Origin of the sequence: Micromonospora sp. NPDC049559 (genome assembly GCF_040676675.1) — a bacterium.
Classification (GTDB): Bacteria; Actinomycetota; Actinomycetes; order Mycobacteriales; family Micromonosporaceae; genus JBFAPK01.
The window spans coordinates 55976-110893 of the sequence record NZ_JBFAPK010000031.1; the positions used below are offsets into that span (position 1 = coordinate 55976).

Below are 54918 nucleotides of genomic sequence, written 5' to 3' on the forward strand. Positions count from 1 at the left end.
GAAGCTGGTGCACACCACCGGTGGGCACGGCATCAGCTTCAACCAGCCCAAGCAGATGCCGATCACACTGCTGGGCTACCCGAGCGCCCCGCCCTTCGACGGTCAGTGGCAGCAGTACTGCCAGGGCACCATGAAGGCGGGCGGCGCGCAGCGGGTCCGGCTCGGGTGCCCGATGACGCAGGGTTCCAGCGGCGGGCCGTTCCTGCAGTCGTACAGCAACACGATTCGCTTCGGGTTCGTGAACTCGGTCATCTCGCACGGGTTCAGCGGTGACCTCTGGGGCCCCTACTTCGAGGAGGACGTGGCGGACGTCTACGACTCGGCCAAGAACTTCAGCTGACCAACCGCCCGTGGGACGGGAGCGGGGCCGGTGCCAGGGAGGCACCGGCCCCGCTCCCGTCGCGCCGCGACGGGGAGCCGGACCCGGCCGAACCTGGATCAGCAGTAGAGGTTGTTCCCGGCCGGAACGCCGAGGATGCCGACGAACTGCTGGTACTTGGTGACGCGGCTCTGCACCTGGGCGGGGTTGCCGCCGTTGCATTCGATCGAGCCGTTGATGCTGCGGATGGTCTCGCCGAAGCCGGCGCCGTTGACCATCGCGTTGTGCGGGGTCATGGTGCCCGGCCCGTTCTGGGTCATCCAGTACCAGATGGCGGTCTTCCAGGCCACGGCCGCGTCGTTCTGCACCAACCACGGGTTGGTCAGCAGGGGCAGCCCCAGGGCGTTGCCGGCCGCGTTGTAGTTGAAGTTCCAGCTCAGCTGGATCGGCCCGCGCCCGTAGTAGGCGGCCTGTCCGGCCGGGCAGCCGTACGGCTGGTTGGGGTCGCAGTAGTGTGGGTAGTTCGCGGTGTTCTGCTCCACGATGTAGACGAGCCCGCCGGTCTCGTGCGACACGTTCGCGAGGAACGCGGCGGCCTCCTGCCGCTGCACGGTGGCGCTGCCGCTCTTGGTGAACGCCGGGTAGGCGCTGAGGGCGGCGACGAGTCCGGAGTACGTGTAGAACGAGTTCCGACCCGGGAACATCTGGTTGAACTGCGCCTCACTGACCACGAAGCCGCCCGACGGCGGCGGGTCGGTGGGCGGCTGGCCGCCGCAGGTGTACGGCTCCCAGTACCAGGTGCTGACGACCGGGTCGTAGCCCGGGTTCTCGTGCTCGGCGAGGTAGTACCGGCCGTCGGTGTACCGCACGATGCTGCCGGCCGGGTACCAGGTGCCGGCGACCCAGTTCGGGTAGTCGCAGCTGCCCCCGGGCGGCGGCGTGGTGCCGCCCCCACACGCGCCGAGGTCCTGCCAGACGCCGGTGGTACCGGGCGGCGCCTCGTTCTGGGTCCACCACTTCGCCTGGTAGTTGCGGCCGTTGCGGGAGGCCTGGTCGCCTCCCCAGTAGACGGTCGAAGCCTGCCAGGGGGCGGCGCAGGCAGCGGCCGAGGCCGGGGTCGACGGGACGATCGCCACCAGTCCGCCGGCGACAACCAGTGCCGCAAGCGCGACCAGGGCGCGCAGTCTCGACATGTGATCACTCCTTCCACGGGACATCGAACTCCACGGGACGTCGGGCCGATGGCTGGCGCGCGCATCGACAGGAGTGACTGTAACATGTTCTGTTTGTAAACTTTACTAATAACTTTGCTGGGCCTGCATGATCCGCACAAATACCGAGAAATAGTCCCCTCCGGCGCGTTCGAGGCCACTCTTTCTCGGTATTTGTGCGGATCAACGGGTGGGTCGGGCGGGACGCTCCGGGCGTCGGTACCGTCGCGGTGATGAGCCATGCCGGAGGTCACGGGGACGGTTCGAGCCGGGTGGGCGAGTCTGCTGTAGCGCGGTTGTTGGTGGCGGCGCGGGCGGGTGACGGCGATGCCTTCGGCCGTCTGGTGGGGCCGCTGCGCGACGAGTTGCGCGCGTACTGCTACCGGATGCTGGGGTCGATTCACGACGCGGAGGATGCGGTCCAGGACACCCTGGACCGGGCGTGGCGCAGCCTGGAGCGGTTCGAGGATCACGGATCGATCCGGCCGTGGCTGTACAAGATCGCGACGAATCGGGCATTGACGATCATTGAACGTCGGGGACGGCGGGAGCTGCCCACCGACCTGAGCGCGGAAGGTCCGCCGCTGACCGAGGTGGCGTGGCTGGAGCCGTACCCGGATCGGCTGATGGGCTGGACGGCGCGGCTGAGCCCGGAAGCCCGCACCGTCGCGCGGGAGAGCGTGGAATTGGCGTTCGTCGCCGCCCTGCAGCAGCTGTCGGCGTCGCAGCGAGCGGTGCTGCTGCTGCGCGACGTGCTCGGCTACTCCGCCAGCGAGGTCGCCGAAGTGTTGGCCACCACGGTCGCCGCGGTCAACAGCGCTCTCCGGCGGGCCCGCAAGGTCGTCGTCGAACAGCGGCCGGAACCCAGCCAGCAGCAGGCCCTCAAGGCGCTCGGCGACGCGGCACAACGGGAGCTGGCCCGGCGGTACGTGACCGCCTGGGAGGCCGGTGACGTCGACGCGATCGTGGCGATGCTGGCCGAGGACGCGCGGTACTCGATGCCGCCGCTGGCGACCTGGTACGCCGGCCGGGCGGAAATCCGCGGGTTCCTGGTCGATGCGGTGCAGCGGTATCGCTGGCGGTTCCTGCCGGCGCGGGCGAACGGGCAGCTCGCGTTCGGCACCTACCTGTGGAGCGACGAGCGGGGCGCGTACGTCCCGGCGGGCCTGGACCTGCTGGCGCTGCGCGGGCGGCACGTGGCCACGGTCGTCTCGTTCCTGGGCGCCGACTTCGCGACGTTCGGTCTGCCGGCCCAGCTGACCGAAGATGACGACTTTCCAGCCGCGCGATGAGTTTGCCGACCGGCCCGGGTTGTAGTCCCGACGGACGCATCGACCCGGAAGGACGAGCCGACCATGGCTACCAACGAGGAACAGATCCGCACCCTGATCGAGCGCTGGGCCGAGGCGGTCCACCACGGCGATCTCACCGGAGTCCTCGCCGACCACACCGAGGACATCGTGATGTTCGACGTACCGCCGCCCCATCAGGGAGTGCGTGGCCTCGACGCCTACCGCGAGACGTGGCCGCCGTTCTTCCGGTGGCAGGCCCGGGGCGCGTCGTTCGAAATCGAGTCACTGGACGTCACCGCCGGCGAGGACGTCGCCTTCGCGTACGCCCTGCTGCGCTGCGGCACCGAGCGCGACTTCGCCGACAATCCCGACAACCGCCTCCGGCTGACGTTCGGTCTGCGTAAGCGGGCGGGCCGGTGGGTCGTGACCCACGAGCACCACTCCTTCCCGCTCGCCAGCCAGGGCTGACCGGGTCCGGGTGCGGGGTCTCGCGGATGCTCTGCCTGCTGCGACTGTCCAGCGACCAGCGGCCCGAGAGTTTGGCCGACTGGTTCGAACGGGACAACTGAGACCAATGCGTCTGGAGGGACGACGAAGGCCGGTCCCGTACGGGGCCGGCCTCGGCGTTCTGTCTGCTCAGGTGAGCGGAGGATACGAGATTCGAACTCGTGAGGGTGTTAACCCAACACGCTTTCCAAGCGTGCGCCCTAGGCCTCTAGGCGAATCCTCCGTCGGACAGGATACAGGTCCACGGGCGTACGCTCACAACCGCCACCGGGTGAAGATCGCCCCGGCGGCCGGGTAGACTCGACGGTACCCCTCGTGCGGCGTGTATCTCGTGAACCTCCCCAGGGCCGGAAGGCAGCAAGGATAAGCGAGCTCTGGCGGGTGCACGGGGGGCCTTTCTGTCTCCGGGAGCGGCCGAGCGAGGCCCCCGGCGGCCCCCGCGATCTTGACATCGGGGACGGCTGCGCCAAGGTGGGAGGAAGCCGACCGAAGGAGCCTGTCATGACCACGGCGAACCGTCCCGGTTTCCACCTTGCCATCCCGGTTGACGACCTCGACCGCGCCCGCGCCTTCTACGGCGGGGTGCTCGGCCTGGCCGAGGGGCGCTCGGCGAGCCACTGGGTGGACTGGAACTTCTACGGACACCAGGTGGTGACCCACGTGGTGCCGAGGTCGCCCGAGCAGGCCGATGCCGGGCGCAACCCGGTCGACGGGCACGACGTGCCGGTACCGCACTTCGGGCTGATCCTCACGATCGAGGACTTCCACGCCCTGGCCGACCGGATCAAGGCGGCCGGTGCCGAGTTCGTGATCGAGCCGTACCTGCGCTTCGCCGGGGAGCCCGGGGAGCAGTGGACCATGTTCTTCCGCGATCCGGCCGGCAACGCGCTGGAGTTCAAGGCGTTCAAGGACGAGGCGCAGCTCTTCGCCAAGTGAGCGGCCGGGGAGCGGACCAGGTCGGCCCGGGAGCGGGCCGACCTGGCACGGGAACCGACCGGGTTGGCCGGTGGGCACGGTGAATGCCGCCACCGGAGCTTGATCGACGTGGAAATCGTCGGCGGGGCGTGCCAGCCTGTCAGACGGCCCGCCCCACCGGGGGTGGAGAATGGCTCGGTCGAGAGGAGGCGGGGCAGAGTGGCGCTCGCGCTCTACCGCAAGTACCGGCCGCGTACGTTCGCCGAGGTCATCGGGCAGGAGCACGTCACCGAACCGCTGTCGGCTGCCCTGCGCAGCGGGCGGCTGCATCACGCCTACCTCTTCTCCGGCCCACGCGGCTGCGGCAAGACCTCCAGCGCCCGGATCCTGGCCCGCTCGCTCAACTGCGAGCAGGGCCCGACGCCGGAGCCGTGCGGGGTCTGCGCGTCCTGCAAGGCGCTGGCCACCGACGGCGCCGGCTCGATCGACGTGATCGAGATCGACGCGGCCAGCCACGGTGGCGTCGACGACGCCCGTGAGCTGCGCGAGCGTGCCTTCTTCGCCCCGGCCAGCAGCCGCTTCAAGATCTACGTCATCGACGAGGCGCACATGGTCTCGTCGGCCGGCTTCAACGCCCTGCTCAAGCTGGTCGAGGAGCCGCCGGAGTACGTCAAGTTCATCTTCGCGACGACCGAGCCGGAGAAGGTCCTCGGGACGATCAAGTCGCGTACCCACCACTACCCGTTCCGGCTGATCCCGCCGGGCGTGCTCCGGCCGTACCTCGAACAGCTCACCGCCGCCGAGGGCGTCAAGGTCGATCCCGCGGTCTTCCCGCTGGTCGTACGCGCCGGCGGCGGCAGCGCCCGGGACACCCTGTCGGTGCTGGACCAGCTCATCGCCGGGGCCGGCGAGGAGGGCGTCAGCTACGCCCGCGCGGTGGCCCTGCTCGGGGTCACCGACGCGGCGCTGCTCGACGAGATGTGCGACGCGCTCGCCGCCGGGGACGGCGCCGCCGCGTACGCGACCGTGGACCGGGTCGCCGAGGCCGGACACGACCCCCGCCGCTTCGCCGCCGACCTGCTGGAGCGGCTGCGGGACCTGATCGTCCTGCAACAGGTCCCCGACGCGGTCGCCAAGGGCCTCATCGACGGCCCCGACGACCAGCTCGAACGGATGGCCGCCCAGGCCCAGCGGCTCGGCCCGGCGACCCTGTCGCGCTGCGCCGACATCGTGCACAACGGCCTGGTCGAGATGCGCGGTACGACCGCTCCCCGCCTGCTGCTGGAGCTGATCTGCGCGCGGATGCTGCTGCCCGGCGTCGACGACTCCGCCGGTGGGCTGCTGCAACGCCTCGAACGGATGGAGCGCCGGCTGGCGGGCGCCGAACTGCCGTCGGCCGCCGCCGGCTCCGCACCGGCCGCCGCCGCGGCACCGGTACGCCCGGCGCCCGCTCCGGAGGCCGCCCCCGCCGCTCCGGCGCGACCGGCCCCGACCGGTCCCGCCCCGGCGGCCGAGGCACCGGCGCAGCCGGCACCCGCCCGCCCGGCGCCGACCGAGGCGGCGCGGCCCGACCCGGTCAGCCCCGAGCCGCCGCGAGCCGCCCCCGCCCCGCCGCCCGTACCGGGGCCCGGGGAGGTGGGCGCGGCGGACATCGGCGCCGTGGAGCGGTACTGGCCGGCGATCGTCGAGCAGACCAAGCACCGCCGGGTCGTGTGGAGCCTGATGCAGAACGTCACGCCGCACGCGCTCGACGGCAACACGCTGGTGCTGCGGGCCAACAACCCCGGCATCGCCAACCGGTTCAACGACGACGGCCTGCTCACCGTGCTCCGCGACGCGCTGCGCGCCGTGCTGAAGGTCCAGTGGCAGATCCGGTGCGAGCTGGCCGGCGGCCCGGCGGGCCCCGCGCGCCCGGCGGCCGGACCGCCGCCCGCGCGGGGCGGCGGTCGTCCACAGAACGAGCCCGCCCCGGCCAACCGCCCGCCGGCACCGGCACCGGCCCAGCCTCCGGCGGCGAGCCGTGCGGCCCAGACCGCGCCGACGAGCCGCGCGGCCCAGCCCGCGGCGACCGAGTCGGACGACTCCGGCTGGCCCGAGCCGGCGAGGCCCGGTGGCGGGGCACCGACGGGCGGGGCACCGACGGCGGCGGCCCCGGTGGACGAGGAGTGGCCGGAGCCGGCCCGCCCGGGCGGCGGCGCGGCCTCCGCGCCGGTCTCCGCACCGGCGACCGGCGCGCCGGCACCCTCGGCCGGCCCGGCCGGCAACGGAGGCCCCGCCGGCACCGGAACTTCGGTCGGCAACGCAACCGCTGCCGGCAACGGCACTCCGGCCGGCGCCCCGGTGAACGGCGGCGGTTCCGCCCAACCCGGAGCCTCGACCGTGGCGTCCGCGGCGCGTACCCCCGCCGCCGGTAGCGGCCGGACCGGCGGCAACGGTGGGGCCGCGACCGCCGTGGCGGGCAACGGCCCGGCCGGCGGTGGTCGCCCGGTGAGCCCGGCGCTGGCGGCGGCCCGGGCGGCGGCGGCCGGGCGCGCGGCGCGTACCCCGGCGGGAGCGGCACCGGCGGCGGCCGCGACCCGGGTCGCGGACAGCGACTGGGCCGGCGAGCCGCCCTACGACCCGGATTACGACGGCCCGGTGCGGCCCGGTGCGGCGCCGGCGCCGGCGGCCGTGACCTACGAGGGGTTCGACCCCGGCGACGAGCCGACCGACGAGGTGATCGACGAGCGGACCGCCCGGCAGACCAGCGAGCAGCAGGCGGTGCAGCTGTTGCAGCAGGCGCTCGGCGCGGAGCGGATCGGCGAGACGGACCTCACGTAGCGCCGGGGCGTGGTCGACCTCGCGCGACGGTCGCGAGGCGGCGCCGCGGCCGGGTACCTGGCCGCGGCCGGGTACCGGTCACGGTCGGGGCGTCACGCGGCATCGCCCGGGACGGTCGCGTCCACGGGGTCACCCGAGCGGATGTGCACGTCCGCCGGCGCGAACCGGGTGCCGTCGGCGGCCACGAAGGCCAGTCGGACCCGCCCGCCGGTGGACGGGTCGGTACAGACCGGGGTCCTGCTCTCCTCGACCGGTAGGTGCCGGTCGCCCCATTCACCGAGGGCGAAGATGATCGTCTTGAGCTCCTCGCCGGCCTCGGTGAGCTGGTACTCCTCGCGGCCCCGGCCGCCGTTCTCCCGGTACGGGCGCCGCGTCAGCACACCGGCGTCGACCAGCCGGGCGAGCCGGGAGCTGAGCAGATCGGGGGCCAGTCCGAGCCGCGCCCGGATGTCCGAGAAGCGGCTCCGCCCCCAGAAGCACTCCCGCACGATGAGCATCGTCCAGCGGTCGCCGAGCAGGGCCAGCGAGCGCGCGATCGCGCAGGTCGCGTCCAGTCCAGGTGTCGCAGCCATGGGTCCCGATGATAGACGCCACATCGGCCATATCTGAATAGGTTTTTCCTACCCAGCTGTTCTACGGTTGCCGACGCCCGAGCAACCCGCAGAGCCGAGGGGACGAACAAGTGGTTTCTGGCCCAGGTCCGCAGGAACAGGAGCGCGACCAGGCGCCGCCCAGGGCGGCGTTCTGGGTGGCCGCCGCCGTCGCGGCGCTCGCGCTGTGGACGAGCGCGGCGCCCACGATGACGTACCCGATCTACGCCAGCAGGTGGCATCTCACCCCGGCGATCACGACGCTCGTCTTCGCCGTGCACCCGGTGGTGCTGGTCGCGGTCCTCGTCCTCTTCGGGGGCGTCTCGGACCACATCGGCCGCCGGGCGGCCATCCGGTACGGCCTCGCCGCCGAACTCGTCGGCGTCGCCGTGTTCGCGGTCGCGGGCAACGTCGGGTGGCTCTTCGTCGCGCGTGCCTTCATGGCCGTCGGCGTCGGTCTGTCGTTCAGCCCCGCCACCGCGGCGATGACCGAGTTCGTGCCGGCGCGGGTCCGCCGGCACGCCAGCGCGATCACCACCGCCGCGACCGCGGTCGGGATCACGCTGGCGATGGTCGGCGGCGGTGCGCTCATCCAGTACGCACCGATGCCGCTGGCGCTCGACTACTGGATCCTCGCGGCCGTCGTGATCGTCGTCGCCCTCTGTACGCGCCTGCTGCCCGCCCACAACCGGGTCGAGTCGACGGACCGCTGGCGGCTGCGCCCCATCCGGGTACCCCGGGGGCACCTCGCGGTCTTCGTCACCGCCGCGATCACCGTGAGTGCGTCCTTCGTCGTCGGCGCGGTCGTGCTCTCGCTCGGCGCGCAGATCGCGCGCCAGCTTGTCGGCTCGACCAACGCGCTCGTCACCGGCTGCCTGCTGTCGGTGTTCGCCGTGGTCGTCGCCGGGACGGCCCTGGTCTTCTCGCGCGTACCGGTCTGGCTGACCGTCGTCCTCGGCGCGCTCGCCTCGGCCGCCGGGCTCGTGCTGTTCGCGGTCGCCGGCGTCACCGGCGCCGTCGTGTGGTTCTTCGCCGCCGCGGCCCTCGCCGGCCTGGGCTACAGCCTCGAATTCACCGGCGGGATCAGCCTCGTCGCCCGGTACGCGCCCCCGGAGCACCGCGCGGAGATGTACTCGGCGACCTATCTGGTGGCGTACCTCTTCCAGGGCGCCGGCGCCGTCCTGCTCGGCGTCACCGCCACCCGGATCGGCCTGCGCGCCACCCTCGTCGACGCGGTACCGATCATCTCGGTGCTCCTGCTCGCCTCGCTCGTACTGGGCCTGGTGGTCGCCCGTGGCCGGCACCGGGCCGCCCGAGCGGCAGCCGACCCGACCGGCCCGGCCGTCGCCCCGACCGATTTGGCCGTCGAGCCGGCCGGCGCCACCGACCCGGCCGGCGCCACCGACCCGGCCGTCGAGCCGGGCGGGGCGGCTCCGGGCCGCCGGCCGGCGGTTCCGCCCCGGCGGCGTCGCCGTGTGAACAGGCGAAGCCCGAGTACTAGGCTGGTGGCGACATCTACCGCAACCGAGGAGTCGCCGTGCGCCCGGGTGGACAGCCCAACCTGCAGCAGATGATGAAGCAGGCGCAGAAGATGCAGCAGCAGATCGCCGCCGCGCAGGCGGAGCTCGCGGAGGCGGAGCTGACCGGTACGGCCGGCGGCGGCCTGGTCACCGTGACCATCTCCGGGGTCGGCGAGGTCAAGAGCATCAAGATCGATCCGAAGGTGGTCGACCCGGACGACGTGGAGACCCTGGAGGACCTCGTCCTCGCGGCCGTGCACAACGCCAACGAGGCGGTACGCAAGCTCACCGAGGAGAAGATGGGGCCGGTCACCGGCGGCATCGGCGGCCTCGGCCTGCCGGGCTTCTGAGTCACCCCAGATGTACGAGGGTGCGATCCAGGATCTGATCGACGAGCTGGGCCGACTCCCCGGGGTCGGCCCGAAGAGCGCCCAGCGCATCGCCTTCCACGTCCTCTCGGCCGACCCGGCCGACGTCACCCGGCTGGCCACGGCCCTGCGCAAGGTGAAGGAGCTGGTGCGGTTCTGCACCATCTGCTTCAACGTGGCCGAGTCGGAGCAGTGCCGGATCTGCCGCGACCCGCGCCGTACCGACGAGGTGCTCTGCGTGGTCGAGGAGCCGAAGGACGTGGTCGCGATCGAGCGGACCGGCGAGTTCCGGGGCCGCTACCACGTGCTCGGCGGGGCCATCAACCCGCTGGAGGGGATCGGCCCGGACAACCTGCGGGTACGTGAGCTGATGGCCCGCCTCGGCGCCGGTACCGTACGCGAGCTGATCCTCGCCACCGACCCGAACACCGAGGGCGAGGCGACCGCCACCTACCTGGCGTTGATGGTCAAACCGATGGGGATCTCGGTCACCCGGCTCGCCAGCGGCCTGCCGGTCGGCGGCGATCTCGAATACGCCGACGAGATCACGCTGGGCCGCGCCTTCGAGGGCCGCCGGGCCCTCTGACGACCGTGAATTGCCTGCGCGGGGGCCGGTGGCGGCGTGATCGAGCGCGACAGATGCCCCGTTCCGGATGTGACAGGTCAATGTCGGGCGATGCGATCATCGTTATAAACCTGTTGCTTGGTGTCGGGTTGATAGAGATTCACGAACGGCCGTTCCGTTCGAGGTCCCGAGCCAACTAGCCTGCCGCAAACGGACCGTGCCAAACCCCCGGCGTTGGTCATGCGCATGACAGAGGTGAGAGATGCAGGCGACAAGGCTCAAGGCGGCGGTAGCCGTCGCGGCCGCTGCCGCGATGGTGGCCGGCGCGGCCGGCTGTGCCCAGAGCGACCGTGACAAGGACAGTGGCGGCGCCAAGACGGGGGGCACCTTCATCTTCGCTGGTGCCGGTGACCCCAAGAACTTCGACCCGATCTTCAACGACGACGGTGAGTCCTTGCGGGTGATCCGGCAGGTCTACGAGACCCTGGTGACCCACAAGCCCGGCACGGCCGAGGTGACCGGCGGCCTGGCCGAGAGCTGGGAGCACGACAGCACCGGTAAGGTCTGGACCTTCCACCTGCGCAAGGGTGTGAAGTTCCAGGACGGTACCGCCTTCAACGCGGCGGCGGTCTGCTTCAACTTCGACCGCTGGTACAACATGAAGGGCTCCGCGGCCCAGAGCCAGATGATCTACTACACGGACGTCTTCGGCGGCTTCGCCAAGAACGAGGCGGAGACGGCCGGCAAGTCCATCTACGAGAAGTGCGAGGCGAAGGACGACGCGACCGCGGTCCTGACGCTGAACACCTACAAGGGCGCGTTCCCGGGCGCCTTCGCGCTCACCTCGCTCTCCATCGCCAGCCCCGAGGCGCTGAAGAAGTACGACGCCGACAAGGTCGTGCAGAACGGCGACTCGTTCGAGTACAGCGCCTTCGCCAACGAGCACCCGGTCGGCACCGGGCCGTTCACGTTCGGCGGCTGGGACAAGGCCAAGGGCGAGATCACCCTGAACCGCTACGCGGACTACTGGGGCGAGAAGGCCAAGGTCGACAAGACGATCATCAAGATCATCAAGGACGAGACCACCCGCAAGCAGGAGCTGCGCGCCGGTACCGTCCAGGGCATCGACTTCCCGGCGCCGGCCGACCAGAAGGCGCTCGCCGGCGAGGGCTTCCAGGTGCTGCCGCGCCCGGCCTTCAACATCCTCTACCTGGGCATCAACGAGAAGAACCCGAAGCTGAAGGACCTGCGGGTGCGCCAGGCTATCGCCTACGCGCTGAACCGGCAGCAGCTGGTGCAGACCAAGGGCCCGGCGGGCGCCTCGGTGGCGGACCAGTTCGCCCCGAACACCGTGCTCGGCTACGCCCCGGACGTGCAGAAGTACGACTACAACCCGGAGAAGGCGAAGCAGTTGCTCGCCGAGGCGGGCGCCCAGAACCTGACGCTCAACTTCTACTTCCCGCCGGACGTGACCCGGCCGTACATGCCGAACCCGCAGGAGATCGCGAACGTCCTGAGCAACGACCTGCAGGCCGTCGGTATCAAGGTCAACGCCGTGCCGCGCCCGTGGAACGGCGGCTTCAAGGACGACGTGCAGCAGTTCGGCAAGCAGGACCTGCACATCCTCGGCTGGACCGGTGACTACAACGACCCGAGCAACTTCACCGGTACCTTCTTCGGCCGGGCGAAGGTCGAGTTCGGTACGCAGGGCATGACCGAGATGTTCGACGCCATCAGCAAGGCCGACGCGACGGTCGACGACGCGGCCAAGAAGGCGGCGTGGGAGCAGGTCAACCGGGACCTGATGAGCAAGTGGCTGCCGGCCGTCCCGATCTGGAACGCGCCCCCGGCGATTGTGGTCACCAAGGACGTCAAGGGTCTGGTCCCCAGCCCGTTGACGGCCGAGGAGTTCAACACGGTCACCGTCGGCTGAAACCAGCGGTAGCGGAAGTGGCCCGGGCCGGGCGTGCACGTCCGGCCCGGGCCGACTCGCTCTAGTAGAGAAATCCTGGTGTGAAAGATGTTGCGAGTCATAGTGCGCCGCCTGTTGCAGATGGCGGTGACCCTGATCGCGCTGTCCGCGTTGATCTTCATCTGGCTACGGAACCTGCCCGGCGGGCCGATCGACGCGCTGCTCGGCGAGCGGGCCACCCCCGAGCGGCGGGCGCTGCTGACCAAGGCGCTCGGTTACGACCAGCCCATCCTGGTGCAGTACGGCAAGTTCATGCAGCGGCTGGTCACCGGCGACTTCGGCAACTCCATCCGGACCGGTGAGCCCGTCACCGCGGTGATCGGCCGGGCCTTCCCCGCCACGGTCGAACTCGCGGTGGCCGCCCTGATCATCGCGGTCGGTCTGGGTATCCCGCTCGGCTACCTGGCCGCCCGGCACCGCGGCCGGATCCTGGACAACCTGAGCATCACCGCGACGCTGGTCGGCATCTCCATCCCGATCTTCTTCCTCGGCTACCTGCTCAAGGACGTCTTCACCCAGGGCATCCACTGGTTCCCGCCGTCCGGCCGGATCACCACGGGGCTGGACAACACCGAGGTCACCGGCTTCTTCGTCCTCGACGGGCTGCTGACCCGGGAGTTCGACGCCAGCGCCGACGCGCTCTGGCACCTGATCCTGCCGGCGGTCACGCTCGCCACCATCCCGCTGGCGGTGATCGTACGGATCACCCGGGCCAGCGTGCTCGACGTGCTGAACGAGGACTACGTGCGCACCGCCGAGGCCAAGGGCCTGCGGCACCGGATCATTCGCGGCCGGCACGTGCTGCGCAACGCGCTGCTGCCGGTGGTCACCACCATCGGTCTGCAGACCGGCTCCCTGCTGGCGGGCGCGGTGCTGACCGAGAAGGTCTACAACTGGGGCGGCCTCGGCACGCTGATCACCGACTCGATCAGCGGTGGTCGCGACTACCCGGTACTCCAGGCGGTGATCCTGCTCGCCGCGCTGGTCTTCGTGGTGGTCAACCTGTTGGTCGACCTCTCCTACGCGATCATTGATCCCCGGGTGCGTGTGCGATGAGCGAAAGCGGTGTCGGCATCCTCGCCGACAAGAAGAAGGCTCGACTCGAGGAGCTGGCGCAGGCCAGCGTCGAGGCGGGCGGGGTGAGCCTGTTCCGGGACGCGCTGCGGCGGATACGCCGCAACCCGGTCGGCATCGTCGGGGCGGTGATCGTCGGCCTCTTCCTGCTGGTGGCGATCCTCGCGCCGCTGATCGCGCCGCACGACCCGTACCAGACGTTCCCGGCGCTCACCAAGAACCTGAGCGTGGACCACATCCCCGGAGCCCAGGACGGTTTCCCGCTCGGCTCCGACCCGCTGGGCCGGGACTTCGCCTCGCGGCTGCTCTACGGAGCCCGGCAGACGCTCTTCGTCGGTGTGGTCGCCACGCTGATCGGGCTCGGCATCGGCGTACTCCTCGGTGCCGTCGCCGGTGCGTTCGGCGGCTGGGTCGACGTGGTGCTGATGCGGCTGACCGACGTCATGCTCGCCCTGCCCGGGCTGCTGCTGGCGATCACCCTGGTCGCGCTGGCCAGCAAGTCCAGCCAGTGGACGGTGATCCTCGCGGTCGCGATCGTGGCCGTACCGATCTTCGCCCGGCTGCTGCGCGGCTCGATGCTGGCCCAGCGGGAGAGCGACCACGTGCTGGCGGCGCGCGCGCTCGGCGTCAAGGAGAGCGCGATCGTGCTGCGGCACATGCTGCCGAACGCGCTGACGCCGGTGATCGTGCAGGCCACGCTCACCTTCTCGGTCTCCATCCTGGAGGCCGCGGCGCTCTCCTTCCTCGGCCTCGGCGACCCCGACCTGAACCGGCCCGAGTGGGGGGCGCTGCTCGGCATCGACGGCCAGCGCTACTTCGAGGTACGCCCCGAGCTGGCCTACTACCCGGCCATCGCGATCATCATCGTGGCGCTCGGCTTCACCCTGCTGGGCGAGGCGATGCGCGAGGCCATCGACCCGAAGAACCGGCGGTGACGAGATGACCCTGCTCGACGTACGGGACCTCAGCGTCGTCTTCAACCGGCGGGGCGAGAAGCCCTTCACCGCCGTGGACAACGTCAGCTTCACCGTGGAGCCGGGCCAGACCGTCGGCCTGGTCGGGGAGTCGGGCTCCGGCAAGAGCGTCACCAGCCTGGCGATCATGGGCCTGCTGCCGAAGCGGGGCAACAAGGTCGGCGGCGAGGTGCTCTTCGACGGCACGGACCTGCTCAAGCTGCGGTCGGAGGACATGCGGGACCGGCGCGGCCGGGAGATCGGCATGATCTTCCAGGACCCGCTCTCCTCGCTCAACCCGGTCATCCCGATCGGGTTGCAGGTCGCCGAGGTGCTGGAGCGGCACCAGGGGCGGGACCGCCGCACCGCGCTCCGGGAGGCCCGCGACCTGCTGGACGCGGTCGGCATCCCGGACCCGTCCCGGCGGCTCAAGGAGTACCCGCACCAGATCTCCGGCGGCATGCGCCAGCGGGCGCTGATCGCCATCGCGCTGGCCTGCAAGCCCCGGCTGCTGATCGCCGACGAGCCGACCACGGCCCTCGACGTGACCATCCAGGCGCAGATCCTGACGCTGCTCAAGGAGCTGGTCGACCAGTCCGGTACCGCGCTGATCATGATCACGCACGACCTCGGGGTGGTCGCCGGCCTCTGCGACACCGTCAACGTCCTCTACGGCGGCAAGGTGGTGGAGACGGCGCCCCGGCACGACCTCTTCGCCGAGCCGCGGCACCCGTACACGCACGGGCTGCTGAGCTCGGTACCGCGGCTCGACTCGCCGCGGGGCGAGCGGCTGCACGCCATCCGCGGCTCGGTCTCCGACAACATCCCCTGGTCCGAGGGGTGCGCTTTCGCGCCCCGCTGCGACCGGGTGGTGGACGCCTGCCTGGAGGGGACCCCGCCGTTGGAGCCGACCGCCCGCAACGGCCGGCTGCGCTGCAACAACCCGGTGCCGGTGGAGGTGGCGGTATGAGCGAGTCCGAGATCAAGCGCACCGAGGGCGCGACGCCCGAGGCGGCGGAGCCCGCGCGGACGCCGGCGGCCGAGAGGCCGGCGGCCGGGACGCCGGCGGCGAGCGCGACGCGGGCGCCGGAGCCGGCAGCCGGCGCGACTCCGGCGCAGGCCGGCGCGCCCGAGGTCGAGAAGGCGCCGCTGCTGGAGCTGCGCGACGTCAAGGTGCACTTCCCGATCAAGAGCGGGGTCCTCTTCGACCGTACGGTCGGACACGTCTACGCCGTCGACGGTGTCTCCCTGTCGATCCGGGCCGGCGAGACGTACGGGCTGGTCGGCGAGTCGGGCTGCGGCAAGTCGACGCTCGGCCGGGGGCTGCTGCGGCTGGTCGAGCCGACCGACGGGGAGATCGTCTTCGACGGGATCGACGTGCGCTCGCTCAAGGGCGAGGCGTTGCGCCGGGCCCGGCGGCGGATGCAAATGATCTTCCAGGATCCGCTCTCCAGCCTGGACCCGCGCCAGTCGGTGCAGTCCCTGCTGGTGGAGGGGCTCAAGGCGCACGGGCTGGCCAAGGACGGCCCCGCCACCGAGAGCCAGTTGCGGGCCACCCTCGACGCGGTGGGACTGCCCGCCTCGGCGCTGCGCAAGTACCCGCACGAGTTCTCCGGCGGCCAGCGCCAGCGGATCGGCATCGCCCGCGCCCTGGTGCTCGGACCGGACCTGATCGTCGCCGACGAGCCGGTCTCGGCGCTGGACGTGTCGATCCAGGCGCAGGTGCTCAACCTGATGGAGGACCTCCAGGAGGAGCGCGGGCTGACGTACCTGATCATCGCGCACGACCTGGCCGTGGTGCGGCACATCGCCGACACGGTCGGGGTCATGTACCTCGGCGGAATCGTCGAGGAGGCATCCAGCGACGACCTGTACCGGGAGCCGCTGCACCCGTACACCCGGGCGCTGATGTCCGCGGTGCCGGTGCCGGACCCGCTGGTCGAGGATCGGCGCGAGCGGATCCTGCTCGCCGGTGACCTGCCCTCGCCCGCGAACCCGCCGTCCGGGTGCCGCTTCCACACCCGGTGCCCGTGGGCGCAGCCGACCCGCTGCGGCGACGAGCGGCCGGCGCTGCGGGAGATCGTGCCGGGCCACCGGGTGGCCTGCCACTTCGCCGAGGAGATCGCCGCCGGCCGGTTGCGCGCCCACGAGGTCCAGCCCGAGCTGGTACGTCCCGACGAGGCGGCCGGGCCGGGCGACCCGGGGGAGCTGATCCCGACCCCCTGAGGCGTGGCGTCATCCGAGGGTTCCTCGTCGTCGCGACCCGCGATGGCGAGGGACCCTCAGCCCTTCGGGCGGTTGAGCAGCCCGGCCGCGATGGTGTGCACCGCGTCCAGCGCGGCGGCGTCGGGCAGCGGGGCCCGGCCGGCGGTGACCGTGTACCACTCGTCCGCGTCCTTGTACTGCACCCGGAGCGTGACCTGCCCGCCGCTCAGCTCGGTACGCAGGGTCAACTCGCCGGTGACGACGCCGACCTCGTCGGTCATCACCCCGCCCGGACCGGCGACGATGTCCGTGGTCCGGCTCTCGCCGCCGCCCTTGCCCGGGGACTCGCCCGCCGCCGCGGCGCTCATCCGCAGGCCGCCAGCATCTCCTCGAGCGCGGACTTCTCCGCCTCGGTCACCGAGAGGCGCCAGTAGTGCTTCACGGTGACCCAGTCCTCGGCGTACTTGCACCAGTAGTCCCGGTTCGGCGGCTTCCACTGGGACGGGTCCTGGTCGCCCTTGGACCGGTTCGAGGAGGCGGAGACGGCCAGCAACTGCGGGCGAGTGAGATCGTTGGCGAAGTCGCCCCGCTTGGAGTCGTCCCAGCGGTCCGCGCCCGAACGCCAGGCGTTGGCCAGCGGCACCATGTGATCGATATCCACATCGGATGGATCGGTGAAGGTGCCCTTGTCGTACGCGCTGGTCCAGCGCCCGCCGACCACGTTGCAGCCGGAGAGCTTGATGCCGGTGCCGTCGCGTTGCAGGACCGAGTCCCGTACGTCGCAGTTCTTGCCGGTCTCGCGCCAGTGCGGGAAGCGGTCCCGGCTGTAGCCCTTCATCGAGGCCGCCTTCGCCACCGTCAGCTGGCCGAGCTGGGTCGTCGCGCTGCCGCCGTCACCGGCGGGGCCGGACGCGTCGGGGTCCGGCTCCGCGGTCACGGTGCAGCCGGCGGCCCCGGCGAGGGCCAGCGCCGCGAGCAGCGCGGCGGCGATGCCGAGCCGGCCTCGTGATCTGATACGGGAGTTGAGCACGTTCCCAGCTTCGGGGTTGATGGCGCGTACGCCCAGTATCTACGGATGGTTTCGGCGTTTCGTGGTATCCGTCATATCACGGGAGGCAGATTGGACGCCATGAGTCAGCCAGCCAACCCTCTGCGTCTGGGTACCGGCGCCGGTCGCGGGACCCTGCTCGCCGCGATCCTCGGCAGCGGGATGGTCTTCCTCGACAGCACGGTCGTCAACGTCGCGCTGCCGCACATCGGACGCGAGCTGAAGGCCAACACCGCCGGCCTACAGTGGACGCTCAACGGCTACCTGCTGATGCTCGCGGCGTTCGTGCTGCTCGGCGGCGCGCTCGGGGACCGGTTCGGCCGGCGGCGGGTCTTCGTACTCGGGGTGGTCTGGTTCACCGCCGCGTCGGTGCTCTGCGGCGTGGCGCAGAACATCGAGTGGCTGATCGGCGCCCGCTTCCTCCAGGGGCTCGGCGGGGCCCTGCTGACCCCCGGCTCGCTGGCGCTGCTGCAGTCGAGCTTCCACCCCGACGACCGGAGCCGGGCGATCGGTACCTGGTCCGGACTCGCCGGGGTCTCCACCGCGATCGGCCCGTTCGTCGGCGGGTACCTGATCGACGCGCTCTCCTGGCGGTTCATCTTCCTGCTCAACCTGCCGCTGGCGGTGCTGGTGGTGCTCGCCGCCTACCGCTGGGCGCCGGAGAGCCGGGCCGCACGCGCCTCCGAGGATCGGGCCGCGCAGGCGCCGGAGGGCCGGGCCGCGCAGCCGCCGGAGGGCGGGGCCGAGGCGCCGGCCGGTACGGGCGGGCGGCTCTCCCGGAATCCCCAGTTCGACCTCGCGGGGGCGCTGCTCGGCGCATTCGCCCTGGCCGGAATCACGTTCGCGCTGATCGAGGTGCGACAGCTCGGCGCGACCGACTACCCGGTGATCATCGCGATCGTGGTCGGGGTGGTCTGCGCCGTCGCGTTCGTGCTGGTCGAGCGGCGGCGGGGGGAGAACGCGATGCTGCCCCCGACGCTCTTCGGCAACCGGCTCTTCAGCGTGCTGAACCTCTACACCGTCCTGGTCTACGCGGCCCTGGGCGGGCTCACCTTCTTCCTCGCGGTGCAGTTGCAGGTCGTCGCCGGGTACTCGGCCCTGCTGACCGGGGTCGCCAACCTGCCGCTGACGATCCTGCTGCTGCTCGGCTCGTCCCGGTCCGGGGCGCTGGCCAGCAAGATCGGTCCGCGGTTGCAGCTCACGGTCGGCCCGATCTGCTCGGCCGTGGGATTCCTGCTGCTCCGCGGGATCGGCCCGCACGCGTCGTACTGGACCGAGGTGCTGCCCGGGGTGACGCTCTTCGGGATCGGCATGACCCTGGTGGTGGCGCCGCTGACGGCGTCCGTACTGGCCGCGGTGCGGGACCGGTTCGCCGGGGTGGCGAGCGGGGTCAACAACGCCGCCTCCCGGGCCGGTGGCCTGCTCGCCGTGGCCGCGCTGCCGCTGCTGGTCGGCCTCACCGGTGCCGGGTACAACGTTCCGGCGCAGCTCGGGGCGGCGTTCCGGTCGGCGATGATCTGGTGCGCCGGGCTGATGCTGGCGGGCGCGGCGCTGGCGGCGGTGCTGGTGCACCGGCCGCGCCGGGAACCACCGCCGTCGCGGCCGTGCCCGTCGCTGCCGCCACCGGCGTACCCGCCGGAGCCCGAGCAGCAGCACAGCGGCAGCCGGTAGCGCGTCACGCGCACGGCCGGGGCGCCGCCCCCGCCACCGGCTCGCGGGAACCACCGCGCCGGGTCAGTCGAGGACGGCGAGATCGAGTTGTCGGAGCCGCGCCGGGTCGGCGATCACGTCGTACCCGGCGATCCTGCTGCCCTCGACGGTGAAGGTGAGCGCGAATAGCAGCCGACCACGGGGGGCCACGACGACGCCGACCGCGCCGTCGACGAGCGCGAGTTCGGCGAACCGCGACCTGCCGGCCAGGGCCACCGTCCCGTCCGCCACGGCCCGCGCGCCACGGACCTCGGCCGCCGCGCCGGGCGGCAGGGCCGCCGGGTCGGCGCGGCGGACCACGTCGGGCGCCAGCACCGCGAGGATCCCGTCGAGGTCACCGGCGCGCGCGGCGGCCAGGAAGGCGGAGACGACCCGCCGGTGGCTGGCGACCACGGCCGGCGGGACCGCCGGAACTCCCCGTACCTTGCGGCGCGCGCGGCTGGCGAGCTTCTTCGCGGCGACCGGCGTGCGCTCCACGATGGGCGCGATCTGCTCGAACGGCACGGCGTACAGGTCGTGCAGCACGAACGCGACCCGCTCGGCGGGCTGCAACGTGTCCAACACCACCAGGAGCGCGCGGCCGACCGAGTCGGCCAGCAACGCCTCGTCCGCCGGGTCGCCGCCCGCGCCGGCGTGGCGAACCTCGTCGAACGCCCGCTGGTCGGTCAGGTCTTCCCGCCGGGACCGGCGGGAGCGCAGCGCGTCGAGGCAGAGGCGGGTCACCACGGTCCGCAGCCAGCCGGCGAGGTTGTCCACATCGTCGGCGTCGACCCGGTCCAGGCGCAGCCAGGCCTCCTGTACGACGTCGTCGGCCTCGCTCAGCGAGCCGAGCATCCGGTAGGCGACGGCTCGCAACTGGCCGCGCTGCGCCTCGAAACGTTCCGCCAATCCGTCCCGCTCGTCCACCGGTCACCTTTCCTCGCCGTGCCGCGTCACCTGTCCTGACGGACGCAACCCAGCCAAGGTGACAGGAGATCCCCGTGACGTCGTTGCTGCATCTGGACGCGGGTGCCAACCGGTCCAGCGAGTCGGTCAGCAGGCAGTTGACCGCGTTGTTCGCGGACACCTGGCGGGCGAGGCACCCCGCCGGCCGGTACCGCTACCGGGACCTGGCCGCCGACCCGGTGCCGCCGCTGGAGACCGCCTACTGCACGTTGGGCCGGCGGGTGGAGCGACACGGTCCGACCCCGCCGGCCCGGGTGCACGAACTGATCAGCAGCCCGGCCGAGGGACGGCAGTGGGCACTGACCCAACCACTGATCACCGAACTGCTGGCGGCCGAGACCGTGCTGATCGGCGCCCCGATGTACAACTACTCGGTACCGGCGTCGCTCAAGGCGTGGATCGACCGGGTGAGCTTCCCCGAGGCGTTCACCGACCCGGAAACCGGGGGCAGCCTGCTGCGCGGTACCCGGGTGGTGGTCGTCGCCGCGCGGGGTGGCGCCTACGGCCCGGGCACCCCGAGAGAGTCCTGGGACTTCCAGACCCCCTACCTGCGCGCCTACTTCGCCGACCGGGGAGTGGCCGAGGAGCACATGCGTTTCGTCAGCGCCGAGCTGACCCTGGCCGGCCTGGTCCCGCACCTGGCCCAGCTCCGGCCGATGGCCGCCGATTCGCTGGCCACGGCGCGGGCGGAGGTGATCGCGTTGGCGAGCGCCCCGGCGCAGGCGGTGAGCCCGGCGAGTTCGTGACACCGGGGGGCGTGACCCCCGGCGGCCGGCAGGCCCCGCCCGGACCGGGCGGGGCCACCGGAGGTGCGGGCCGCCGGCTACCGGCGGGCGCGGTTGACCGCGCTGGTCACCGCCTTGATCGAGGCGGTGACGATGTTCGCGTCCAGCCCGACGCCCCAGACCGTACGGTCGTCGACCTCGCACTCCACGTACGCGGCAGCCTGCGCGTCGCCACCCGAGGACATCGCGTGCTCGTGGTAGTCCAGCACCCGTACGTGCACGCCGACCTGGGCCAGCGCGTTCACGTACGCGTCGATCGGGCCGTTGCCCACGGCGGCGAGCGTACGGATCTCGCCGGCGAAGCGGACGTGCGTGTCGATCTCGACCTTGCCGTCCACCGTGCCGGTGCTGTAGCCGACCATGGTCAGCGCCCGGTTCGCCTGGTGCTCGACCAGGTACTGGCTCGCGAAGATCTCCCACATTCGGGCCGGCTCGACCTCGCCGCCGGAGTGGTCGGTGACCTCCTGGACGACCCCGGAGAACTCGATCTGGAGCCGGCGCGGCAGGTCCAGGCTGTGCTCGGTCTTCATGACGTACGCCACGCCGCCCTTGCCGGACTGCGAGTTGACCCGGATCACCGCCTCGTACGTGCGGCCGAGGTCCTTCGGGTCGATCGGCAGGTACGGGACCTCCCAGGGCTGCTGGTCGATCGGTACGCCGGCGGCGCGGGCGGCCGCGTCGAGCGCCGCGAAGCCCTTGTTGATGGCGTCCTGGTGCGAGCCGGAGAACGCCGTGTAGACCAGGTCGCCCGCGTACGGGTGCCGCTCGTGCACCGGCAGTTGGTTGCAGTACTCGACGGCGCGCTTGATCTCGTCGATGTTCGAGAAGTCGATCTGCGGGTCGATGCCCTGGGAGAAGAGGTTCAGCCCCAGGGTGACCAGGTCGACGTTGCCGGTCCGCTCGCCGTTGCCGAAGAGGCAGCCCTCGATCCGGTCGGCGCCGGCCAGCACGCCCAGCTCGGCGGCGGCGACCGCGGTGCCGCGGTCGTTGTGCGGGTGCAGCGAGAGCACCACCGAGTCGCGGCGGGGCAGGTGCCGGTGCATCCACTCGATCGAGTCGGCGTAGACGTTCGGGCTGGCCATCTCCACGGTCGCCGGCAGGTTGATGATCAGCGGGCGGTCCGGCGTCGGGTCGATCACGTCGATCACCGCGCTGCAGATCTCCAGCGCGTACTCCAGCTCGGTGCCGGTGTACGACTCCGGCGAGTACTCGTAGTAGATCTCGGCGTCCGGCGTGTGGATCTCGGCGTACTTCTGGCAGAGCCGGGCGCCCTGGGTGGCGATGTCGGTGATGCCGGCGCGGTCCAGGCCGAAGACCACCCGGCGCTGGAGCGTGGAGGTCGAGTTGTAGAAGTGCACGATCGCCCGCTTGGCGCCGCGCAGCGACTCGAAGGTCCGGTCGATCAGGTGTTCCCGGCACTGGACCAGCACCTGGATGGTGACGTCCTCCGGGATCAGGTCCTGCTCGATCAGCTGCCGGACGAAGTCGTAGTCGGTCTGGCTCGCCGCCGGGAAACCGACCTCGATCTCCTTGTAGCCCATCTGCACCAGCAGCTGGAACATCCGGCGCTTGCGCTCCGGCGACATCGGGTCGATCAGGGCCTGGTTGCCGTCGCGCAGGTCCACCGCGCACCAGCGCGGGGCGGCCTCGACGCGGCGGGTCGGCCAGCTGCGGTCGGGCAGGTCGACCGGGAACTGCCGGTGGTACGCCTGGTAGCGCTGGTACGGCATGCGGCTGGGGCGCTGCCGGGCGATCGGGTCGGCGCCGGCGGTGGTCGTGGTGGTGGTGTCGGCGGTCCGGGTGGCGGGCGCGCCTTCGGCGATGGTGGTGGCTGGTTCAGCCATGACGGATTGCTCCCGAGGTCATGTGGCGTCAGCGGGCCCGAGAATGGCGGCTGACGTGGGCTCTTCTGGTGGGTCGGGCGGCTGGTGGTCGGGCGGCGCCGCTGTCGACCGACGATGGGTCACGACCGGCTGCTCGACCGATGGATGAGGTGGCTGCTCCGGACGGCGCGCGTCAACTCCGCGACGAGGTGCCGGCCTGATGGGCCTCGCCGCGGCGACGAAGGAGAAGCGCCTGCCACATGACTCCTGTGACCCTAGGTGATGTTCGCCGAGCCTGCCAAAGTATCGTCCAAGTTTTGGGATGTCCGCTGGTCAGCGCAGCATCAGTTCGGCCAGCGGGCGGCGGCTGCGCAGCGCGGTCTCCCGGCGCCGCAGGTCCTCCGGCAGCGAGCGCGGGTCGCCGAGCCGCCCGATCGCGACCACGATGTGCGGCTGCACCTCGGCCGGCAGCTCCAGTTCGTCGCGCAGCCCCGCGGCGTCGAACCCGGCCATCTGGTGCACGTGCAGCCGCAGCGCGGTGGCCTGGATGGTGAGATGCGCCACGGCCTGTCCGAGGTCGTACGCGGCCCGGGTCGCCGGGTCGGTCACGGTGTGCGCGGCCACCAGCAGCGCGGACGCCCGCCCGGCCCAGCGCCGGTTCTGGCTGGAGAGATTCGCGAAGATCCGCTTGTACGTCTCGTCGCCCCGGCGGCCCACCAGGAAGCGCCAGGGCTGGGTGTTGCCGATCGACGGCGCCCAGCGGGCGGCCTCCAGCAGCGAGGTCAGCTGGTCGCGGGTCAGCTCCACACCGGGGTCGAACGCCAGCGGGCTCCATCGGTCCGCGAGCAACGGGGATAACTCGGCCATGCCGCCGAGTGTGCCGTACCGGACATGGTGTGCGACCACCGGGGTCACTTCTCGTGTTCGAACGCACCCGCAACGTGAGTAGATCGTCGGCTTCCCGGGCCCGTCCGCCTCGGCCTGTTTCCCGCCCGTCCCGGCCCGGTTCCGTGCGGTCCTGGTTGCGGGCCCCGCGTCAGTTGCCGGTGCTGGTTGAGGGGGAGAGCCCGGCCGTCGGCGTCGGCGGGGCCGTCATGCCCAGCGCCTCACCGCCGGTCACCGGCCCGGGCAGCGTGATCGTGGGCGGCGCCGCGGCGGGCGTACCGACCAGCAGCAGCGTGCCCAGCGCGAGCCGCGCCGCGGTGAGCGTGCCGTCCTGGTCGTAGCAGTAGATCCCGACGTCCAGCGGGGCGCTCAGCGACGCCGAGGTGGAGTCGACCGAGAAGCAGGTCCCCCGGGCGCCGGGCAGGGTGCGGGCGGGCGAGACGGAGAGCGGCGCCTGCCGGTCGGTCAGCACCCCGAGCCAGTCGGTGAAGAGGTGCTGCACCCGCGGATCGACCCGGCTCGCGGGCTGCTGGTCCGGCGCGGCCACCCGTACGCAGGTGGGTGGCTCGGGGCGCTGGGTGGAGGTCAGCGCGCACTGGAAGACGCCGTCGTGGGTCTGTGCCATGGCGACGTCGGCGGTGCCGCCGAGCGCGCCGCCCGGGATGTCGACGCGCCAGGTGCCGTCGGCGGCGGCGGTGAGGGTGACGGTGCGCTCGGCCCGGCCCTCCGTCGTGAGCCGGTAGCTCGCCACCAGGTGCCGGTCCTCGGCGGCGGCCGCGAGGGCGGCCAGCCGGTCCCGCGCCGCGTCCACCTGTTCCCCGCCCGTCGGCGGCGGGCTGTCGGACGGCGTCGGGTCCGGCGGGGAGCCGGAGTCACAGGAGGTGACCAGCAGCGGTACGGCGAGTGCCAGCGCGCCGAGCAGGCCGTGGCGGGCGGCGGAGAGGAGGGCGGCACCGGGTCGCACCGTGCCATTGTGGTCGTGACCGGCTCCACCGCTCGGTCAGCGCGGTACCGCCCGGCGTGTCGCGGCCGGGCCGGATGATGGGATCGCCTGCCCGTGCCCCGGTGGGCGGCGGATACCCTGAATGCGTCTCACGCGGCGCCGCCGGCTTCGTTCCGGCGGCGTCGGCACGCTGGCAGGTGGCGGAGGGAGTGGCCGGTCGTGGCGCTGGTGGTGCAGAAGTACGGGGGCTCCTCGGTCGCCGACGCGGAGCGGATCAAGCGGGTGGCCGAGCGGATCGTGGCGGCCCGCAAGTCCGGCGACGACGTCGTCGTCGTCGTCTCCGCGATGGGCGACACCACCGACGAGCTGCTCGACCTGGCCCACCAGGTGAGCCCGCTGCCCGCCGGCCGGGAGCTGGACATGCTGCTCACCGCGGGCGAGCGGATCTCGATGGCGCTGCTGGCCATGGCGATCCACAACCTCGGTTACGAGGCCCGCTCGTACACCGGTTCCCAGGCCGGAGTGCTCACCACCTCGGTGCACGGGCGGGCGCGGATCATCGACGTCACCCCGGGCCGGCTGCAGGGCGCGCTGGACGAGGGCGCGGTCGCCATCGTCGCCGGCTTCCAGGGCGTCTCCCAGGACACGAAGGACGTCACCACGCTCGGGCGGGGCGGTTCCGACACCACGGCGGTCGCGCTGGCCGCGGCGCTGGGCGCCGACGTCTGCGAGATCTACACGGACGTGGACGGGGTCTTCACCGCCGACCCGCGGATCGTGCCGAACGCGCGCCACATCAAGCAGATCACGTACGAGGAGATGCTCGAACTGGCCGCCTGCGGCGCGAAGGTGCTGCACTTGCGCAGCGTGGAATACGCCCGGCGAGCCGGTTTGCCGATCCACGTCCGCTCGTCATACTCGACCAACACCGGCACCATGGTCACCGGATCGATGGAGGAACTCTCCGTGGAGCAAGCACTGATCACCGGGGTCGCGCACGACCGGAGCGAGGCGAAGATCACCATCGTCGGCGTACCGGACGAGCCCGGCGCGGCGGCGCGGATCTTCGAGACGGTCGCCGGCGCCGAGATCAACATCGACATGATCGTGCAGAACGTCTCGACCGGCGTCACCGGCCCCGAGCGCGCCGGACGTACCGACATCTCGTTCACGCTGCCCAAGGCCGACGGCTCGACCGCGATGGCGGCGCTGAGCAAGATCCAGGAGGGGATCGGCTTCGACGGCCTCCTCTTCGACGACCACGTCGGCAAGGTCTCCCTCATCGGCGCCGGGATGCGTTCCCACCCCGGCGTGGCGGCCAACTTCTTCGCGGCCCTCGGCGCGGCCGGGGTGAACATCGAGATGATCTCGACCTCCGAGATCCGCGTCTCCGTCGTCTGCCGCGACACCGACCTGGACAAGGCCGTCCGGGCCGTGCACGAAGCCTTCGACCTCGGCGGTGCCGAAGAGGCCGTCGTGTACGCCGGAACCGGGAGGTAGCCCGCCATGACCGCGCTGCCCACCCTTGCCGTCGTCGGAGCGACCGGTGCCGTGGGCACCGTAATGTGCGAGCTGCTCTCGGGGCGGAAGAACGTCTGGGGCGAGATCCGGATGGTCGCCTCCGCGCGGTCGGTGGGCAAGCAGGTCCGCTGCCGGGGCGAGGAGCTGACCGTCCAGGCGCTGACGCCCGAGGTCTTCGACGGCGTCGACGTGGCGATGTTCGACGTGCCCGACGAGGTCTCCGCCGAGTGGGCGCCGATCGCCGTCGAGCGGGGCGCGGTGGTGGTGGACAACTCCGGCGCGTTCCGCATGGACCGCGACGTGCCGCTGGTCGTACCCGAGATCAACCCGGAGCAGGTCCGGAACCGGCCCAAGGGCATCATCGCGAACGCGAACTGCACCACCCTCGCGATGATCGTCGCGGTCGCGCCGCTGCACCGCGAGTTCGGGCTCCGCGAGCTGGTGCTCTCGTCGTACCAGGCCGTCTCCGGGGCCGGTCAGGTCGGCGTCGACACGCTGCACGACCAGCTCGCGAAGATCGCCGGGGATCGGGTGCTCGGCTCCCGGCCCGGCAACGTACGGCAGGCCATCGGCGACGAACTCGGGCCGTTCCCGGCCCCGCTCGCGCTCAACGTGGTCCCCTGGGCCGGCTCGCTCCAGGACGCCGGCTGGTCGTCCGAAGAGCTGAAGATGCGCAACGAGTCGCGCAAGATCCTCGGGCTGCCCGACCTCAAGGTCTCGGCCACCTGCGTCCGGGTACCGGTGGTCACCGGCCACTCGGTGGCCGTGCACGCGGTCTTCGGCAGCGAGGTGGACGCCGAGAGCGCCCGCGAGGCGCTGCGCAACGCGCCCGGGGTGATCCTGGTGGACGACCCCGCCGCCGGCGAGTTCCCGATGCCGATCGACGCTGTCGGGACCGACCCGTCCTGGGTCGGCCGGATCCGCCGCGCCATCGACGACCCGCGGGCGCTCGACCTCTTCGTCACCGGCGACAACCTGCGCAAGGGCGCCGCGCTCAACACCGCCCAGATCGCCGAACTGCTCGCCGCCGAGTTGCAACGGAGCGTCTGAGGAGCCGAGCAGCGCGGTGGTGCTCCGCGTCCGAGCACACGCGGGCGAAGCCCGTCGTGCGCGCAGGGCGCCTCAGCGAGTGCGCGTAGCGGCGCCGGTGGTGTCTGCCCTGACGCGTCGCGGCGAACGACCACCCACCCCCACCGCCGCGGAAGGGAAGACGCCACCTCTCAGGCGCCGCGAAGCGCGCGAGCGCAACAGCACAGCGAGTGCGCGTAGCGGCGCCGGCATCGTCCTGCAGCCGAGGAGCGCGCCGCGAAGCGGTCGCGCCCCGCAGGCGAAGGACGATCGCCCCTCAGGCGCCGCGAAGCGCGCGAGCGAGACAGCTCAGTGGACGGCGAGGCGGACGCCGTCGCGGCCTTCGCGTTTGACCTCGTAGAGCGCGGAGTCGGCGCGGCGCAGGGTCAGCTCGGGGGCCTCGCCGGCGTGCTGCAACGCCACCCCCACGCTGATCGTCCGTCCGGTCCGGCGCGCCGCCTCCGCCAGGCGCTCGGCGATGCCGACCGCCTCCTCGGGCCGGGAGACCTCCACGACCGCGACGAACTCGTCCCCGCCGATCCGGTACAGCTCGTCGCCCTGGCGCAGCGCCGACTCCAGCGCCCGGGCCAGACCGACCAGGATCTGGTCACCCGCCTGGTGGCCGTACGTGTCGTTGACGGTCTTGAACCCGTCCACGTCGATCGCGAGCAGGGCGGTACGCCCCGGCGTGGCGGCGGCGATGCGGGCCCCGAAGGTGCCGTGGTGCCCCAGCCCCGTCAGCGGATCGGAGATGGCCTGCTCCCGCAGCTGCGCCAGGGTGCGCAGCCGGTCCAGGCAGGTCCACGCCTGCGCGGCGAGCAGCTCCAGCAGGCTCACCGTGGTCGGGTCGGGGCGCAGTACCCGTTCGTCGGCCACGAGCAGCAGCCCACCGCCGTCGAGCGGGCCGACCGGTACCGCGATCAGGGTGCCGACGCCGGCCGCCACGAGCGGCCGGTAGTCGAGCGTCGGCGGCTGGCCGGCCTCGCCGAGCGTGTACGAGGCGCCGTGCCGGTGCGCCAGTGCCATCAGCCGCTCCAGCGCCGGCTGGCGGGGGTCGGAGAGCGCGGCGCGGATGCGGGACTCCAGCGCCCCCGGTACGACCGCAGGCGCGCCCTCGGACCGCCCCTGCGGCCGGGAGAGGACCAGCAGCGCGGCGGCGAGCCCGGAGACGTCCCGGGCCGCGTCGATGGCGGCCGACTTGAGCTGCCACTCGGTGCCCGCGCTGGTGAGCGCGGCGGCGTGCCGGAGCAGCTTCTCGCTGCGGGTCTCGGCCGGCGGGCCGCCGAGCCGCTCGATCCGGTGGCCGAGCCGCTCGGCGATCTCCTCCGCGGTCTCCCGCCACGGGCCGAGGTCGAGCGGGCCCGTCCATTCCAGGTCGAGTACGCCGATCGGGCGCTCGGCGCGGTCCAACACCGGCGTACAGATCTCCGTCGTGACGTCGGGCCGCAGCGGCAGGTAGTCCGGGTCGCTGTTGACCGGCGCGATCGTCTCGGTCTTGCCGGAGCTGTAGACGCGCCCGGCTATGCCGGAGCCGGCCGGCACGGTGGCGAAGACCTGCCAGGATCCGGTGGCGGCCACGCACCGCAGCCGGTCGTGCGTCCAGAGCAGTACCGATATCCGCGCGGGCGCGTGCCGGCCGAGCGCCGCCACCGTCGCCTGGCACGCCTCGGGAACGGTCGTCGCCTCGGCGAGGCGAGCCGTGACATCACCGATGATTCGTTCGTGTTCGAGGCGCACGTCGCGTTCCGGTGGGGGGCGAGGGGGGCCGCCCGGCGCGGGCCGGGATGGCGTGCGATCAAGCCTACTCAGCGTGTCGAGAACTCGCCGTCCGCCGAATCACCAGAACTGTTCTGAACAGGGATTATGTCGAAATTCGGCGCGGCGTGCAGGATTACATAGTGACACCGCTCACGCTCGGTGGGTGAAGTCGGTCGCATTCTGGGGCGGGGCCTGGCCCGGCCCGCGCCTCACTGGTGACCGGTGAGGCGGTCCTGGTCCCGTACCGCGCCCTGGGCCGCGTGCCGCGCGGCGGCCTGCCGATCCGCTTCCGCCGCCGAGGTCCGCCCGGCCGCGCTGTCGTCGGCCGAGGTGGTCCGCTTCCGGTCGCGCCAGGCCACGTACCCGAAAAGCACGACCGTGAGCGCCGCGCCGATACCGAAGACCGCCCACACCGCTTCCATGCCCCCGAAAATAGAACCGCGCCGCAAGACGGCGCCGCCCCCGTGGCGGGTTAGCGGCGAACGGCGCGGGTAAGCGGGCGCGGACCCGCAAGTAGCCGAGCCACCGGGACAGATGATGAGAGCGAGTTTCCGGCTGGGAACCATCGCTGGGGTACCGGTCGGCGTCAACTGGAGCGTCGTCGTCATCTTCGCGCTGATCGCCGGAGCGTTGGCCGCCGGACGCTTCCCGAACGCCTATCCGGGCAATCCCGGATGGGCGTACGCGCTCTCGGGCATCGGCGCCGCCCTGGTCTTCTTCCTCGGGCTGCTCGTGCACGAGGTCTCCCACGCCGTGGTGGCCAGACGCAACGGACTGTCGGTACGGGCGATCACGCTGTGGGTCTTCGGCGGGGTGGCCGAGATTCGTGGCCGTGCGCCCGGTCCCGGGGCGGAGGCCCGGATCACCGGGGTCGGCCCGCTGGTGAGCCTGCTCCTCGGCGGTGTGTTCGCGGCGGTCGCGGCGGGAATCGCCGCCGCCGGACATCGGGGCCTCGGCTTCGGAGTGGTGGCCTGGCTCGCCGCGATCAACGTGGCGCTCGCCGTGTTCAACGTGATACCGGCCGCGCCACTCGACGGTGGCCGGCTCCTGCGTGCGGTGCTGTGGAAATGGCGGGGCGACCGTACCTGGGCGACCATCGCCGCGGCGCGTGCCGGCCGGTTCTTCGGGGCGGCGCTGATCGTGCTCGGTGTCCTGTGGACGCTGTTCCTGCGGGGCGTCGGGTTCGGCGGCCTGTGGCTGGTGCTGATCGGCTGGTTCCTGCTCAGCGCCGCTCGCGCCGAACAGCGGCAGGCCGAACTGGAGGCCGTGCTCGGCAGGGTGCGGGTGGGGGAGGTCATGTCACCGCAGCCGCAGACGGTACCGGCGGGGATGACCGTCGCCGAGTTCGCCGACCGTTATCTCGCCGACCGGCCACACACCGCGTTTCCGCTGACCGAGCACGGCCGCCCCGCCGGGCTGGTGACGCTGGACCGGGTCCGGCGGGTACCGCTCGAACAGCGGGCGTCCACGGCGGTACGTGCGGTGGCCTGCCCGCCGGGAGAACTCGCCTTCGCCAGTCCGGACGAGCCGGTGACCGAGCTGCTACCACGGTTGAGCGAGTGTGCGGAGAACCGGGCACTCGTGGTCACCGACGGGCAACTCGTCGGAATCGTCTCGCCCAGCGACATCGACCGGGCCGCCCAGGGGGCGGTGGGCCGGTAGCGACCCGTCCGTAGGGGATCCGGCCGTGGAGCACGGGCGCGGATCCCCTCGGACGGAGGTGCTATTTGTTCGGTGCCTGGACGATGCTCGGCATTTCGTCCGTCCACTCGGACGCCAGGATCCTGTGGGTGCCCTGGTACGTCACCTCGCTGAGCAGCATCGACGTGGCCGGGTCCAGCACCAGCGTGATCTCGTCCGAGCCGGCGGGGCGCTTGCCGCCCGGGAACTTGTCGGCCGGCGGCGGCGGAACGGCCACCCGCAGGCCCTGGCCGCCGTCCATCTCGCCGAGACTCGTGACGTTCGGCATCGAGGCCAGCACCCGCAACGCCGCGGCCCGGACAGCGGGCGGACTGGGTACCTGCCAGATCAGGTCGCCGAGCGCGTCCGTGACCGCCGTGTCGAGGCCGTCGGCCGGGATCTTCGGAGCTTTTCCAGCCCCGTGGGGATGGGCGAGGGAGTCGGTGATCCAGGTCCGGAGCGCGGCGGGATCGGTGGGAAGCCGCTCAAGCTCGGCGTAGGCCAGTTGGGAGAAGCCCACCTGGAAACCGTTGCCCTGCGACGCCTCGATGACGCCGCCGGCGTCCCGAGCCAGCAGGTAGAGCGTCCCGTCCCGCGTGGTCCAGGTCTCCTGCACGTTCTCGGTGCCCGGCGCCGCCGGGTCGGTGAAGGACTCCTTGACGTGCCAGTACTTTGCGGTACCCGCCGGCCGGGACTCCGCGACGGTGGCCGCCGCGAGCAGGATCTGCTGCCCGGAGCGCCGGCCGGCCTGCTCGTCGAGGTTCGCGTGGCCGGGCGTCCCGCCGGCCGGCTGCCCGGGCCGCGTCGTGCCCGGGGCGACCGCGAAGACGACCGCGGCGGCCAGCGCCGCCGTGGCGGCGGTGCCGCCGGTCAGCCAGGCGTACCGTACGCCGCGCCGACGGGGTAGCGGGTGGGCCGCCGCCGAAGTGCCGTCGGCGGCGATCTGCCGCATCAGGGCGGCCCGGGCGGCGGTGTGGGCGGCCGGCGACGGCGGATCGGTCCGCTCCCACGCGGCGCGCAGTTCGGTGAGTTCGTTCATGGTCGGTGGTCCTCTCCGGTGGTCGTGGTCGTCGGCGATGTCCGGTCCAGCGCGGCGCGGATCTTCTTGCGGGCCCGGTGCAGCCGGGAGCGGGCCGTCCCGGCCGGTATCCCGAGCGCCCGGCCCGCCTCCTCGGAGGTCAGGCCGGCCCAGGCGACCAGCAGCAGCACGTCCCGGTCCCGTTTGGAGATCCCGGCCAGCGCCGCCGCGAGCGGCGCACGGCGGGCCTGGGCGTCGAGCCGGACCGCGACCTCCTCGGCATGGCCGTCGCTGACCTCGTCGGCCCCCGCCCGGGCCATCGCCCGGTACCGTCGCTGCTCCGCCCGGTGGTGCTGCGAGATCAGGTTCGAGGCGATCCCGTACAACCAGGGGCCGGCGTCCGGGTGGGTCAGGTCGTACCGCTCCCGCCGCGCGAACGCGACGAGGAACGTCTCCGCCGCCACGTCGTCGGCCAGGCCCGGGCCGAGCCTCCGCGCCACGTACCCGTGGATCCGCGGGTAGTGGCGGTCGAACACGGTCGCGAAGTCCTCGGGCTCGCGCAGCGACCGCGCGATGAGCGCGGCATCGCCGTCCTGGACGGGTAACGCGCGTGTCCCCGCGGTCATATCTGGATCATTCGCATCATCGTCTGCCTCTCCCGGTCTCGAAGACCACTCCGGCTCGGTGGCCGCTCACCCCCTTCTTGGCCGATCGGCCGACCACTGTTCACGGCGCTCCACGCGGCCCTTTTCGGCTGGTAGGCGGCCGGCGGCCCGGACGCACGTAGCTGAGACCTGTGGGTAAACGGCTTGCCGTGCCTGCGAGCATGGCTGGGCCGGCCGGTGACCGCTTCGGCTGGCGGCTCCCGAGGAGGCGATGTGATGTCCGGCGTACCCGCCGATCCGACCGTGCTGCACCCGATGCCCGACCAGCCGCGGGTGGTGCTGCTCAAGCCGTTGGTCACCTCGCCGCTGATCGAGGTGGGGGAGTTCTCGTACTACGACGACCCGGACGATCCGACGGCCTTCGAGACCCGCAACGTGCTGTACCACTACGGGCCGGAGAAGCTGATCATCGGGAAGTTCTGCGCGCTCGGCGAGGGCGTGCGGTTCGTCATGAACGGCGCCAACCACCGCATGGACGGGCCGTCGACCTTCCCCTTCCCGATCATGGGCGGTTCCTGGGCCGAGCACTTCGACCTCATCACCGGCCTGCCCGGACGCGGCGACACGGTGGTCGGCCACGACGTCTGGTTCGGCTACCGGGCGATGGTGATGCCCGGCGTACGGATCGGCAACGGCGCCATCGTCGCCTCCGGCTCGGTCGTCGTGGACGACGTACCCGACTACGGCATCGTCGGCGGCAACCCGGCCCGACTGATCCGGCGCCGCTACCGCGAGTCCGAGATCGACCGCCTGCTCGCGCTGGCCTGGTGGGACTGGCCGCTCGACCACATCACCACGCACGTACGGACGATCATGTCCGGCAGCGTCGACGACCTGGCGGCCGCCGCGCCCGAGGCCCGACAGTCCCGCGAGGAACAGGTACGGCAATGATCATCAACGTGGACCGTGGCAGCGTTGCCGCCGGCGACGACGCCCTGCCCCATGCCCAGACGATCGAGCTGTCGCCCGAGACCGCCCTGGCCGACGTCGTCGCCCACCTCCGGGATCGGCACTTCCTCGCCGTCATCGCCGGCGGGAAAGCCACCTGGATCCTCGTGGCCGACCGCCCGTTGGCGGTCGTGGCGCAGCAGTGGGAACAGCCGCGCTTCCTCGTCGACCCGTCGCGGCCGATCGGCTCGTTCGCCGTCGAGGGACGCGTGGCGCTCATGTTCCGGTACTGGAAGCAGCACGATCCCGACCACGTCTTCGAGGAACTCGCCGCGGGGGGGTGTCCCTATGGGTTTGGTCAAGCTGCGACGGGTCGGGGTTGGTAGGTGGTCTTGGTGCGGAGCATGGCGTGTAGGACGTCGACGCGGCGTCGGGCGAGGCAGATGAGGGCGGCGTTGTGTTTCTTGCCTTCGGCTCTCTTGCGGTCGTAGTAGGCGCGGCTGGCGGGGTCGGACAGGGCGGCGAACGCGGCGAGGAAGAACGCGCGTTTGAGGTGTTTGTTGCCGCCCTTGGGTGGGTGTTCGCCTCGGATGCTGCTGCCGGAGCGTCGGGTGACTGGGGCGAGTCCGGCGTAGGCGGCCAGGTGCCCGGGGCTGGCGAAGGCGGATCCGTCGCCGACTTCGAGCAGGATCCGGGCTCCGGTCCTGACCCCGATGCCGGGCATCGAGGTCAGGACCCCGGCAAGAGGGTGCGCATCAAGCATCCCTTCGACCTCGCCGGCGACCTGGTCGCGTTGGCGCAGCACGTCGCGCAGAGTGTCGGCCAGCCGGGGCAGGATCGTCTCCGCAGCCTGGCTGCCGGGAACGGTGACGGTCTGCTCGTCCAGAGCGGCCAGCACCGCGTCAACGAGACGTTCGCCCATGCGTGGGGCGCGGGACGTGGCGATCGAGGTGAGTTTGCGGCGGCCGGCTTTGCGCAGCCCGGCTGGTCCGCCGCAACGCGACAGCAGCTCCAGCACCGCCGGGTGGGCGATCTTCGGGCCAAGGACGCGTTCCAGGGCGGGGTGGATCTGGGTCAGCAGGCCCCGGATGCGGTTGGAGACGCGGGTGGCTTCTGCGGCGAGGTCGTCGTCGTAGCCGACGAGCATTTCCAACTCGGCCAGGGTGTCATCGCCGGCGTCGACCCTGCGCAGGGTGTGCGGCAGGGTGCGGGCGGCGTCGGCGATCACGAACGCGTCTCGGGCGTCGGTCTTGGCGGTGCCGGGGTGCAGGTCGGCGATGCGGCGCATCGCCAGACCGGGCAGGTAGGCGACCTGATGCCCGCAAGCACGAGCCACGGCAACGGGCAGTGCGCCGATCGAGGCGGGCTGGTCCACCACCACCAGCAGCGTGCCGTGGCGGGCGAGTTTGTCGAACAGGGCCCGCAGCCGGGCTTCGCTGTTGGGCAGCGGACCGTCGTGCAACCGCTTCCCGTCCGGGGCCAAACCGACCGCGTGGTGATCACCCTTACCGACGTCCAAGCCCAGGTAGACCTGGTAGTCGCCGTGCACCTGCCGCCTCCGTACCTCGCTGGTGGGCTCGGCCGTGGTCTCGGCGTCGGACTCCCGGCAGCTACGTTACGAGGAGACCTACCCAGGATGCGGGTGGCCCGGTCCCTATCAGCGGTCCGCCGACGCCACCCGGCCCGGCGACAACACCCCCCGGATCATGCGTACGACAGGGGCAGTCAGTCATACCGGGCCGGGCGACCGAGCAGTCCCCGGCGGGGACGATCAAAAAGGTAACGGGGGAACCGCCGCGCTGAGCGGCCCGCACCGGCGATCCGAGGTCATGGCCTCTCCCGGCGACGCTAGCGGGGCGGCAGTACGCAGAATTCGTTGCCGTCGGGATCGGCCAGCTCCACGCAGCCGGGCTCGCCCCGACCGGTGTCGATGCGCGTCGCGCCGAGGGAGATCAACCGGTCGACCTCCGCCTGCTGGTCGCCGTCGGCGGCCGGGGCGAGGTCGAGACGTACCCGGTCCCTGCCGATCCTCGGCATCAGCGGTGGGCCACCCCACGTGATCTTCGGGCCGCCCCGCGGCGACTGGATCGCGGTCTCCTGGTCCTGGTCCCAGACCAGCGGCCACCCCAGCGCCGCGCTCCAGAAGTATCCGACCGCCTGCGAGCCGTCGCAGGAGAGCGCCCCGATGAACCCGCAGTCGGCCAGGAACTTGTTCCCCGGCTCGATGACGCAGAACTCGTTGCCCTCGGGGTCGGCGAGCACCACGTGGTCGTCGTCCGGGCGCTGGCCCACGTCGGTGTGCCGGCCGCCGAGTTCCAGGGCCCTGGCCACCGTCCGCTGCTGGTCCTCCAGCGAGGTGCTGGTCAGATCGAAGTGGGCGCGGTTCTGGGCGGTCTTCGGCTCGTCGGTCGGTACGAAGCGGATCCGGAAGCCGGTGTCGTCATCGGGGAGGAGGGTGACATCGTCGGCCGGTTCCCGGCCCAGGAGACCGGACCAGAACCGCGCGAGCCGCTGCGGTTCGTTCGCCGCGAAGCTGACCGCGAAGAGGTGAGAAGCCATCCCCATGTTCTACGGCTGACCTGGCGCCATCCGCACCGAATTTTCCGGCGGCGGCGGCCGGAGCACCTCGGAGCGCCCCGGAGCCCGCCTCGGTCGGGAGATCGCGCTGCTGCCGGGAAAGAGGGGTGTCGTGCGGCGGGTGAGGGAACTACATCCCCGGAATTGCGCGATCAGTCGTCGCGCTCGAATCGCGGTCGACCCGTCGTCGGAACGCCGCCGGCCCGTCAGACGGCAACGCCCCCGTGCCATCCGGCCGGGGGCGCGCTGTGGTCGGGGATTCAGTGGGTCTTGACGGCTTCGACGAATGCCTTCCAGCTGTCGGGGGCGAAGGTCAGCGTGCCGCCGTCGCGGTCCTTGCTGTCCCGGACAAGCACCCGGCCCGGCAGGTTGTCGGCCACCTCGACACAGTCACCGCCCTGCCCGTTGCTGCGGGAGGACTTACGCCAGCGCGGCGCGGTGATCAGCTCCATGACTCCGCCACTTCCATGATTAGTTCGAGGGATGGGCGTGCGGGTAGAGCGTACTCGCGGTCAACCTCGACGTCGCGCGACCGCGCGTCGCCCCGCGCCGGCCCGCGCGGGCGCCGCTGCCCGACCGGGCGTAGCGGGAGCACTCGCCGGTCGCCCGGTGAGGATCAGCCGTCCGGATCGGTGCGGTGGCGGCGGAGGCGGTGGGACAGGTCGGTGTGATGGTGCGCGCCGGGGTGGCTGTCCGGGTCGGTGTGCACGGTGGCGCTGGTCAGGCGCGGTACGGCGTGGGTGAGCTGGTGTTCGGCGTCGGCGGCGATGGTGTGGGCGGCGGTCAGGCTCAGTTCGGCGCCGAGCACGATGTCGGCCTCGGCGTGCAGCCGGTGGCCGATCCAGCGCAGCCGGACGGCGGAGACGTCGCGTACCCCGGGGATGGCGCGGAGGGTGTTCTCGGCCTGGTCGACCAGGGCGGGGTCGACGGCGTCCATCAGCCGGCGGTACACCTCGCGGGCGGCGTCCTTCAGCACGAAGGCGATGGCCACGGTGATGGCGAGCCCGACCACCGGGTCCGCCCAGCGCCAGCCGAGCGCGGCGCCTCCGGCGGCGGCCACGACGGCCAGTGAGGTGAACCCGTCGGTCCGGGCGTGCAGCCCGTCGGCGACCAGCGCGGCCGAGCCGATCCGTCGACCGACCCGGATCCGGTAGCGGGCGACCAGCTCGTTACCGGCGAATCCGATGGCTCCCGCGGCGGCCACGTAGGGCAGGTGGGTGACCTCGATGGGGTTCAGCAGCCGGGTCAGCGCGGTCCAGCCGGCCGCGACCGAGGACGCGGCGATGACGGCGACGATGACGATGCCGGCCAGGTCCTCGGCCCGGCCGTAGCCGTAGGTGTAGGCGCGGGTGGCGGCGCGGCGGCCGATGAGGAAGGCGATCCCGAGCGGTACGGCGGTCAGCGCGTCGGCGACGTTGTGCAGGGTGTCGCCGAGCAGGGCCACCGAGCCGGAGAGCACGACGACGACCACCTGCGCGGCGGCGGTGGCGCCGAGCCCGAGCAGGGAGATCCACAGGGCCCGTATGCCGTCGCGGCTGGTCTCCATCGGCGCGTCGACCTTGTCCGCACTGTCGTGCGAGTGCGGGGTGAAGGCATGCGTCAGCCGCTGCCACCAGCGGCTGCCGTGCGAGTGATCGTGGTCGTGGTCGACTGTGCCGTGGTGCCGATGGCCGGCGTGGTCTCCTGGTTCGCCTTGGTGCTTACGTACCGAGGACATGCCTTTACCCCCGTGGGCGAGCGGCGCGGTGGCCGGCTGGACGGTCGGCGTAACCGCGGCCAGAATATGTGCTCATGTACGCACGTGACAATGCTGCAACTGCCGCTGGTGGGCAACAGTTACCCACGGGGGAGCAGGTGGAAGCGGCGGTGACGGCGTTGCGGATGTTGGCCGAGCCGACCCGGCTGCGGCTGCTGTGGCTGCTGCGCGACGGCGAGCACGACGTCGGGTCGTTGGCGGCGGCGGTGGGCGCGGCGCGTCCGGCGGTGTCGCAGCACCTGGGCAAGCTGCTACTGGCCGGTCTGGTCTCCGTGCGCCGCGACGGTCGGCGGGCGCTGTACCGAGCGCGCGGCGGGCACGTCCGGCGGCTGGTCGCCGAGGCGCTGTACGCCGCCGACCATCAGGTGACCGGGGCACCCGAGCACGATTGACAACTACCCGCCCCGGCGTGCCTCGGCGCGGTAGAAGACGAGCCGGCCGAACCAGGCCCGGCCGCGACCGTTCTCCGCGACCCCGGTCAGGCCGGCGTCGGCCAGCGCGGCCAGCACCTCGTCGGGCCGGCTGCCCATCGCCCGGGCATTGCGGTGAAGGTGGCCCGCTCCTCGCTCCGACGGCGTGCCGTCGACGTCCACCACGTGCAGTTCGCCGCCGGGACGCAGCACCCGACCGGCCTCCCGCAGCGCGCGCGTCCGCTCCTCCTCGCCGAGGTGGTGCAGCATGAACGCGGAGAGCACCCGGTCGACGCTGCCGTCGGGCAGCGGTAGTTCACCGGCGAACGCCCGCTCGTACCGGATCGACTGCCCGCTCCGGGCCGCCTTGCGGCGGGCGAGGCGCAGCGCGGCGGGGTCCGGGTCGATGCCCAGCGCGTCGACGCTCGGATGGCGACGCCCGAGCGCCCGCAGCAGGTTGCCGGTGCCGCAACCGATCTCCAGGATCCGCTGACCATTCCGGAGTCCCGCCCGGTCCAGCAGCTGTCCGTGCACGCGCCCGACGCCGGCGAGCCGGGTGAGCGGATCGTAGAGCGGCAGCAGCCAATCCCTGCCCATGGCGGGCAGGTAGGGATGCTCGCGATCGGTGTGTGGGTGTCCGGTCATGTCACGCTCCGATATCCGATGAAGTTCGGTCGTACCCTCAGCGTCATGCGGCGCGAAGCTACGGACAATGGCGGAACTGTGGACCAGATGCGACAAAGTTTGGTTCTCGCGTCCCGTACCGTCGGGGTGACCGGGCAGGGCATGCCGGTTATGGGCTTCGGCCACGTACCCGGAAACGCCCCGGTCTCGGTGGCCCGGCTCCCCCGGGGCATGCCCGTCGTCGCCTCCGCCGCCGGGGGCGCGCACACGCACGAGTTCCTGGTGCTCTGCTACGCGCACCTGGCCGACGGGACGGTGCTGATCGACGGCCGGACGTGGACGGTGACCGACGGGGATCTGTTCGTCATCGCACCGGGGCAGGTCGTCTCCCTCGGTGACCCGTTCGAGCGGGTCGTCACCGACGGCTGGGCGGTGGGGTTCCCGGCCGACGTGGTACGGCCCGGCACGCGCGGGGCCTACTCGTCGTGGCGGACGCACCCGCTGCTCTTGCCCTTCGCGCGCGGCACCGACCGGGCGCAGCGGCTGCGCATCCCACCGGCCGAACGGGCGGCCTGGGTCGAGCGCTTCGCCTCGCTCGACGCCGAGTTGCGGGCCCGGCGCGACGGTCACCAGGAGGCCGCCCTGGCCCACCTGACCCTGCTGCTCGTGGCCGCGGCCCGGCTGTCGACCGGCGTCGCCGACCAGCTGCGCTCCTCGGACGAGCCGCTGCTCGCGGCCGTCTTCGACGTCATCGAGCGGCGCTACCACGAGCCCATCTCGCTCGCCGACGTCGCCGCCGAGGTCGCGCTCACCGCCGGGCACCTCACCACCGTGGTACGCCGCAAGACCGGCCAGACCGTCCAGCAGTGGATCGCCCAGCGCCGGATGCAGCAGGCCCGCCTGCTGCTCGCCGAGACCGACCTGACCGTGTCGGCGATCAGCCGTCGGGTCGGCTATCCCGACGTCAGTTACTTCATCAAGCGCTTCCGCGCCGACCACGGGTCGACCCCGACGCGGTGGCGCGACGCCGCCCCTCCGGCCGCATAGGACGTCACCGGCCCGGCCGCCGCCGGGAGACGGATGCCGGATCGTCTCCCCGGGCTTCTCTCGACTCGATCCCGGAAACGGTTCAGGGCCGGCCTCCCTTGCAGGAGACCGGCCCTGAACTGCACTTTCTCGAGTCGGGGTGGCCGGATTCGAACCGACGACCTCTTCGTCCCGAACGAACGATCATGCCGATTTGACCTTGCAGCGCTCCACCGGACGCTGCGGTAACGGTCCCTCGGCGTCCGGGTACGTCCGTCAGCATCCGGGTCGATTGTCACTCAGTTCGTCACGCAGCCCGCCGCTTGAGCCACTGCCCGAGTGCAGCTTGCCCGGGTCGATGGCTGGTGGGATGGCTTGCGCAACCACCCACAGGCCGCGACCGGCCGACGATCTCTCGCCATCCCGGAGCCGAAGCGCTCCCGCCGGAACGCCTTGACCGCAACTTTGCGCGGTGCGCAGTTCGCCGACGGCGCGGTGTGGTCGACCACGCTGCGCGGCCCGTGCTGCGCGCCGCTGGGGCGGAGGGATTCGCCTGAGCTCACCGAACCGCTTCGAAGACGATCCAGACGGTCTGCATTACGACGCCCGCTCCGCCACCGAGCAGCCCCAGGATTGCCAGCACGCGGGAGAAACCCCAGGAGGTCGAGCGGATCCCGAGCAGGCCGAACACGACACCTGCAGCCCCAGGAAGTGCGCCAAGGTCGAGGTACGAGAACAACGGCATCCAGACCGTGCCTCCGGCCAGCGCCAACAGTGCCAGGACCAGACCACGGTAATCCCGGGCCATTCAAGGAATCGTGGCCCTTCGGCACCTGACATTCCATCTGTCATCCTGGATACTTGCCATATGACTCGGAAACGACGCCAACCAGCACGTAAGCCGACTTCCGGATCGACTCCATTGCCGGACGTTAGCCAATGGCAACCTCGAGCGGATGCGTCCGAGAGCCTCGCCCAGTCGTTTCGGCGAAGGTGTGCCTACGCAGACAAGCGCCTCCGCATCAGAGTGGCAGAGGAAAAGGCGGCGAATCTAGACAACTTTGACTCCGGCGTCGGAGTCGAAGAGATCTTCCGAGATGAACTAAGAGAATTATTGCCGAAAAGGTATGCAATCACGACAGGCGTCATAACGGACAGATATGGCCATACGGCCGGACATTGTGATGCCGTCATCTTCAATGAGACGTGGTTTCCTGCCGTCAAAGCACCTGCCGCACGCGACTCTCGGCGCCCGCACCTACCGATCGAAGGCGTGTATGGAGTTGTCGAGGTAAAGCAGTCGCTGAATGCAAAGACTTTAGACGAAGCCATGGAAAAGCTGGTGGTCTGCAATAGGCTCTACCGCCCGCCCACCCCACGGGACCGTGTTACGGAGAATCGAGAAACAGGCTCTTGCACGCATTTTATTTCGAATCCTCTCTTCTCGGCTATTTTCGCGATCGATGTGTCGCCTCGTGCAAGTTTCCAGCAACTTATAGTTCGCTTCTTCGAGATAAATAAGCTACTGAAGCGACGCGAAATGGTGCACGCGCTGGTATCGCTAAATCACGGCTGTGTGATGTGGGGCTTTCAGAACGGTGAAGAGAGCATGACTGCGAGGTTTTCGGACGAAGATCTGGCCTTGCCAATATTTCCAGGTTTTACGCGCGCCCAGCAGGACAACAGCCCGCTCTACCCGTTTGTTCTCAATCTCAACACCCATCTCTATCGAAGCGTGCTAGGTGCGGAGGATATCGTCGCGAATTACGGCGAGCTGGCCGTGAGGAGTGTTACAAGCCGCCCAAAGGGCGAAGCGTGGCAGATTTGGCCCGATAATGAGTTGTCGTCATTCTTCCGGCAACCTTGCAAACACAACAGTGGTACATGCTCTCATCCTCATACTGACTAACGACGTGACAATCCGCCGTCGTCCGCGAACCGCGCTCTGCGGTATGCCGAGCCTAAGATGCTGTCCGGTTCAATATTTCGACCAATCGCTCCAAGAGTATGGCGATGTTTTCCCAATTGAGCTTCAACCATTCATCCGCGCCCTCGGCGGCCCTATGTCTGACATTCTTGCGCAGATCCTTCAATTCGGTTAAAACTTCGGCCGGATTCCGCTCCTCGAACACTCGGTGGTAATCAAAGAGACCGGCGTCGTGCGCAGTGGCCGTCAACTCGGCAAAGCTGAGTCGCTTGGAGCGCTTGTTGACCAGTTCCTCTAGCGTCAGTTCGCAGGCAGTGTGCAACTCTTCCAGGAGCACCTCCGGTGCTATCTCGTCGAAATTCCAAGCAACGATGACGCTGAGCGTAGTTGCCAGCCGGGCATGCAGGCGCGGAGTTTCGGAGCATTCGAATTCATAGGGCGGGTAGTACCAGCGTGTTCGCGCAACCCCACGGAGGGTCATGCAACCCTCCTGATCGACGTCGCGGCCACGCAGCATCAGGTCTACAAAACCGCGACCGAGTCGGATTCTCTGAGGCCTAGAAAAGGACGTGGTCAAGATCCCCTCCGCCACCACAGGCAGGTCTCGCTCTAGACGATAGCCGAGCAAATCCATCCGCCTGCTGTTTCCATCCACAATGACGAGTCGATGACACAACCCCGGTCGCTGGATTCTCCAGGAGATGCCGAGCTGATGCGCTCGGGCTCGCGCTACTCGTTGGCACGCCTCAACAAGGGGTTCTTGGGTTTCGGAGTACTGGAATTCGAAATCAAACCCGGCCACCCATCGATTGTAGATTCCTCAGGCGGCGGTCTATGCCCGGGATGCCACTCCACTTGCCGGCCTGTCACCGACGTTTGGCCTCAGCGTCTCAAGTTCTACTTGACGGCCTGTTCGAGCGTGGCGTCGGTCGTTGCCGACGAGGCCGTGGTGGGGATGCGGCGGATGTACCCCGGGCAGGCCCTGCCTGCCGGCAACGCCGGCCCGAGGGCCCCTTGACCCCGGCCCCTCGGGCCGGGGTCAAGGGGCCCTCGTAGGGCCGTTGCGTAGCGACGCGAAGCGCCCTTCAGGCCCGCATCCTCCGCGCAGCATCCCCCACCCCGGCCGGCGGTGAACCCGCCCTACGGCGCGGCGGTGCCACGGCCGGCTGCCGACCCGCAAAACCTCCACCATTCTCGGCGCTACCGTCTGCGGCGGCCCCGGGCTTCCCGCTCTCCGCGCCAGCCGCCGCGCATGTTGCGTTGCCGGCGTGGAGCGATAGCGGAGCGACGGACGCGCGCCCAGGTGGCGGTGCGAGCGGCCCGTTCAGGGTCGCCTTGAAGGTGTACGGAAAGCCGTCCTCCTATCGCCTTATGGCTAAGAAGAGTTCCCAGGGCGGCGGCGAAGCATAGCCGAGCCGACGGCGGACGAGTGACTTCAGTCTCCCGGGCCGGAAGGCCCGGGGACTGGCCTCGAATTCTTATGGCTGTCCCGCCTCTTTGGTCCAGCCTATGAATCGCACAAAAAGAGTTGTTGGGTCTGGACCGGAGTGGGGGTTGAGGATGTATAGATCCTTGGCTGCCAGGTGGAGTGCCGTGCTCATGTATACCGACAGCCCGGTTCGGTCGTCGCCGTATTGTGCGGCGAGTGATAGGCGCGCGGGCCCACATGGCCAGGGGGTGCCGCAGACTCGGCATAACCAGAGGGGCCGGAGGGGCCCGTGGGGCCTGCCTGTGTAGCGGTCGTGGATGGGTGAGCGGTTCGGTGGTGAAGGCATAGGTTGAGGGTGTCGATGTGACTAGGGCTTGTCAAGTAGCTACTAGCAACTTGACGATCTGGCGAAGTGACTACTCGGCACCTGAATAGCCTGCCGGTATGGGTCGCCACCTGTACGGGCCGCAGGAGCTGCAAGATCGGCTTGGCGTGTCTCGGCAACGGGTGCAGCAGTTGATCCAGCGCCCCGACTTTCCCGAGCCGTACGACCGTTTGGCGATGGGGTCGGTGTGGCGTATCGAGGATGTTGAGGCGTGGATCAGCAAGTACCGGCCGCATCTGAACGCGCCGGACGAGGCGTAGCCGGGCCTACCGCTCTGCGGTGACGTAGCTGTCGATTCCCCGTGCGGCGTCGTCGGGCTCGGTCACCAGCGTGTTGATCGTCAGGTCCGCCTCTGCCGTGATGTGCTTGGTCTCGTCCCAGGCTTTGAGCCGTTCGGCGGTGTCTCCGGTGCCGCGTTCCTTGATCCGGATTTCGGCGGTCTCACGTGGGCACCACAGGAACGCGACGGTCCAGCGTGCCTCGGGGGTTGCCTGGATGACGGCGTTGATGGCCTCGACCTGGCCGAGGTGCAGCACGGGGATTTGTCGGGCGAGTCGGGCGACGAGTTCGGGTCGGTCGACGGCGTACGTGGCCCCGTAGCGGTGGTTCTCCCAGACGATCTCGCCTCGGTCGCGGAGTTCGTTGAGCGCGTCCGGGGTGGTCATCCGGTAGCCGGCCGTGCGGCCTGGTCCGGCCTTGAGGCGGGGGAACAGCTCGTAGCGCCCGTTCAGGGCGTGTAGTCGGCGGGTGATGGTGTCTTTGCCGGCCGCTGGGGGGCCGTAGAGGATGAGGCCGCGGTTCATGCGGCCGTGCTTCCGAGGATCGTGGCGACCAGCTCTTTGGCCTGCTTCTGAAGCGGTACGCCGGAGGCGCAGTTGTCGACCAGGACGTGAGGCACGGCGGGGCGGAACGTCACGTCGACGTTGTTGAGGTAGCTGGGCCAGTCGGCGAGCTTGGCGGCGTCGCGGGCCGCGCCCCGGTGGCGGATGTAGGTGTGCATGGTGTCCGCGTCGCAGTACACCCACACGAACGTGGTGGTGGCGTTCATCGCCGCGTGGCTGGCCTGGATGCGGTCGAGCCATGCCGAGTCGTTGAACTCGCGGATGAACGGGGCGGTGACGATGGCGCTGTTCCCGCACGCGATGTTCTCGTTCGTGGCCGCTGCTAGGGCCTCGTACTCCCGGGGTCGGATCAGGTTGAGGTAGTCGCTGGACTCCCGGTCGTGCGGTGACTTGCCCAGGATCTCTAGGGCAGCCTCGACAACCGGCCGGGTGAGCGTGTCCTTGTCGAGCATCGGCCAGCCGGTCTCTCGGGCGAGGATGCGGCCAAGCTCGGTCTTGCCGCTGCCGGCGTACCCGCCGATGAGGATCACGCGGGGGGTACGCAACCGGATCTCGTTGCCCTGGGCCTGGTGGGGCGCGTGGACGACCCGCTTGGATCTGGACTTGCTGATGATCAGGCCCTCTTCGGCGAGGAGCTTCATGGCCTCGGAGATCGTGAAGACGCTGACGCCCCAGCGTTCGGCCAGCTCGCGTGTTGTGGGGAGTACGTCGCCGTCGCGTAGGACGCCTGCCTCGATGTCGTTGCGCAGGTTGCGGGCTACTTGCTGGTGGAGCGAGTCGGCGCGGGTGAGCCGGGACTGAGGGGATGACATGGGTTTCCTCTCGCAGCGGGGGAGCGGGACTCGCTGAGCTACCAGAGCATACCAGTTGCCTAACAGATGTTAGGTGCGTCTCCGCAGGTAGATCTGCAACTTTGATCCAAGTCTCTCCATAACAGTTGACTCGTCTCCATATCAGTTGTTAGCTTCATGGCCCCGGGTGATCAACCCGGGCGGGTCAAGCCCGTTGACCCGTTCGACGTGTCTTCTGGAGGACGCGAGCCATGCAGGCAACACCTACCCCCGGCCCGATGGACGCAGACCCCACCGCCGAGGACCTGGCTGCGATCGAGCGGGAGTGGCCGCTGATCGAGGCGGAGTTGGCGCTGTTGGACGCCGAGATCATCGCTCTCAACGCTGAGCACGGGCCGTCGCTGCTGGACCGGCGCCGCATCCGCCAGGCCGAACGGGTGGTTATCCGGGAAGCCGCTGCTCTGGCCGAGCTGCTGGCCGAAGCGCCGCGCGTGTGGAAGGCGGTCGCCTGATGACCACGCCGACCAGCGTCTACCCCCGGCCGATCGAAGACCTGATGCCCGCCGCCCGCGCCCTGGCCGACAGGCTCGGCAAGGTTCCGTCCCGGAACCTGCTGATGCGGGAACTCAAGGTGGGTTCGCCCAAGGCAACCGCTGTGCGGGACGCTCTGGCCGCCGCCGAGTTCGCCCCGGCCGCGCCGCCCGCCCCGACCCCGGTGGACGAGTCACCGGCCCCGTCGGTGGACCCGGTGCCGGAGCCTCCGGCAACCGGGACCGAGCCGGAACCGGCACCGGTCGACACCGCCACGGTGCCGGTGGTGTCCGCGCCGGTCGCGGTGGACGGACACCCGGGTACCAACATCACCAGCGACCCGGTTCCGGCCGCGCGCAAGCCCATGCGGTCATGGGTGTTGCTGTTGCTGGCCGCGCCCGCGTTCGTGGCCATCTGGTCCGGGTGGGTCGGACTCGGCGGGCTCACCGGGTTCGGGGTGGTGCACCCGCTCCCAGGTATCTGGGACAGCTTCTCCCTGAACACGGCGATCACGTTGCCGATCGGGGTGGAGGCGTACGCCGCATACGCCCTGCGGGCGTGGCTGTCCGGCTCGGCGGTCCCGCCTCGGGCGCGCAAGTTCGCCCGTACGTCGGGCATCGGCTCACTGCTGCTGGGTGCGCTCGGCCAGGTGGCCTATCACCTCATGGAGGCCGCCGGGGTGACCGCGGCGCCATGGCAGATCACGACTCTCGTGGCCTGCCTGCCGGTGGCCGTGCTCGGCATGGGTGCCGCACTGGCTCACCTGCTGCACAGCGACGAGGACTAGCTCCGCCCGGCGGCGCGGCCCACGGCCTCGCAAACCAGCGCCCCGCCGCCGGCCCTGCCCATCCAAGATCCGGACCTGGGAGAAGACGTCATGGGGTTCTTCAACAGCAAGAAGAAGCGGGACGAGACGGTGCCGCAGACGCCGCAGTGGGAGAAGCCGCCGCCCGGCGGTACGGCTGCTCAACGCCGGTCCGCCGCCCTGCGTCGTGAGCAGGAGCTGATGGCCGCCATCGAGAGGCGCGGTAAGCGGCTCGGCATGAGCACCGGCCGAATCATCGACGTGCAGAGCGCGGCGCGGGATGAAATCCGGCGACGCGGAATGAGCTACGAGCAGATGCCTCCGGGCGACCCGGAGATGGACTTCGACCTGTACGGAATTTGATCTCGCCCGGCGGCGCGGCCCACGGCCTCGCAAACCAGCGCCGCGCCGCCGGCCCTGCCATCCCGAGAACGCATCCCTTGATGGAGGAACCCTCATCATGGCAACGAACCCTGATGATCGCTTCGACTGGCAGGCTGCCGAAGCCGAGCTGTTCGCCGATGGTGCGGAGGTGGTCGAACTGGCCGCGCGGCGGCGGAAGCCTGCCGATGGCGTGAAGTCGTTCGCGGTGGACCTGGACGACGAGGCGGACGACCAGGAGGGGGACGGCCCGGTGCCGGTCGACCCGCCCCGGGTGGCCGAGCCGTCGGCGTTCGCGTCGGTGATGGCGGGCAAGACCGCGACTCGCCGGCCGATCGTTCCCGCTTGGCTGCGGTCGCGTGCCGAGCTGCGAACCGCCGGCCGGTGGGTGCTGTCGCACTACTCGCACGTGAGCCTCTACCACCTGACCCGGTCGCCCAAGTACGCCGGCCGGCTGGCGTGGCGGGCACCGTTCGGCGTGGCGCGGCTGCTGGCGCACACCGTCCGGTGGGTGTCGGACGCGGAGGGCATCCCCGTGCGCCTGGCCGCAGTCCGCCGTGAGGACGCCGAGCTGTACCTCAAGCTGTCCCGGCAGCGGGACGCGCGGGTGCGCTGGCGCGGCATTGTGGTCACGGCCGTTCTGCTGCTCGGCCTGCCCACCGTGGCGGTGCTGCTGGCCTTGGCTGGTTCGTGGCAGCGGTGGGCTATCCTCGCCGGCGCCGTGGTCCTGTTCGGGCTGGCCGGGACTCCGGCGGACAAGCCGCTGTTGGACGTGGCCGCGGTGACCCCTCGCGCCCGGAAGCTCTCGGCCGATGTGGTGACGCGGGCGTTCCTGGCCGCCTCTTTGTGCAAGCCGGACGACCTGATCAGCTTCCCGATGCCGATCATGCGCGACGGTCCCGGTTGGCGTGCGGTGGTTGACCTGCCGTTCGGGGTGACGGCGGACAAGGCCATCAAGAAGCGGACCGAGTTGGCCGCCGGTTTGGACCTGGACGAGGTGCAGGTGTGGCCGGAGCGGGTTCGCGGTAGCGCGGGTTCGGCCCGTCGGTTGTCGTTGTGGGTGGCCGATGAGGACCCGTACGCCAAGCCGTCCGGCCTGTGGCCGCTGATCGACAAGGGGACCGTGGACATCTTCGCGGCGTTCCCGTTCGGCCAGGACCAGCGCGGCCGGCCGGTGCCGCTGCTGCTGATGTTCACGTCCCTGCTGGTGGGCGCCATCCCAAGGATGGGGAAGACGTTCGCCGCGCGGTTGCCGGTGCTGGCCGCCGCCCTGGATCCGATCGTGGAGCTGCACGTGTACGACGGCAAGGGCGGGCAGGACTGGCGGGCGTTCGAGCGCATCGCCCACCGCGCCGGCTACGGCGTACGGGACGACACCGTGGAAGCGCTGGTGGAGGATCTGCGGGCGCTGGTGGTGGACATGAACCGCCGGTACGACACGATCGCCACGCTGCCGCCGGACCTGTGCCCGGAATCCAAGGTCACCCGGCAGATCGCGGAGAAGCGGTCGCTGAAGCTGTGGCCGGTGCTGGTGGCGATCGACGAGTTCCAGCGCTACTCGGGCCACCAGGTGCACGGGGACGAGATCGTCTCTTTGTTGACGGAGCTGTGCAAGGTCGGCCCGTCGGTCGGGATCATGATCCTGCTGGCCACGCAGAAGCCGGACGGCAAGGCCGTGCCGACCGACCTGCGCGACAACATCGGTACCCGCTTCGCGCTCAAGACGATGACGTGGCAGTCGTCGGAGGCGGTGTTGGGGGCGGGTTCGTACCCGGCCGGCTACGACTCGTCCCGCTTCCAGCGCGCCCACAAGGGGGTGGGCATCCTGCTCGGCGCCGACGACTCCGGCGCCGTGGAAGAGGCCGTAACGGTGCGAACCAACCTGGCCAAAACCGAACACGTGGAGAAGATCGTCACCCGCGCCCTGGCACTCCGTCAGGCCGCCGGCACCCTCACGGGCCACGCCGTCGGCCAGGCACCCGAGGTGCCTGCCGGCACGGCGGACACGCTGTTGGACGACATCCTCACCGTCGTACCGCCGACGGAGGCAAAGGTGTGGTCAGAGACCGTCGTGGCGAGGCTTGCCGACCTCCGGCCCGACGTCTACGCCGGGTGGGAACCCGCGCAACTCGCCGCCGCGCTCAAGCCGCACCACGTCCCGGTCGGCCGACAGGTCTGGGGCACCGACCCGACCACCGGCAAGGGCGCCAACCGCAAGGGCATCCACCGCGACGACATCACCACCGCCGTAACCGAACGTGACCGACGGCGGCGGGCCGGATAGCCCTCAGCGGGCCGCTAGGTCTAGCCCCCTCACCCGCTAGACCTAGCGGCACCGCTAGCCCTCCATCTTTACCCCTGCCAGGACGCTAGCGACCTAGCGGCCTTGGCCCTTCACGCCCAAAAACCGGCCCCTGGAGGCTGTTGTGCACTCCCTCGCCCTGCTCGCTAGCCTGCTTTGCCCCACCCTCACCCTGCTCACGATCGGTTACGCCGCTGTCTGCGCCGGATCGCCATTCGGACCCTGCCGCACCTGCCACGGCGCCGGCCGGCACCGCTCCCGGCTCGGCCGGATCGTCCGCGACTGCCACCGCTGCGACGGCACCGGCCGACGCATCCGCTACGGCCGCCACCTCTGGAACGAGATCCGCGCCGAGTACCGCAACGGCACCCGATGAGCCGCAACCACACGCCGTGGTGCGCGCGGGATCACCGCTGCAACCTCGCCGAACACCGCTCGCCGGAAATCGTGGTCGACCTGCCCGGCTACGGCCGCGCCGTCCTCGTCCGCGTCCGCACCGACGACGGCCGCGAACAGGCCGAGATCCGCGCCCGCGTCGCCCTGGTCGAGACCGAGCCCGTCGCCCGCCGGCAACTCGCCTGCCTGCTCGGTGACCTCCGCCAGCTCGTCACCCGCGCCGCCGTCAACGGTCGCCCCCGGCCGCGCCGCACCCCCTGACCCGCCTCCTCATCTCTGGAAAGGAGGTCACCTCGTGACCCGAGCACCCGCGCACGACCTGAACGCCGAACAGGCCGTCATCGGCGCCGTGCTGATCGCCCCGCCCGTCATGACCGAGCTGGCCGCCCTGCTCACCCCCACCGACTTCTACCGGCCCGCCCACGCCGTTCTGTGGGAGGCGCTGAGCCTGATCCACGCCGACGGCACCCCCACCGACCCGATCGCCCTGGCCGCCTACCTCGCCGAAACCGGCGACCTGGCCAAGGTCGGTGGCGCACCGTACCTGCACACCCTCATGCAAGCCGTACCCACGGCCGCGAACGCCGGACACTACGCCCGAATCGTTGCCGACCACGCCCGCCGCCGCCAGGTCGTCAACCTCGGCGAGCACCTGACGCAGATGGCCACCTCCGGCGCCGACGTGGCCGATGTCGTGGCCGCCGGCCGCGCCCTGCTCGACCAGGCCGACACCGGAGCATGGACGCCACTCATCCCGCTCGGCGACCGGCGGCACCTACCCGAGTTCCCCGCCTACGTCCTGCCAACGTGGGTCGCGGACATGGTCTACGGCGTCGCCGAGTTCACCCAAACCCCGGTCGACCTGCCCGGCTGTGTCGCCCTGGCCGCCCTGTCCACCGCCGCCGGAGGCCGCGCCGAAATCGAGGTACGCGGCTCGTGGCGCGAACCCACCAACCTGTTCACCGTCGTCGCCCTACCGCCCGGGTCGCGCAAGTCGGCGGTGTTCGCCGCGATGACCGGGCCGCTACTGGCCGCCGAAAAGGCGCTGGTCGAGCGCACTCGACCGGCGATTGTGGAAGCCGAGCTGGCCGCCCGCGTCGCCGGAAAGGCCGCCGAGAAAGCCGCGGTTGCCGCCGCCAACGCGGACGCCTCCGCACGCGACACCCTCTTGGCGGAGGCGACCGCTGCCGCGATGAACGTCGACGCGGTGACCGTGCCGGTCCTGCCGCAACTCGTCGCCGACGACGTCACCAGCGAAGAAGCCGCATCCCTGCTCGCCGAACAGGGTGGGCGCCTGGCGGTGCTGTCGCCGGAGGGCGGCATCTTCGCCACCATCGCGGGCCGCTACTCCGGGACTCCGAATCTGGAGGTCTTTCTCAAGGGGCACGCGGGGGACATGCTGCGCGTCAACCGGCGTAGCCGCGACCCGGAGCACGTCGAGCACCCTGCCCTGACGCTCGGCCTGGCCGTGCAACCCGACGTGCTCCGCGACATCGCCGGCATGCCCGGCTTCCGGGGCAAGGGCCTGCTTGCCCGCATCCTGTTCTCCCTGCCGGAGAACACCGTCGGACGGCGGAAGATCGGCGCCGACCCGGTACCCGAACCGGTCGCGGCCACGTACGCGGGCAATCTCGGTGCCCTGGTGATGACGCTCGCCGAATGGACCGACCCGGCCGTACTGCCGCTCACCCCCGAGGCTAACGAGCGCGTGTTGGACATCGAACGGGCCGTAGAGCCGAGGCTCGGCCCCGGCGGCGCATGGGCGCACATCGTGGACTGGGGCAGCAAATACACCGGCGCTGTCGTCCGCCTCGCCGGACTGATCCACCTGGCCGAACACCTCCGCGACGGATGGGGCAAGCCGATCGAGGCCGAGACGATCGAGCGGGCCGCGCTCCTGGGCGACTACTTCGCCGCTCACGCCCTGGCCGCCTTCGACGACATGGGCGCCGACACCAGCACCCGCAACGCTCGGCACGTCCTCGCCTGGATCGAACGCACCGGCTCTACCGCCTTCACCAAGCGGGAACTGTTCCGCGCCGTCAAGAACGCGCAGATGCCCACCGTGGCCGACCTGGACCCGGTGCTGTCCGTCCTCGAAACCCACGGCTACCTCCGCCAGCTCGACCCGCCCCCGCGCACCCGGACCGGCGGCCGCCCACCCTCGCCCTCGTACCTCGTCCACCCTGACCTCCACCAGCAACCCGCCGCCACGGTTCACGCCATCGGCACCGACAACCGGCGGACCGCATGAAGGCCACGCCAGAACCGACAGAACTGACACAACCCCACCCCGGACGAGGTTCTGTCAATTCTGGCAGTTCTGTCACGGCCACCCGAGGTGGCGAGGACCCGCCGGCCGATGGCCGGTCCGAGAACGCTCTACAGCCGGCTCAGGCCCCTCGAAACGGCCGCGATCGAATCGACCCCCACACCGACAGCCGAACCCCTAGCCAAGACGGAAAGGCCCGCACGGTGCGACTCAAGGCTCTCTACCGCATCCCGGAAGCCATGGATCTGCTCAGCATGAGCCGGACGGTCATCTACGAACAGATGCGCGCTGGCCGACTCCGCTCGGTTAAGCAGGGCCGGACTCGACTCATCCCCGCGAACGCCATCACCGATTACGTGGCTCTGCTGGAGCGCGAGAACAACCAAGGAGTGGCTGCCTGATGAGCAAGCGTCGGAGCCGTGGTGACGGCGGTCTGCACTGGGACGAGGCACGACAGCGCTGGATTGCCTCGGTGACGGTCGGCTACACCCCGGCCGGCAAGCGAATCGTCCGCCGGGGGAGTGGCAAGACCAAGACCGAGGCCAAGAGCAAGCTGAAGGAAGTGCTCCGCGATCACGAGGACGGACTGACGATCGCGCCGCAGGGCTTTACCGTTGCCGACGCGGTGAACGACTGGCTCAGTTACGGGCTCAGCGGAGTAGCCAAAGGCACGATCGAGAAGTGCGGCTATCTGAGCCGGGGACACATCATCCCGGACCTTGGCGCCCGGAAGCTGCGGGAGCTTAGCGCGGAAGACGTGGACCGATGGTTGGCTGAGAAGGCCAAGACCCTGAGCACGCGGACGCTCCGGGAGGTGTACGCCTGCCTGAACCGGTCGATCAACCGTGCGATGGCGCGCGACAAGGTCAAGCGGAACGTGGTCGCGCTTTGTTCTATCCCCAAGGGCCAGGAGGGCCGTCCGTCGAAGTCGCTCACCCTGGAGCAGGCAAAGGCCCTGTTGAACGCGGCCGAAACCACGCGGCTCTATGCGTACGTGGTGGTCTCGCTGTTGACCGGCGCTCGGACCGAGGAGCTACGGGCGCTGACGTGGGAACACGTCGATCTTGAGGGCCGACCGGACGACGATCCGCCGGTACCGCCCTCGATCCAGGTGTGGCACTCCGTGCGGGCCGGTGGCGACACCAAGACGAGGAAGTCTCGGCGAACGCTGGCCCTGCCGCTCCGGTGCGTCACCGCGCTCCGGCGGCACCGGCAAATGCAGGACCGCGACCGGAAGCGGGCCGGCGCCGACTGGCAACCGACCGGGATCGTCTTCGCGTCCTCGGTCGGTACCGAGCTGGATGCCGCCAACGTCCGCCGGGCGTTCCGGCGGGTCGCCAAGCTGGCCGGGCTCGACCCGCGCGACTGGACGCCCCGGGAGCTACGGCACAGCTTCGTATCGGTGCTGTCCAGCAGCGGCGTGAGCCTGGAAGACATCGCCGATCTGTGCGGCCACTCCGGCACGACGGTCACGGAGAAGGTCTACCGGCATCAGCTTCGTCCGGTGCTGCTGAGCGGAGCCGTCGCCATGGATCGGATCTTCGCCCTGGCCTCGGAGGCTTAGTCACTCAATTAGTCACTCGGAAAGCACTGAGGGGCACATCCATCGATTGGATGTGCCCCTCTACCTGGTCGGGGTGGCCGGATTCGAACCGACGACCTCTTCGTCCCGAACGAAGCGCGCTACCAAGCTGCGCCACACCCCGAGGCGTGCCGACAAATAGTAGCCCACCGTCCCCGGCGGTCAAATTCGGTATCCGGCGGCGCGTCGGCCGAGTGACGCGGCCCACTCGACCGGCCGATCCGACCGGCCGGAAGAGTGCGTCAGGGCGAGACGAGGATCAACGCGGGATGAGGGTCAGCAGGGACGCCTCGGGCGGGCAGGCGAAGCGTACGGGGGCGGTGGGGTGCGTACCGAGGCCGGCCGAGACGTGCAGCCACGCGTTCGAACCCGGCCAGCGGTGCAGGCCCTTCGCCATCGACCGGGGCAGCCCGCAGTTCGTGGTGAGCGCCCCGACCATCGGTACGCAGACCTGACCGCCGTGGGTGTGGCCGGCGAGCAGCAGGTCGAAGCCGTCGGCGGCCATCTCGTCCAGCACCCGGGGTTCGGGCGAGTGGGTGAGCGCGACCGAGACGGCCGCGTCGTCCGAGACCGCCCCGGCGATCGAGGCGTAGTCGTCCCGGCCGATGTGCGGGTCGTCCACGCCGGCCATCTCGATCAGCCGGCCGCCCGCCTTCAGCGAGGTGCGGACGTTGTTGAGGTCGGCCCAGCCGGCGCCGGTGAGCACGTCGCGGAGATCCTCGTACGGAAGGTCGACGCCCTGGACGTACTCCCGTTCCGGCAGCAGGTAGCTGAACGGGTTCTTCCAGACCGGTCCCCGGTAGTCGTTCGAGCCGAAGACGAAGGCGCCCGGGTAGTCGAGCAGCGGCTGCAACGCCCGCAGCGCCCCGGGGACGGCCTCGGGGTGGGCCAGGTTGTCCCCGGTGACCACGACCAGGTCGGGGTCGGTGGCGGCCAGCGACGCCACCCAGCGCTGCTTGCGGCGCTGGTCCGGCGTCATGTGCAGGTCCGACAGGTGCAGGATGCGGAGCGGTTCGGCGTCGGCCGGCAGCACCGGCACGTCGTACCGCCGCAGGGTGAAACGGTTGCGTTCGATGAGTGACCCGTACGCGAGGGCGGCCCCGCCCACCGCGACGGTCCCGGCGGCCAGCCGCAATACTGTGCGCTTTCGCATGGTTTCCAGGGTAGTTTCACCAACCATGAGCACCCTGAAGGACCTCCTGACCGCTGACATGCGTACCGCGCTGAAGGCGCGCGACGAGCTGACCACGTCCACGCTGCGGATGGCCCTGGCCGCCATCGGCAACGCCGAGGTCGCCGGCAAGGTCAAGCGGGAACTCTCCGACGACGAGGTGCTGTCGGTACTGACCAAGGAGGCGAAGAAGCGCCGGGAGGCGGCGACCGCCTTCGCCGACGCGGGCCGCGCCGAGCAGGCGGACCGGGAGCGCGCCGAGGGTGACGTGCTGGACCGGTACCTGCCCAAGCAGCTCGACGACGCGGAGCTGGCCGAGCTGGTCTCGGGCGCGCTCGCCGCGGGCGGCTTCACCGAGCGCGGGCAGATGGGCCCGGCCATGAAGGCGGCCCAGGCCGCGGTGGCCGGCCGGGCCGAGGGCGGTCGGGTCGCCGCCGAGGTACGCCGCCAGCTCGGCTGATCGGCCGGTGGTCCGGCCGTACGGCCGACGGGCCGTGACGCGAGACGGGCCGTGACGCGAGACGGGCCGTGACGCGAGACGGGGGGGGCCCCCCCCGGGGGCCCCCCCCGCGGCGGCGCCGCGACCGGTGAGCCCGGCGGGGCACCCCGCCCGGCCGCGCCCCCCCGGCGGCCCGCGGGTGCGCCGGTGGTTGTATCGCCGGT

55 protein-coding genes, 2 tRNA genes, 1 other RNA gene and 1 pseudogene (1 of these 59 running past the window's edge) are annotated in these 54918 nt (G+C 70.9%); 35 read left to right on the forward strand and 24 right to left on the reverse strand.

Annotated elements, in window-relative coordinates:
* Positions 1 to 340, forward strand: partial view of a hypothetical protein gene (locus tag AB0J86_RS27915; protein WP_363860590.1) — the end only. It extends 719 nt beyond the left edge of the window; the window shows 340 of its 1059 coding nt (coding positions 720-1059); its start codon lies off the left edge, out of view; the stop codon is at positions 338 to 340.
* Positions 341 to 438: 98 nt separating this feature from the next.
* On the opposite strand, the gene AB0J86_RS27920 is transcribed toward AB0J86_RS27915, so the two are convergent.
* On the reverse strand, positions 439 to 1512 hold the full coding sequence (locus AB0J86_RS27920; protein WP_363860591.1) for a glycoside hydrolase family 19 protein: 1074 nt from the start codon (positions 1510 to 1512) through the stop codon (positions 439 to 441).
* Between the two features lie 320 nt (positions 1513 to 1832).
* Between AB0J86_RS27920 and AB0J86_RS27925 the strand changes: the two genes are divergently transcribed.
* Together AB0J86_RS27925 and AB0J86_RS27930 are read left to right on the forward strand one after the other, a co-directional pair.
* Positions 1833 to 2822 (forward strand): sigma-70 family RNA polymerase sigma factor, encoded by a 990-nt coding sequence (locus tag AB0J86_RS27925; protein WP_363860644.1) that lies wholly within the window; start codon positions 1833 to 1835, stop codon positions 2820 to 2822.
* 63 nt (positions 2823 to 2885) lie between these two features.
* Positions 2886 to 3275, forward strand: a pseudogene (locus tag AB0J86_RS27930) (SgcJ/EcaC family oxidoreductase); the annotation flags it as partial.
* A 192-nt stretch (positions 3276 to 3467) separates the two neighbouring features.
* Here AB0J86_RS27930 and AB0J86_RS27935 read toward each other — a convergent pair.
* Positions 3468 to 3552: transfer RNA gene (locus AB0J86_RS27935), tRNA-Ser, on the reverse strand.
* A gap of 84 nt (positions 3553 to 3636) precedes the next feature.
* Here AB0J86_RS27935 and ffs point away from each other — a divergent pair.
* From ffs to AB0J86_RS27950, 3 genes are all read left to right on the forward strand, one after another.
* Positions 3637 to 3727, forward strand: an RNA gene (ffs, locus tag AB0J86_RS27940) — signal recognition particle sRNA small type.
* Between the two features lie 103 nt (positions 3728 to 3830).
* A complete protein-coding gene (locus AB0J86_RS27945; protein ID WP_363860592.1) occupies positions 3831 to 4265 on the forward strand; it encodes a VOC family protein in 435 nt (144 codons plus the stop codon).
* Between the two features lie 198 nt (positions 4266 to 4463).
* Positions 4464 to 7064, forward strand: coding sequence for a DNA polymerase III subunit gamma and tau (locus AB0J86_RS27950; protein WP_363860593.1), 2601 nt, complete (start codon positions 4464 to 4466; stop codon positions 7062 to 7064).
* 92 nt (positions 7065 to 7156) lie between these two features.
* Here the strand turns inward: AB0J86_RS27950 and AB0J86_RS27955 are convergent, their stop codons facing one another.
* The gene (locus tag AB0J86_RS27955; RefSeq protein ID WP_363860594.1) at positions 7157 to 7636 is read right to left on the reverse strand and encodes a helix-turn-helix domain-containing protein; all 480 of its coding nucleotides are present in this window, start codon (positions 7634 to 7636) and stop codon (positions 7157 to 7159) included.
* A 110-nt stretch (positions 7637 to 7746) separates the two neighbouring features.
* On the opposite strand from AB0J86_RS27955, the gene AB0J86_RS27960 reads away from it, so the two are divergent.
* From AB0J86_RS27960 to AB0J86_RS27995, 8 genes are all read left to right on the forward strand, one after another.
* The gene (locus AB0J86_RS27960; RefSeq protein WP_363860595.1) at positions 7747 to 9228 is read left to right on the forward strand and encodes an MFS transporter; all 1482 of its coding nucleotides are present in this window, start codon (positions 7747 to 7749) and stop codon (positions 9226 to 9228) included.
* The gene (locus AB0J86_RS27965) at positions 9216 to 9524 is read left to right on the forward strand and encodes a YbaB/EbfC family nucleoid-associated protein (protein ID WP_363860645.1); all 309 of its coding nucleotides are present in this window, start codon (positions 9216 to 9218) and stop codon (positions 9522 to 9524) included. The genes AB0J86_RS27960 and AB0J86_RS27965 overlap by 13 nt, the downstream gene beginning before the upstream one ends.
* Before the next feature lie 10 nt (positions 9525 to 9534).
* Complete coding sequence (recR, locus tag AB0J86_RS27970; RefSeq protein WP_363860596.1) at positions 9535 to 10128, forward strand: recombination mediator RecR; 594 nt, start codon at positions 9535 to 9537, stop codon at positions 10126 to 10128.
* A 241-nt stretch (positions 10129 to 10369) separates the two neighbouring features.
* Positions 10370 to 12040 (forward strand): ABC transporter substrate-binding protein, encoded by a 1671-nt coding sequence (locus tag AB0J86_RS27975; RefSeq protein ID WP_363860597.1) that lies wholly within the window; start codon positions 10370 to 10372, stop codon positions 12038 to 12040.
* An 87-nt stretch (positions 12041 to 12127) separates the two neighbouring features.
* Positions 12128 to 13135 (forward strand): ABC transporter permease, encoded by a 1008-nt coding sequence (locus AB0J86_RS27980; protein ID WP_363860598.1) that lies wholly within the window; start codon positions 12128 to 12130, stop codon positions 13133 to 13135.
* A complete protein-coding gene (locus tag AB0J86_RS27985; protein WP_363860599.1) occupies positions 13132 to 14088 on the forward strand; it encodes an ABC transporter permease in 957 nt (318 codons plus the stop codon). The genes AB0J86_RS27980 and AB0J86_RS27985 overlap by 4 nt, the downstream gene beginning before the upstream one ends.
* 4 nt (positions 14089 to 14092) lie before the next feature.
* On the forward strand, positions 14093 to 15076 hold the full coding sequence (locus AB0J86_RS27990; RefSeq protein ID WP_363860600.1) for an ABC transporter ATP-binding protein: 984 nt from the start codon (positions 14093 to 14095) through the stop codon (positions 15074 to 15076).
* A complete protein-coding gene (locus AB0J86_RS27995; RefSeq protein ID WP_363860601.1) occupies positions 15073 to 16332 on the forward strand; it encodes an oligopeptide/dipeptide ABC transporter ATP-binding protein in 1260 nt (419 codons plus the stop codon). The genes AB0J86_RS27990 and AB0J86_RS27995 overlap by 4 nt, the downstream gene beginning before the upstream one ends.
* A gap of 56 nt (positions 16333 to 16388) precedes the next feature.
* Here AB0J86_RS27995 and AB0J86_RS28000 read toward each other — a convergent pair whose 3' ends face one another.
* Both AB0J86_RS28000 and AB0J86_RS28005 read right to left on the reverse strand, forming a co-directional pair.
* Positions 16389 to 16784: a hypothetical protein gene (locus AB0J86_RS28000; protein WP_363860646.1), complete on the reverse strand. Its 396-nt coding sequence runs from the start codon at positions 16782 to 16784 to the stop codon at positions 16389 to 16391.
* A complete protein-coding gene (locus tag AB0J86_RS28005) occupies positions 16676 to 17248 on the reverse strand; it encodes an HNH endonuclease family protein (protein ID WP_363860647.1) in 573 nt (190 codons plus the stop codon). Before AB0J86_RS28005 ends, AB0J86_RS28000 begins: the two co-directional genes overlap by 109 nt.
* 192 nt (positions 17249 to 17440) lie before the next feature.
* On the opposite strand from AB0J86_RS28005, the gene AB0J86_RS28010 reads away from it, so the two are divergent.
* Positions 17441 to 19030 (forward strand): MFS transporter, encoded by a 1590-nt coding sequence (locus AB0J86_RS28010; protein WP_363860602.1) that lies wholly within the window; start codon positions 17441 to 17443, stop codon positions 19028 to 19030.
* Positions 19031 to 19093: 63 nt separating this feature from the next.
* Here AB0J86_RS28010 and AB0J86_RS28015 read toward each other — a convergent pair whose 3' ends face one another.
* A complete protein-coding gene (locus AB0J86_RS28015) occupies positions 19094 to 19975 on the reverse strand; it encodes a sigma-70 family RNA polymerase sigma factor (RefSeq protein WP_363860603.1) in 882 nt (293 codons plus the stop codon).
* A gap of 74 nt (positions 19976 to 20049) precedes the next feature.
* Here AB0J86_RS28015 and AB0J86_RS28020 point away from each other — a divergent pair, with 74 nt between their 5' ends.
* Entirely contained in the window at positions 20050 to 20760 is a 711-nt protein-coding gene (locus AB0J86_RS28020; RefSeq protein ID WP_363860604.1) for an NAD(P)H-dependent oxidoreductase, read from the forward strand.
* 77 nt (positions 20761 to 20837) lie between these two features.
* On the opposite strand, the gene leuA is transcribed toward AB0J86_RS28020, so the two are convergent.
* The 3 genes from leuA to AB0J86_RS28035 form a co-directional block, all read right to left on the reverse strand.
* On the reverse strand, positions 20838 to 22529 hold the full coding sequence (gene leuA, locus AB0J86_RS28025) for a 2-isopropylmalate synthase (protein ID WP_363860648.1): 1692 nt from the start codon (positions 22527 to 22529) through the stop codon (positions 20838 to 20840).
* Between the two features lie 426 nt (positions 22530 to 22955).
* Positions 22956 to 23489, reverse strand: coding sequence for a nitroreductase family protein (locus AB0J86_RS28030; RefSeq protein WP_363860605.1), 534 nt, complete (start codon positions 23487 to 23489; stop codon positions 22956 to 22958).
* Between the two features lie 169 nt (positions 23490 to 23658).
* A complete protein-coding gene (locus AB0J86_RS28035; protein ID WP_363860606.1) occupies positions 23659 to 24471 on the reverse strand; it encodes a hypothetical protein in 813 nt (270 codons plus the stop codon).
* 198 nt (positions 24472 to 24669) lie between these two features.
* On the opposite strand from AB0J86_RS28035, the gene AB0J86_RS28040 reads away from it, so the two are divergent.
* Together AB0J86_RS28040 and AB0J86_RS28045 are read left to right on the forward strand one after the other, a co-directional pair.
* Positions 24670 to 25950, forward strand: coding sequence for an aspartate kinase (locus AB0J86_RS28040; protein ID WP_363860607.1), 1281 nt, complete (start codon positions 24670 to 24672; stop codon positions 25948 to 25950).
* Positions 25951 to 25956: 6 nt separating this feature from the next.
* The gene (locus AB0J86_RS28045; RefSeq protein WP_363860609.1) at positions 25957 to 27021 is read left to right on the forward strand and encodes an aspartate-semialdehyde dehydrogenase; all 1065 of its coding nucleotides are present in this window, start codon (positions 25957 to 25959) and stop codon (positions 27019 to 27021) included.
* 327 nt (positions 27022 to 27348) lie between these two features.
* Here the strand turns inward: AB0J86_RS28045 and AB0J86_RS28050 are convergent, their stop codons facing one another.
* Positions 27349 to 28776, reverse strand: a complete 1428-nt coding sequence (locus AB0J86_RS28050) for a sensor domain-containing diguanylate cyclase (RefSeq protein ID WP_363860610.1) — start codon at positions 28774 to 28776, stop codon at positions 27349 to 27351.
* Between the two features lie 230 nt (positions 28777 to 29006).
* Positions 29007 to 29219, reverse strand: coding sequence for a hypothetical protein (locus AB0J86_RS28055; protein WP_363860612.1), 213 nt, complete (start codon positions 29217 to 29219; stop codon positions 29007 to 29009).
* A gap of 115 nt (positions 29220 to 29334) precedes the next feature.
* Between AB0J86_RS28055 and AB0J86_RS28060 the strand changes: the two genes are divergently transcribed.
* Positions 29335 to 30459 (forward strand): site-2 protease family protein, encoded by a 1125-nt coding sequence (locus tag AB0J86_RS28060; RefSeq protein WP_363860613.1) that lies wholly within the window; start codon positions 29335 to 29337, stop codon positions 30457 to 30459.
* Between the two features lie 61 nt (positions 30460 to 30520).
* Here the strand turns inward: AB0J86_RS28060 and AB0J86_RS28065 are convergent, their stop codons facing one another.
* Together AB0J86_RS28065 and AB0J86_RS28070 are read right to left on the reverse strand one after the other, a co-directional pair.
* Positions 30521 to 31516: a CU044_5270 family protein gene (locus AB0J86_RS28065; RefSeq protein ID WP_363860614.1), complete on the reverse strand. Its 996-nt coding sequence runs from the start codon at positions 31514 to 31516 to the stop codon at positions 30521 to 30523.
* Complete coding sequence (locus tag AB0J86_RS28070) at positions 31513 to 32121, reverse strand: RNA polymerase sigma factor (protein ID WP_363860615.1); 609 nt, start codon at positions 32119 to 32121, stop codon at positions 31513 to 31515. Before AB0J86_RS28070 ends, AB0J86_RS28065 begins: the two co-directional genes overlap by 4 nt.
* 255 nt (positions 32122 to 32376) lie before the next feature.
* Here AB0J86_RS28070 and AB0J86_RS28075 point away from each other — a divergent pair, with 255 nt between their 5' ends.
* Together AB0J86_RS28075 and AB0J86_RS28080 are read left to right on the forward strand one after the other, a co-directional pair.
* Positions 32377 to 33051 carry a CatB-related O-acetyltransferase gene (locus AB0J86_RS28075; RefSeq protein WP_363860616.1) on the forward strand — a complete coding sequence of 225 codons (675 nt, stop codon included), beginning with the start codon at positions 32377 to 32379 and terminating at the stop codon, positions 33049 to 33051.
* The gene (locus AB0J86_RS28080) at positions 33048 to 33434 is read left to right on the forward strand and encodes a hypothetical protein (protein ID WP_363860617.1); all 387 of its coding nucleotides are present in this window, start codon (positions 33048 to 33050) and stop codon (positions 33432 to 33434) included. The genes AB0J86_RS28075 and AB0J86_RS28080 overlap by 4 nt, the downstream gene beginning before the upstream one ends.
* Here the strand turns inward: AB0J86_RS28080 and AB0J86_RS28085 are convergent.
* The 4 genes from AB0J86_RS28085 to AB0J86_RS28100 form a co-directional block, all read right to left on the reverse strand.
* Entirely contained in the window at positions 33407 to 34597 is a 1191-nt protein-coding gene (locus AB0J86_RS28085; RefSeq protein ID WP_363860618.1) for an IS110 family transposase, read from the reverse strand. The genes AB0J86_RS28080 and AB0J86_RS28085 overlap by 28 nt on opposite strands.
* 299 nt (positions 34598 to 34896) lie before the next feature.
* On the reverse strand, positions 34897 to 35607 hold the full coding sequence (locus tag AB0J86_RS28090; RefSeq protein ID WP_363860619.1) for a VOC family protein: 711 nt from the start codon (positions 35605 to 35607) through the stop codon (positions 34897 to 34899).
* Positions 35608 to 35885: 278 nt separating this feature from the next.
* Positions 35886 to 36068, reverse strand: coding sequence for a DUF397 domain-containing protein (locus AB0J86_RS28095; RefSeq protein ID WP_363860649.1), 183 nt, complete (start codon positions 36066 to 36068; stop codon positions 35886 to 35888).
* A 173-nt stretch (positions 36069 to 36241) separates the two neighbouring features.
* Positions 36242 to 37342: a cation diffusion facilitator family transporter gene (locus tag AB0J86_RS28100; protein WP_363860620.1), complete on the reverse strand. Its 1101-nt coding sequence runs from the start codon at positions 37340 to 37342 to the stop codon at positions 36242 to 36244.
* Between the two features lie 149 nt (positions 37343 to 37491).
* Between AB0J86_RS28100 and AB0J86_RS28105 the strand changes: the two genes are divergently transcribed.
* Positions 37492 to 37773 (forward strand): metalloregulator ArsR/SmtB family transcription factor, encoded by a 282-nt coding sequence (locus tag AB0J86_RS28105; protein ID WP_363860621.1) that lies wholly within the window; start codon positions 37492 to 37494, stop codon positions 37771 to 37773.
* 3 nt (positions 37774 to 37776) lie between these two features.
* Here AB0J86_RS28105 and AB0J86_RS28110 read toward each other — a convergent pair whose 3' ends face one another.
* Positions 37777 to 38436 (reverse strand): class I SAM-dependent methyltransferase, encoded by a 660-nt coding sequence (locus tag AB0J86_RS28110; protein ID WP_363860623.1) that lies wholly within the window; start codon positions 38434 to 38436, stop codon positions 37777 to 37779.
* Between the two features lie 141 nt (positions 38437 to 38577).
* Between AB0J86_RS28110 and AB0J86_RS28115 the strand changes: the two genes are divergently transcribed.
* A complete protein-coding gene (locus AB0J86_RS28115) occupies positions 38578 to 39462 on the forward strand; it encodes an AraC family transcriptional regulator (RefSeq protein WP_363860650.1) in 885 nt (294 codons plus the stop codon).
* Positions 39463 to 40000: 538 nt separating this feature from the next.
* Here AB0J86_RS28115 and AB0J86_RS28120 read toward each other — a convergent pair.
* Positions 40001 to 40249: a hypothetical protein gene (locus AB0J86_RS28120; RefSeq protein ID WP_363860624.1), complete on the reverse strand. Its 249-nt coding sequence runs from the start codon at positions 40247 to 40249 to the stop codon at positions 40001 to 40003.
* Positions 40250 to 40468: 219 nt separating this feature from the next.
* On the opposite strand from AB0J86_RS28120, the gene AB0J86_RS28125 reads away from it, so the two are divergent.
* A complete protein-coding gene (locus tag AB0J86_RS28125; RefSeq protein ID WP_363860625.1) occupies positions 40469 to 41350 on the forward strand; it encodes a DUF6602 domain-containing protein in 882 nt (293 codons plus the stop codon).
* A gap of 52 nt (positions 41351 to 41402) precedes the next feature.
* On the opposite strand, the gene AB0J86_RS28130 is transcribed toward AB0J86_RS28125, so the two are convergent.
* Positions 41403 to 42170, reverse strand: a complete 768-nt coding sequence (locus tag AB0J86_RS28130) for a hypothetical protein (protein WP_363860626.1) — start codon at positions 42168 to 42170, stop codon at positions 41403 to 41405.
* A gap of 1071 nt (positions 42171 to 43241) precedes the next feature.
* Here AB0J86_RS28130 and AB0J86_RS28135 point away from each other — a divergent pair.
* Positions 43242 to 43442: a DNA-binding protein gene (locus tag AB0J86_RS28135; RefSeq protein WP_363860627.1), complete on the forward strand. Its 201-nt coding sequence runs from the start codon at positions 43242 to 43244 to the stop codon at positions 43440 to 43442.
* A gap of 6 nt (positions 43443 to 43448) precedes the next feature.
* Here the strand turns inward: AB0J86_RS28135 and AB0J86_RS28140 are convergent, their stop codons facing one another.
* Both AB0J86_RS28140 and AB0J86_RS28145 read right to left on the reverse strand, forming a co-directional pair.
* Entirely contained in the window at positions 43449 to 43985 is a 537-nt protein-coding gene (locus tag AB0J86_RS28140; protein WP_363860628.1) for a kinase, read from the reverse strand.
* Positions 43982 to 44836, reverse strand: coding sequence for a GntR family transcriptional regulator (locus tag AB0J86_RS28145; protein ID WP_363860629.1), 855 nt, complete (start codon positions 44834 to 44836; stop codon positions 43982 to 43984). The genes AB0J86_RS28140 and AB0J86_RS28145 overlap by 4 nt, the downstream gene beginning before the upstream one ends.
* Before the next feature lie 230 nt (positions 44837 to 45066).
* Here AB0J86_RS28145 and AB0J86_RS28150 point away from each other — a divergent pair, with 230 nt between their 5' ends.
* The 9 genes from AB0J86_RS28150 to AB0J86_RS28190 all read left to right on the forward strand — a co-directional run bounded on the left by AB0J86_RS28150 (position 45067) and on the right by AB0J86_RS28190 (position 53066).
* The gene (locus tag AB0J86_RS28150; protein WP_363860630.1) at positions 45067 to 45327 is read left to right on the forward strand and encodes a DUF6284 family protein; all 261 of its coding nucleotides are present in this window, start codon (positions 45067 to 45069) and stop codon (positions 45325 to 45327) included.
* Complete coding sequence (locus AB0J86_RS28155; RefSeq protein ID WP_363860631.1) at positions 45327 to 46133, forward strand: ABC transporter permease; 807 nt, start codon at positions 45327 to 45329, stop codon at positions 46131 to 46133. Before AB0J86_RS28150 ends, AB0J86_RS28155 begins: the two co-directional genes overlap by 1 nt.
* Before the next feature lie 90 nt (positions 46134 to 46223).
* Positions 46224 to 46514 carry a hypothetical protein gene (locus AB0J86_RS28160; RefSeq protein ID WP_363860632.1) on the forward strand — a complete coding sequence of 97 codons (291 nt, stop codon included), beginning with the start codon at positions 46224 to 46226 and terminating at the stop codon, positions 46512 to 46514.
* 97 nt (positions 46515 to 46611) lie between these two features.
* Positions 46612 to 48816: a cell division protein FtsK gene (locus AB0J86_RS28165; protein WP_363860633.1), complete on the forward strand. Its 2205-nt coding sequence runs from the start codon at positions 46612 to 46614 to the stop codon at positions 48814 to 48816.
* A 142-nt stretch (positions 48817 to 48958) separates the two neighbouring features.
* Entirely contained in the window at positions 48959 to 49210 is a 252-nt protein-coding gene (locus AB0J86_RS28170; RefSeq protein WP_363860634.1) for a hypothetical protein, read from the forward strand.
* Positions 49207 to 49491, forward strand: coding sequence for a hypothetical protein (locus AB0J86_RS28175; RefSeq protein ID WP_363860635.1), 285 nt, complete (start codon positions 49207 to 49209; stop codon positions 49489 to 49491). The genes AB0J86_RS28170 and AB0J86_RS28175 overlap by 4 nt, the downstream gene beginning before the upstream one ends.
* Positions 49492 to 49525: 34 nt before the next feature.
* Positions 49526 to 51484: a DUF3987 domain-containing protein gene (locus AB0J86_RS28180; protein WP_363860636.1), complete on the forward strand. Its 1959-nt coding sequence runs from the start codon at positions 49526 to 49528 to the stop codon at positions 51482 to 51484.
* Between the two features lie 221 nt (positions 51485 to 51705).
* Entirely contained in the window at positions 51706 to 51903 is a 198-nt protein-coding gene (locus tag AB0J86_RS28185) for a helix-turn-helix domain-containing protein (protein ID WP_363860637.1), read from the forward strand.
* Positions 51903 to 53066 carry a tyrosine-type recombinase/integrase gene (locus AB0J86_RS28190; RefSeq protein WP_363860638.1) on the forward strand — a complete coding sequence of 388 codons (1164 nt, stop codon included), beginning with the start codon at positions 51903 to 51905 and terminating at the stop codon, positions 53064 to 53066. The genes AB0J86_RS28185 and AB0J86_RS28190 overlap by 1 nt, the downstream gene beginning before the upstream one ends.
* Before the next feature lie 65 nt (positions 53067 to 53131).
* Here AB0J86_RS28190 and AB0J86_RS28195 read toward each other — a convergent pair.
* Both AB0J86_RS28195 and AB0J86_RS28200 read right to left on the reverse strand, forming a co-directional pair.
* Positions 53132 to 53208 (reverse strand) — tRNA-Pro (locus tag AB0J86_RS28195).
* A gap of 135 nt (positions 53209 to 53343) precedes the next feature.
* A complete protein-coding gene (locus AB0J86_RS28200; RefSeq protein ID WP_363860639.1) occupies positions 53344 to 54237 on the reverse strand; it encodes a metallophosphoesterase in 894 nt (297 codons plus the stop codon).
* A gap of 25 nt (positions 54238 to 54262) precedes the next feature.
* Here AB0J86_RS28200 and AB0J86_RS28205 point away from each other — a divergent pair, with 25 nt between their 5' ends.
* On the forward strand, positions 54263 to 54715 hold the full coding sequence (locus AB0J86_RS28205; protein WP_363860640.1) for a GatB/YqeY domain-containing protein: 453 nt from the start codon (positions 54263 to 54265) through the stop codon (positions 54713 to 54715).
* Positions 54716 to 54918 lie beyond the last annotated feature (203 nt).

Bases quoted from the DNA above. Each gene is read 5' to 3' on its own strand.
- AB0J86_RS28060 (WP_363860613.1), top strand. From the start codon at position 29,335: ATGAGAGCGAGTTTCCGGCTGGGAACCATCGCTGGGGTACCGGTCGGC.
- recR (WP_363860596.1), top strand. From the start codon at position 9,535: ATGTACGAGGGTGCGATCCAGGATCTGATCGACGAGCTGGGCCGACTC.
- AB0J86_RS28200 (WP_363860639.1), bottom strand. From the start codon at position 54,237: ATGCGAAAGCGCACAGTATTGCGGCTGGCCGCCGGGACCGTCGCGGTG.
- AB0J86_RS28175 (WP_363860635.1), top strand. From the start codon at position 49,207: ATGAGCCGCAACCACACGCCGTGGTGCGCGCGGGATCACCGCTGCAAC.
- AB0J86_RS28055 (WP_363860612.1), bottom strand. From the start codon at position 29,219: ATGGAAGCGGTGTGGGCGGTCTTCGGTATCGGCGCGGCGCTCACGGTC.
- AB0J86_RS27995 (WP_363860601.1), top strand. From the start codon at position 15,073: ATGAGCGAGTCCGAGATCAAGCGCACCGAGGGCGCGACGCCCGAGGCG.
- AB0J86_RS27975 (WP_363860597.1), top strand. From the start codon at position 10,370: ATGCAGGCGACAAGGCTCAAGGCGGCGGTAGCCGTCGCGGCCGCTGCC.
- leuA (WP_363860648.1), bottom strand. From the start codon at position 22,529: ATGCCGTACCAGCGCTACCAGGCGTACCACCGGCAGTTCCCGGTCGAC.
- AB0J86_RS28145 (WP_363860629.1), bottom strand. From the start codon at position 44,836: ATGTCATCCCCTCAGTCCCGGCTCACCCGCGCCGACTCGCTCCACCAG.
- AB0J86_RS28110 (WP_363860623.1), bottom strand. From the start codon at position 38,436: ATGACCGGACACCCACACACCGATCGCGAGCATCCCTACCTGCCCGCC.
- AB0J86_RS28010 (WP_363860602.1), top strand. From the start codon at position 17,441: ATGAGTCAGCCAGCCAACCCTCTGCGTCTGGGTACCGGCGCCGGTCGC.
- AB0J86_RS27920 (WP_363860591.1), bottom strand. From the start codon at position 1,512: ATGTCGAGACTGCGCGCCCTGGTCGCGCTTGCGGCACTGGTTGTCGCC.
- AB0J86_RS27985 (WP_363860599.1), top strand. From the start codon at position 13,132: ATGAGCGAAAGCGGTGTCGGCATCCTCGCCGACAAGAAGAAGGCTCGA.
- AB0J86_RS28160 (WP_363860632.1), top strand. From the start codon at position 46,224: ATGGGGTTCTTCAACAGCAAGAAGAAGCGGGACGAGACGGTGCCGCAG.
- AB0J86_RS27980 (WP_363860598.1), top strand. From the start codon at position 12,128: ATGTTGCGAGTCATAGTGCGCCGCCTGTTGCAGATGGCGGTGACCCTG.
- AB0J86_RS28190 (WP_363860638.1), top strand. From the start codon at position 51,903: ATGAGCAAGCGTCGGAGCCGTGGTGACGGCGGTCTGCACTGGGACGAG.
- AB0J86_RS27945 (WP_363860592.1), top strand. From the start codon at position 3,831: ATGACCACGGCGAACCGTCCCGGTTTCCACCTTGCCATCCCGGTTGAC.
- AB0J86_RS28070 (WP_363860615.1), bottom strand. From the start codon at position 32,121: ATGACCGCGGGGACACGCGCGTTACCCGTCCAGGACGGCGATGCCGCG.
- AB0J86_RS28080 (WP_363860617.1), top strand. From the start codon at position 33,048: ATGATCATCAACGTGGACCGTGGCAGCGTTGCCGCCGGCGACGACGCC.
- AB0J86_RS28165 (WP_363860633.1), top strand. From the start codon at position 46,612: ATGGCAACGAACCCTGATGATCGCTTCGACTGGCAGGCTGCCGAAGCC.
- AB0J86_RS28030 (WP_363860605.1), bottom strand. From the start codon at position 23,489: ATGGCCGAGTTATCCCCGTTGCTCGCGGACCGATGGAGCCCGCTGGCG.
- AB0J86_RS28065 (WP_363860614.1), bottom strand. From the start codon at position 31,516: ATGAACGAACTCACCGAACTGCGCGCCGCGTGGGAGCGGACCGATCCG.
- AB0J86_RS28045 (WP_363860609.1), top strand. From the start codon at position 25,957: ATGACCGCGCTGCCCACCCTTGCCGTCGTCGGAGCGACCGGTGCCGTG.
- AB0J86_RS27955 (WP_363860594.1), bottom strand. From the start codon at position 7,636: ATGGCTGCGACACCTGGACTGGACGCGACCTGCGCGATCGCGCGCTCG.
- AB0J86_RS28075 (WP_363860616.1), top strand. From the start codon at position 32,377: ATGTCCGGCGTACCCGCCGATCCGACCGTGCTGCACCCGATGCCCGAC.
- AB0J86_RS28115 (WP_363860650.1), top strand. From the start codon at position 38,578: ATGCCGGTTATGGGCTTCGGCCACGTACCCGGAAACGCCCCGGTCTCG.
- AB0J86_RS27990 (WP_363860600.1), top strand. From the start codon at position 14,093: ATGACCCTGCTCGACGTACGGGACCTCAGCGTCGTCTTCAACCGGCGG.
- AB0J86_RS28090 (WP_363860619.1), bottom strand. From the start codon at position 35,607: ATGGCTTCTCACCTCTTCGCGGTCAGCTTCGCGGCGAACGAACCGCAG.
- AB0J86_RS28155 (WP_363860631.1), top strand. From the start codon at position 45,327: ATGACCACGCCGACCAGCGTCTACCCCCGGCCGATCGAAGACCTGATG.
- AB0J86_RS28150 (WP_363860630.1), top strand. From the start codon at position 45,067: ATGCAGGCAACACCTACCCCCGGCCCGATGGACGCAGACCCCACCGCC.
- AB0J86_RS28140 (WP_363860628.1), bottom strand. From the start codon at position 43,985: ATGAACCGCGGCCTCATCCTCTACGGCCCCCCAGCGGCCGGCAAAGAC.
- AB0J86_RS28205 (WP_363860640.1), top strand. From the start codon at position 54,263: ATGAGCACCCTGAAGGACCTCCTGACCGCTGACATGCGTACCGCGCTG.
- AB0J86_RS28120 (WP_363860624.1), bottom strand. From the start codon at position 40,249: ATGGCCCGGGATTACCGTGGTCTGGTCCTGGCACTGTTGGCGCTGGCC.
- AB0J86_RS28100 (WP_363860620.1), bottom strand. From the start codon at position 37,342: ATGTCCTCGGTACGTAAGCACCAAGGCGAACCAGGAGACCACGCCGGC.
- AB0J86_RS28135 (WP_363860627.1), top strand. From the start codon at position 43,242: ATGGGTCGCCACCTGTACGGGCCGCAGGAGCTGCAAGATCGGCTTGGC.